Annotated in this window: 51 protein-coding genes and 2 pseudogenes (1 of these 53 cut by a window edge); 23 read left to right on the top strand and 30 right to left on the bottom strand. The window is 64.2% G+C overall.

The window, feature by feature from the left end; all coding sequences use genetic code 11:
• From purH to HX881_RS05155, 11 genes and pseudogenes are all read right to left on the bottom strand, one after another.
• Positions 1 to 26: the 5' end (the start) of a bifunctional phosphoribosylaminoimidazolecarboxamide formyltransferase/IMP cyclohydrolase gene (gene purH / locus HX881_RS05205; RefSeq protein ID WP_042935135.1), read on the bottom strand. Its footprint begins 1582 nt before the window's first position; the window shows 26 of its 1608 coding nt (coding positions 1-26); its start codon is at positions 24 to 26; its stop codon lies beyond the left edge, outside the window.
• A 220-nt stretch (positions 27 to 246) separates the two neighbouring features.
• Positions 247 to 567, bottom strand: coding sequence for a DNA-binding transcriptional regulator Fis (gene fis / locus HX881_RS05200; protein WP_003186237.1), 321 nt, complete (start codon positions 565 to 567; stop codon positions 247 to 249).
• Positions 564 to 1577 (bottom strand): tRNA dihydrouridine synthase DusB, encoded by a 1014-nt coding sequence (gene dusB / locus HX881_RS05195; RefSeq protein WP_017125635.1) that lies wholly within the window; start codon positions 1575 to 1577, stop codon positions 564 to 566. The genes fis and dusB overlap by 4 nt, the downstream gene beginning before the upstream one ends.
• 176 nt (positions 1578 to 1753) lie before the next feature.
• Positions 1754 to 3058 carry a DUF3426 domain-containing protein gene (locus HX881_RS05190; protein ID WP_177083272.1) on the bottom strand — a complete coding sequence of 435 codons (1305 nt, stop codon included), beginning with the start codon at positions 3056 to 3058 and terminating at the stop codon, positions 1754 to 1756.
• A gap of 30 nt (positions 3059 to 3088) precedes the next feature.
• Positions 3089 to 3967, bottom strand: coding sequence for a 50S ribosomal protein L11 methyltransferase (gene prmA, locus HX881_RS05185; protein ID WP_017125633.1), 879 nt, complete (start codon positions 3965 to 3967; stop codon positions 3089 to 3091).
• A 138-nt stretch (positions 3968 to 4105) separates the two neighbouring features.
• A complete protein-coding gene (gene accC, locus HX881_RS05180; protein WP_017125632.1) occupies positions 4106 to 5464 on the bottom strand; it encodes an acetyl-CoA carboxylase biotin carboxylase subunit in 1359 nt (452 codons plus the stop codon).
• A 17-nt stretch (positions 5465 to 5481) separates the two neighbouring features.
• Positions 5482 to 5946 (bottom strand): acetyl-CoA carboxylase biotin carboxyl carrier protein, encoded by a 465-nt coding sequence (gene accB / locus HX881_RS05175; RefSeq protein WP_177083270.1) that lies wholly within the window; start codon positions 5944 to 5946, stop codon positions 5482 to 5484.
• A gap of 24 nt (positions 5947 to 5970) precedes the next feature.
• A complete protein-coding gene (gene aroQ, locus HX881_RS05170; protein WP_017125630.1) occupies positions 5971 to 6426 on the bottom strand; it encodes a type II 3-dehydroquinate dehydratase in 456 nt (151 codons plus the stop codon).
• A gap of 132 nt (positions 6427 to 6558) precedes the next feature.
• On the bottom strand, positions 6559 to 8325 hold the full coding sequence (locus HX881_RS05165) for a protein-disulfide reductase DsbD (protein ID WP_177083811.1): 1767 nt from the start codon (positions 8323 to 8325) through the stop codon (positions 6559 to 6561).
• Between the two features lie 61 nt (positions 8326 to 8386).
• Positions 8387 to 8893, bottom strand: a pseudogene (locus tag HX881_RS33125) (methyl-accepting chemotaxis protein); the annotation flags it as partial.
• Between the two features lie 1510 nt (positions 8894 to 10403).
• Positions 10404 to 12065, bottom strand: coding sequence for a response regulator (locus tag HX881_RS05155; protein WP_017125626.1), 1662 nt, complete (start codon positions 12063 to 12065; stop codon positions 10404 to 10406).
• 332 nt (positions 12066 to 12397) lie between these two features.
• Here HX881_RS05155 and HX881_RS05150 point away from each other — a divergent pair, with 332 nt between their 5' ends.
• The 6 genes from HX881_RS05150 (at position 12398) to HX881_RS05125 (ending at position 19115) form a co-directional block, all read left to right on the top strand.
• Positions 12398 to 13465 carry a DUF2333 family protein gene (locus tag HX881_RS05150; RefSeq protein ID WP_017125625.1) on the top strand — a complete coding sequence of 356 codons (1068 nt, stop codon included), beginning with the start codon at positions 12398 to 12400 and terminating at the stop codon, positions 13463 to 13465.
• Between the two features lie 3 nt (positions 13466 to 13468).
• A complete protein-coding gene (locus HX881_RS05145) occupies positions 13469 to 14026 on the top strand; it encodes an NUDIX hydrolase (protein WP_017125624.1) in 558 nt (185 codons plus the stop codon).
• A 175-nt stretch (positions 14027 to 14201) separates the two neighbouring features.
• Entirely contained in the window at positions 14202 to 14573 is a 372-nt protein-coding gene (locus HX881_RS05140) for a translation initiation factor Sui1 (RefSeq protein WP_017125623.1), read from the top strand.
• Positions 14574 to 14800: 227 nt separating this feature from the next.
• Entirely contained in the window at positions 14801 to 16714 is a 1914-nt protein-coding gene (speA, locus tag HX881_RS05135; protein WP_017125622.1) for an arginine decarboxylase, read from the top strand.
• Between the two features lie 272 nt (positions 16715 to 16986).
• Positions 16987 to 18321 carry a contractile injection system protein, VgrG/Pvc8 family gene (locus HX881_RS05130; protein WP_177083268.1) on the top strand — a complete coding sequence of 445 codons (1335 nt, stop codon included), beginning with the start codon at positions 16987 to 16989 and terminating at the stop codon, positions 18319 to 18321.
• On the top strand, positions 18318 to 19115 hold the full coding sequence (locus HX881_RS05125) for a DUF4123 domain-containing protein (RefSeq protein ID WP_017125620.1): 798 nt from the start codon (positions 18318 to 18320) through the stop codon (positions 19113 to 19115). The genes HX881_RS05130 and HX881_RS05125 overlap by 4 nt, the downstream gene beginning before the upstream one ends.
• A 19-nt stretch (positions 19116 to 19134) precedes the next feature.
• Here the strand turns inward: HX881_RS05125 and HX881_RS05120 are convergent, their stop codons facing one another.
• A complete protein-coding gene (locus HX881_RS05120; protein ID WP_177083266.1) occupies positions 19135 to 20484 on the bottom strand; it encodes an MATE family efflux transporter in 1350 nt (449 codons plus the stop codon).
• Positions 20485 to 20541: 57 nt separating this feature from the next.
• Positions 20542 to 20835 carry a hypothetical protein gene (locus HX881_RS05115; protein ID WP_017125618.1) on the bottom strand — a complete coding sequence of 98 codons (294 nt, stop codon included), beginning with the start codon at positions 20833 to 20835 and terminating at the stop codon, positions 20542 to 20544.
• A gap of 511 nt (positions 20836 to 21346) precedes the next feature.
• Between HX881_RS05115 and HX881_RS05110 the strand changes: the two genes are divergently transcribed.
• Positions 21347 to 22807 (top strand): collagen-like triple helix repeat-containing protein, encoded by a 1461-nt coding sequence (locus tag HX881_RS05110; RefSeq protein WP_343054687.1) that lies wholly within the window; start codon positions 21347 to 21349, stop codon positions 22805 to 22807.
• A gap of 198 nt (positions 22808 to 23005) precedes the next feature.
• Positions 23006 to 24676 carry a ShlB/FhaC/HecB family hemolysin secretion/activation protein gene (locus HX881_RS05105; RefSeq protein ID WP_017125616.1) on the top strand — a complete coding sequence of 557 codons (1671 nt, stop codon included), beginning with the start codon at positions 23006 to 23008 and terminating at the stop codon, positions 24674 to 24676.
• Positions 24677 to 24711: 35 nt separating this feature from the next.
• Here the strand turns inward: HX881_RS05105 and HX881_RS05100 are convergent, their stop codons facing one another.
• Both HX881_RS05100 and HX881_RS05095 read right to left on the bottom strand, forming a co-directional pair.
• The gene (locus HX881_RS05100) at positions 24712 to 25125 is read right to left on the bottom strand and encodes a response regulator (protein WP_026007664.1); all 414 of its coding nucleotides are present in this window, start codon (positions 25123 to 25125) and stop codon (positions 24712 to 24714) included.
• Positions 25126 to 25191: 66 nt separating this feature from the next.
• Positions 25192 to 25383, bottom strand: coding sequence for a Flp family type IVb pilin (locus tag HX881_RS05095; protein WP_017125615.1), 192 nt, complete (start codon positions 25381 to 25383; stop codon positions 25192 to 25194).
• A gap of 306 nt (positions 25384 to 25689) precedes the next feature.
• On the opposite strand from HX881_RS05095, the gene cpaB reads away from it, so the two are divergent.
• The 8 genes from cpaB to HX881_RS05055 are packed head-to-tail and all read left to right on the top strand — an operon-like array spanning position 25690 to position 33173.
• Positions 25690 to 26628, top strand: coding sequence for a Flp pilus assembly protein CpaB (cpaB, locus tag HX881_RS05090; protein ID WP_177083263.1), 939 nt, complete (start codon positions 25690 to 25692; stop codon positions 26626 to 26628).
• 18 nt (positions 26629 to 26646) lie between these two features.
• Complete coding sequence (locus tag HX881_RS05085; RefSeq protein ID WP_177083261.1) at positions 26647 to 27885, top strand: type II and III secretion system protein family protein; 1239 nt, start codon at positions 26647 to 26649, stop codon at positions 27883 to 27885.
• Positions 27882 to 29069 carry a CpaE/TadZ family protein gene (locus tag HX881_RS05080; RefSeq protein ID WP_177083259.1) on the top strand — a complete coding sequence of 396 codons (1188 nt, stop codon included), beginning with the start codon at positions 27882 to 27884 and terminating at the stop codon, positions 29067 to 29069. The genes HX881_RS05085 and HX881_RS05080 overlap by 4 nt, the downstream gene beginning before the upstream one ends.
• Entirely contained in the window at positions 29069 to 30343 is a 1275-nt protein-coding gene (locus HX881_RS05075) for a TadA family conjugal transfer-associated ATPase (RefSeq protein ID WP_017125610.1), read from the top strand. The genes HX881_RS05080 and HX881_RS05075 overlap by 1 nt, the downstream gene beginning before the upstream one ends.
• 12 nt (positions 30344 to 30355) lie before the next feature.
• Positions 30356 to 31243: a type II secretion system F family protein gene (locus HX881_RS05070; RefSeq protein WP_177083257.1), complete on the top strand. Its 888-nt coding sequence runs from the start codon at positions 30356 to 30358 to the stop codon at positions 31241 to 31243.
• A 1-nt stretch (position 31244) separates the two neighbouring features.
• Entirely contained in the window at positions 31245 to 32135 is an 891-nt protein-coding gene (locus HX881_RS05065) for a type II secretion system F family protein (RefSeq protein ID WP_177083255.1), read from the top strand.
• Positions 32136 to 32146: 11 nt separating this feature from the next.
• Entirely contained in the window at positions 32147 to 32863 is a 717-nt protein-coding gene (locus tag HX881_RS05060) for a tetratricopeptide repeat protein (RefSeq protein WP_017125608.1), read from the top strand.
• Positions 32864 to 32906: 43 nt separating this feature from the next.
• Positions 32907 to 33173 (top strand): DUF3613 domain-containing protein, encoded by a 267-nt coding sequence (locus HX881_RS05055; protein ID WP_042935129.1) that lies wholly within the window; start codon positions 32907 to 32909, stop codon positions 33171 to 33173.
• A gap of 159 nt (positions 33174 to 33332) precedes the next feature.
• Here HX881_RS05055 and HX881_RS05050 read toward each other — a convergent pair whose 3' ends face one another.
• Together HX881_RS05050 and HX881_RS05045 are read right to left on the bottom strand one after the other, a co-directional pair.
• Complete coding sequence (locus HX881_RS05050; protein WP_017125606.1) at positions 33333 to 34118, bottom strand: response regulator transcription factor; 786 nt, start codon at positions 34116 to 34118, stop codon at positions 33333 to 33335.
• A 125-nt stretch (positions 34119 to 34243) separates the two neighbouring features.
• Positions 34244 to 34714, bottom strand: a complete 471-nt coding sequence (locus HX881_RS05045) for a prepilin peptidase (protein ID WP_017125605.1) — start codon at positions 34712 to 34714, stop codon at positions 34244 to 34246.
• 75 nt (positions 34715 to 34789) lie between these two features.
• Here HX881_RS05045 and HX881_RS05040 point away from each other — a divergent pair, with 75 nt between their 5' ends.
• Positions 34790 to 35230, top strand: a complete 441-nt coding sequence (locus HX881_RS05040) for a TadE family protein (RefSeq protein WP_017125604.1) — start codon at positions 34790 to 34792, stop codon at positions 35228 to 35230.
• Positions 35227 to 37980 (top strand): PAS domain-containing sensor histidine kinase, encoded by a 2754-nt coding sequence (locus tag HX881_RS05035; RefSeq protein WP_177083253.1) that lies wholly within the window; start codon positions 35227 to 35229, stop codon positions 37978 to 37980. Before HX881_RS05040 ends, HX881_RS05035 begins: the two co-directional genes overlap by 4 nt.
• On the opposite strand, the gene HX881_RS05030 is transcribed toward HX881_RS05035, so the two are convergent.
• The 7 genes from HX881_RS05030 to HX881_RS05000 form a co-directional block, all read right to left on the bottom strand.
• The gene (locus HX881_RS05030) at positions 37977 to 39956 is read right to left on the bottom strand and encodes a pilus assembly protein TadG-related protein (RefSeq protein ID WP_177083251.1); all 1980 of its coding nucleotides are present in this window, start codon (positions 39954 to 39956) and stop codon (positions 37977 to 37979) included. The two genes, HX881_RS05035 and HX881_RS05030, sit on opposite strands and share 4 nt — an antisense overlap.
• Positions 39957 to 40115: 159 nt before the next feature.
• Positions 40116 to 40679, bottom strand: a complete 564-nt coding sequence (locus tag HX881_RS05025) for a DUF4136 domain-containing protein (protein ID WP_017125601.1) — start codon at positions 40677 to 40679, stop codon at positions 40116 to 40118.
• A gap of 30 nt (positions 40680 to 40709) precedes the next feature.
• Positions 40710 to 41318: a DUF4136 domain-containing protein gene (locus tag HX881_RS05020; RefSeq protein WP_177083249.1), complete on the bottom strand. Its 609-nt coding sequence runs from the start codon at positions 41316 to 41318 to the stop codon at positions 40710 to 40712.
• 13 nt (positions 41319 to 41331) lie between these two features.
• On the bottom strand, positions 41332 to 42081 hold the full coding sequence (locus HX881_RS05015) for a methyltransferase domain-containing protein (protein ID WP_017125599.1): 750 nt from the start codon (positions 42079 to 42081) through the stop codon (positions 41332 to 41334).
• Positions 42078 to 42383 carry a MazG-like family protein gene (locus HX881_RS05010; RefSeq protein ID WP_017125598.1) on the bottom strand — a complete coding sequence of 102 codons (306 nt, stop codon included), beginning with the start codon at positions 42381 to 42383 and terminating at the stop codon, positions 42078 to 42080. The genes HX881_RS05015 and HX881_RS05010 overlap by 4 nt, the downstream gene beginning before the upstream one ends.
• A 135-nt stretch (positions 42384 to 42518) precedes the next feature.
• Positions 42519 to 43373 carry a MaoC family dehydratase gene (locus tag HX881_RS05005; protein ID WP_177083247.1) on the bottom strand — a complete coding sequence of 285 codons (855 nt, stop codon included), beginning with the start codon at positions 43371 to 43373 and terminating at the stop codon, positions 42519 to 42521.
• A gap of 2 nt (positions 43374 to 43375) precedes the next feature.
• Positions 43376 to 44728, bottom strand: a complete 1353-nt coding sequence (locus tag HX881_RS05000; RefSeq protein ID WP_017125596.1) for a 3-oxoacyl-ACP reductase — start codon at positions 44726 to 44728, stop codon at positions 43376 to 43378.
• A 120-nt stretch (positions 44729 to 44848) separates the two neighbouring features.
• Here HX881_RS05000 and HX881_RS04995 point away from each other — a divergent pair, with 120 nt between their 5' ends.
• Together HX881_RS04995 and HX881_RS04990 are read left to right on the top strand one after the other, a co-directional pair.
• The gene (locus tag HX881_RS04995) at positions 44849 to 46126 is read left to right on the top strand and encodes an acetyl-CoA C-acetyltransferase (protein ID WP_177083245.1); all 1278 of its coding nucleotides are present in this window, start codon (positions 44849 to 44851) and stop codon (positions 46124 to 46126) included.
• Between the two features lie 251 nt (positions 46127 to 46377).
• Positions 46378 to 47166 (top strand): AraC family transcriptional regulator, encoded by a 789-nt coding sequence (locus tag HX881_RS04990; protein ID WP_042934928.1) that lies wholly within the window; start codon positions 46378 to 46380, stop codon positions 47164 to 47166.
• Between the two features lie 11 nt (positions 47167 to 47177).
• On the opposite strand, the gene HX881_RS33120 is transcribed toward HX881_RS04990, so the two are convergent.
• Both HX881_RS33120 and HX881_RS33115 read right to left on the bottom strand, forming a co-directional pair.
• A complete protein-coding gene (locus tag HX881_RS33120; protein ID WP_377652934.1) occupies positions 47178 to 47906 on the bottom strand; it encodes a methyl-accepting chemotaxis protein in 729 nt (242 codons plus the stop codon).
• Between the two features lie 129 nt (positions 47907 to 48035).
• Positions 48036 to 48968, bottom strand: a pseudogene (locus HX881_RS33115) (cache domain-containing protein); the annotation flags it as partial.
• Positions 48969 to 49563: 595 nt separating this feature from the next.
• On the opposite strand from HX881_RS33115, the gene HX881_RS04980 reads away from it, so the two are divergent.
• Entirely contained in the window at positions 49564 to 50463 is a 900-nt protein-coding gene (locus HX881_RS04980; protein WP_017125132.1) for a PA4780 family RIO1-like protein kinase, read from the top strand.
• Positions 50464 to 50598: 135 nt separating this feature from the next.
• On the opposite strand, the gene cueR is transcribed toward HX881_RS04980, so the two are convergent.
• From cueR to HX881_RS04965, 3 genes are all read right to left on the bottom strand, one after another.
• Entirely contained in the window at positions 50599 to 51006 is a 408-nt protein-coding gene (cueR, locus tag HX881_RS04975) for a Cu(I)-responsive transcriptional regulator (RefSeq protein ID WP_017125133.1), read from the bottom strand.
• Between the two features lie 10 nt (positions 51007 to 51016).
• Entirely contained in the window at positions 51017 to 53404 is a 2388-nt protein-coding gene (locus HX881_RS04970) for a heavy metal translocating P-type ATPase (protein WP_177083243.1), read from the bottom strand.
• An 84-nt stretch (positions 53405 to 53488) separates the two neighbouring features.
• Positions 53489 to 53875 (bottom strand): hypothetical protein, encoded by a 387-nt coding sequence (locus HX881_RS04965; RefSeq protein ID WP_177083241.1) that lies wholly within the window; start codon positions 53873 to 53875, stop codon positions 53489 to 53491.
• A 146-nt stretch (positions 53876 to 54021) separates the two neighbouring features.
• Between HX881_RS04965 and HX881_RS04960 the strand changes: the two genes are divergently transcribed.
• A complete protein-coding gene (locus HX881_RS04960) occupies positions 54022 to 54222 on the top strand; it encodes a heavy-metal-associated domain-containing protein (RefSeq protein ID WP_017125135.1) in 201 nt (66 codons plus the stop codon).
• A gap of 172 nt (positions 54223 to 54394) precedes the next feature.
• Positions 54395 to 55582, top strand: coding sequence for a multidrug effflux MFS transporter (locus HX881_RS04955; protein ID WP_177083239.1), 1188 nt, complete (start codon positions 54395 to 54397; stop codon positions 55580 to 55582).
• A 10-nt stretch (positions 55583 to 55592) separates the two neighbouring features.
• Here the strand turns inward: HX881_RS04955 and HX881_RS04950 are convergent, their stop codons facing one another.
• Complete coding sequence (locus HX881_RS04950) at positions 55593 to 55772, bottom strand: hypothetical protein (RefSeq protein ID WP_017125137.1); 180 nt, start codon at positions 55770 to 55772, stop codon at positions 55593 to 55595.
• Between the last annotated feature and the right edge of the window lie 176 nt (positions 55773 to 55948).

The raw sequence follows: 55948 nt of genomic DNA, 5'->3' as shown, positions 1-55948 counted from the left end.
GGCAGGCGGGTAGTCTGGTCGGTCATCTCAATGTCCATCAAAAGCAAGGGGTCAGCAAATAAGGCGACCGGTTCCGGGTTCTGTACGGAAACTGCCTGCGCGACAATCATGCTGCGTTGAAAACAGGCTCGGAATGCTCATGTAGGCCTCTACACTCCGCTTCCTCGCCTGTTTTTGCCTTGCCTGATCGCCGCTTGGCGAGTTTTCTTGCAGGCCCTGGGGCGCCTTTCTGGTTTGATTGAATGCTTACAGCAAATCGTACTGCTTGAGTTTCTTGCGCAGGGTGCCGCGGTTCAGGCCGAGCAGTTCGCTGGCCTTGGTCTGGTTGCCCTTGACGTAGTTCATCACGCTTTCGAGCAGGGGAGCCTCGACTTCGGAGAGCACCAGGTTGTACACGTCCGTGACGGCCGCGCCCTCAAGGTGGGCGAAATAATTGTGCAGCGCCTTCTCGACGCTACCGCGAAGGGTCTGGCCTTCTTCGCTCGGCGTATTGAGGTGCTGTTTCAAATTGACGTTGTCGCTCACGGGCGTTGTTCCACTCACTAAAGTCTCGGTCATCATCGTCATGCGGCCACCCCCTCTCCGTCCCCTGTCACCAGGCTCTTGTAACGTTCGGCAAAGAACTCACGAACGTTGGCGCATTGTGCTTCCGTATCTTCCAAACGATTGAAGTGGGCGCGAAACTCCCTGGCGCCCGGCAAGGTTGCGAGATACCAGCCGACATGCTTGCGGGCAATGCGGACGCCCATGACCTCCCCATAGAAGGCATGCAGCGCGGCCAGATGCTCTAGCAGAATGCGTTCCACTTCGAACAGCTCCGGTGCCGGGAGGGTTTCGCCGGTACGCAGAAAATGCTCGATCTCACGGAAAATCCATGGCCGCCCCTGGGCGGCCCGGCCGATCAACAGGCCGTCGGCACCGGTCGCCTGCAACACGTACCGGGCCTTTTCGGCCGAATCGATATCGCCGTTGGCGAAGACCGGGATCGACACCGCCTGCTTGATCGCGGCAATGGTGTCGTACTCGGCTTCACCGGTGTACAGGTCGGCACGGGTTCTGCCGTGCACCGCCAGGGCGGTAATGCCCGCCTGCTCGGCGATCTTCGCCACCGTCAGGCCATTCTTGTTCGCCCGGTCCCAGCCGGTCCGTATCTTCAGGGTGACCGGGACATCGACTGCCGCCACGACGGCGTGCAGGATTTCCCTCACCAGGTCTTCATCCTTCAGCAACGCGGAACCGGCGGCCTTGTTGCAGACCTTCTTGGCCGGACATCCCATGTTGATGTCGATAATCTGTGCCCCCAGCTCGACATTGGCCCGGGCCGCATCCGCCAGCATCTGTGCATCACCGCCGGCGATCTGTACCGAGCGGGGCTCGGGATCACCTTCGTGGATCATGCGCAGACGCGACTTGCGGCTGTTCCACAGGCTCATGTCGCTGGTTACCATTTCCGAAACCACCAGGCCCGCGCCCAGGCGTCGGCAAAGCTGACGAAAGGGCTGGTCGGTGACCCCCGCCATCGGGGCGAGAATCAAGCCGTTCTGCAGTGTGTATGGGCCGATGCGTACCGCCGACATAGGACTTCCCTGTTGTGGGGCCGGATCATTAGAGTTCGAAAAAGGGTTGGCATGATACCCGCTCTCGATGACCGGATAAAGGCAAAATTGGATAAAATCTGAACAGTTATTCCGTTATCGCCAGCAGTTTGGTTACCGCCGGAAAAACACCGTCAACGAGCACGGCAGGCCCTGAATCACTCGGGTGAGTGGAAGCTGAGGCTGTAGTTCACGGCCTTGGCGCCTGGATCGAGGATGTCCAGGGCGATATGGATCGGGGTCTGCGGTGGCATTTCGCTCTGGCCGCTGAGGTCGCCGCCCAGGTATTCGCCGGGTTTGAAGCGCCGGCTGGCGATCAGGTGGCCGTTGAGATCGGCGAAGCGCAGCTCCAGCAGCGGGAATGGCTGGGAGAACGATGCGCGATTGTAGATGATCGCGTCCACCACCAGCGCGCCATTGAAGTCCGGGTGGCTGCGCACCACCAGGTTGCTGCTCTTGATTCGGGCGATATCGACTTTGGAAGGCACCTTGCAGCCGATTTCCGGGCACAGTTGCTGGAACCACGGGCGATACTGGTCCTGGCGCGCCAGTTCGTCGAAGTGATAGGCGATGTACTGGCCGGCCAGGGCCGCGGCGGCCAGCAGTACCAGCAGCAGCCACAGCAGGCGCTTGCCCCAGGGGGACCGGCGGCGTTGCCAGTCGAGATGAATCGGGTCGTCCTCGAGGTCCAGCAGCACGTCGTCGTGCATGCCGGGTTCGCTGCGGGTGCGCGCAGGCTTCTTCGGGGCGGCGGCCGCGGGTTCGTCTTCGTCGTGCTCGTCGGCGGCCAGCGGTTCGTGGGTCGTGGCGTCTTCCAGCTCGTCCTCTTCGATTTTCAGGCGCGGAGCCTGGGGCTCGTCATCGAGGTCGGCGAGATCGAACGACAGCGACGGCTCGGTACGGCTCGGCCGCGGTGGCTCGGGCTTGCGCTCGGTCCTGGTCGTGACGGTGGGCGCGAGCGGCCCGTCGTCGGCGATTTCGTCGTGTGCGCCGGCCGGTTCGCTGAACAAGCTGCCTGACCACTGGGCCTCGTCGTCATCGCTGTCGCGGCGGGCGCTGAAGGACTCGCCCTGGCCGCCATGCTCGCCGAAGGCCTTGGCCGGCTGGATTTCCCGCTGCTCCAGGCGGGCCAGTTCTTCGTCGAGATCGAGGTCGTCCAGATCCAGCTCTTGCGTCGTCCACTGCTTCTGGCTGATGGCCCGTGGCGGTGGAGCGGGAGGTGTCGCCGGAGTGGGGGGCAGCAGGGGCGCGGGGGGCGCGACCGGCGTGGCCGCCGCGACCGCTGCCGGCTGGGCTGTCCCGGCTTCCCGGGCCGCGCGTTGCTCCAGCAGTTGCCGCGCGGCGTTGAACACCTGCAGGCAGGAGCCACAACGAACCACCCCGCGCGCCACGCTCAATTGGGCGTGGCTGACGCGGAAGCTGGTCTGGCAATGCGGGCACTGGGTGACGAAGCTGTCGGTCATGCGGCGATCCGGTTTATCCAAGCGCCCATTCTAGCGCCGACGGCCACTGATGCGCACCCAACCATCGCGATCGGCAATCGGGTCCAGATCGAAGTCCTTGGCATAAGCGGCAGCCACTTCCTCGCCCTGTTCGGCGAGGATGCCGGACAGCGCCAGGCGGCCGCCCGGCCTGACCAGGGTGGACAACTGCGGGGCCAGGGAAACCAAGGGGCCGGCGAGGATGTTGGCGACCAGCACATCGGCCTGTACCTGTGGCAATTGCTCCGGCAGATACAGCGGGAACAGTTCCTCGGCGATGTTGTTGCGTCCGGCGTTGTCGCGGGAAGCTTCCAGGGCCTGCACGTCGATATCGGTGCCGACCGCTTCGCGGGCGCCGAGCAGCAGCGCGGCAATCGCCAGGATGCCCGAGCCACAGCCGAAGTCGAGGACATTGCAGTCCTTGAGGTCCTGGCCGTCGAGCCATTCCAGGCAGAGCGCGGTGGTCGGGTGCGTACCGGTGCCGAAGGCCAGGCCCGGATCGAGCAACAGGTTGACCGCGTCCGGCTGCGGGGCGGCATGCCAGCTGGGCACGATCCACAGGCGCTGGCCGAAACGCATGGGCTGGAAGTTGTCCATCCAGCTGCGTTCCCAGTCCTGGTCCTCGATCACTTCGCTGTGGTGCTCGGGCAGTGGCGAGCCGGTCAGCAGTTCCAGGTGCGCGAGGACGCTGGCCGCCTCGGTGCCGCCTTCGAACAGTGCCAGCAGGTGGGTATGGGACCACAGCGGCGTGGTGTTGAGTTCGGGTTCGAAAATCGGCTGATCTTCGGCGTCCATGAAGGTTACCGAAACAGCGCCGACTTCAAGGAAAGCGTCTTCGTAGGTTTCGGCTTGTTCCGGGCTGATGGCGAGGCGTACTTGCAGCCAAGGCATGGCGGGCACCTGTGAAAAAAGTGAATGTGCAACCGGCTCGGTTGCGAGAAGCGCGCCAGTTTACGCGAGCAGGCGCATGGGCGGTATGCAAAAACGACAAAGCCGCTCGAAAGCGGCCTTGTCGTTGGGATCACCGGCTCATTGATGGGCGAGCTTGTGTTCCAGGTAGTGAATGTTCACACCACCTTCGCAGAACCCGGCGTCGCGAACCAGGTCGCGGTGCAACGGGATGTTGGTCTTGATCCCGTCCACGACGACTTCGTCCAGGGCATTGCGCATGCGCGCCATGGCTTCGTCGCGAGTGGCGCCCCAGGTGATCAGCTTGCCGATCAGGGAGTCATAGTTCGACGGAACCTTGTAGCCGCTGTACAGGTGCGAGTCGACCCGCACGCCGTTGCCGCCTGGCGCATGGAAATGCTTGACCAGGCCCGGGCTCGGAATGAAGGTCTTCGGGTCTTCGGCGTTGATCCGGCATTCCAGCGCATGGCCGTGGATCTTCACGTCGTCCTGGGTGTACGACAGCGGATTGCCAGCGGCGATGCTCAGCATCTCCTTGACGATATCGATGCCGGTGACCATTTCCGATACCGGATGCTCTACCTGCACGCGAGTGTTCATCTCGATGAAGTAGAAGCGGCCGTTCTCGTACAGGAACTCGAAAGTGCCGGCACCGCGGTAGCCGATATCGATACAGGCCTTGACGCAGCGGGCCAGCACTTCTGCGCGCGCCTGCTCGTCGATGCCCGGTGCCGGGGCTTCTTCCAGGACCTTCTGGTGACGGCGCTGCAGCGAGCAGTCGCGGTCGCCGAGGTGGATCGCATGACCCTGGCCGTCGGAAAGCACCTGGACTTCCACGTGGCGTGGGTTGGTCAGGAACTTTTCCAGGTAGACCATCGGGTTGCTGAACCAGGCGCCGGCTTCTTCGCGGGTCTGCTTGGCCGCTTCGATCAGCTCGTCTTCGCTGTGTACCACGCGCATGCCGCGCCCACCGCCGCCGCCGGCGGCCTTGATGATCACCGGGTAGCCGACTTCGCGACCAATGCGCAGGGCGGTTTCCGGATCTTCGGGCAACGGGCCGTCGGAGCCGGGAACGGTGGGTACGCCGGCAGCGATCATCGCGGCCTTGGCCGATACCTTGTCGCCCATCAGGCGAATGGTGTCGGCTTTCGGGCCGATGAAGGCAAACCCGGATTTCTCGACCTGTTCGGCAAAATCGGCGTTTTCCGCGAGGAAGCCGTAGCCCGGGTGAATCGCCGTGGCGCCGGTGACTTCGGCGGCCGCGATGATGTTCGGGATATTCAGGTACGAGCGGGTAGCCAGGGGCGGGCCGATGCAGATGCTTTCGTCCGCCAGTTTCACGTGCATCAGTTCCGTATCGGCCGTCGAGTAAACAGCGACGGTCTTGATGCCCTCTTCCTTACAGGCGCGCAGGATACGCAGGGCGATCTCGCCGCGGTTGGCGATCAGGACTTTTTCCAGCTTCGCAGGTTTCAACATCGAAGGCGCTCCGCGGTTCAAACGATGGTGAACAGCGGCTGGTCATACTCAACCGGCTGACCGTTTTCTACCAGAATGGATTCGATCACACCGCTGGCTTCGGCCTGGATGTGGTTCATCATCTTCATCGCTTCGACGATGCAGATGGTGTCGCCTTTCTTGACGGTCTGGCCGACTTCGACGAACGCCGGGGAAGTCGGGGCCGGGGTGCGGTAGAAGGTACCGACCATCGGCGACTTGACCACGAAACCGTTCAGCTTCGGTGCGCCAGCGGCTTCAGGAGCTGCGGCGGCGGCAACCGGATCGGCCGGGGCGGCGACGGGAGCCGGAGCCTGGGCAGGCATCGGAGCGTAGTACTGCTGCGCCGGGGTCTTGCTGTGGCGGCTGATGCGTACGGACTCTTCGCCTTCCTTGATCTCGAGTTCGTCGATACCGGACTCTTCCAGCAATTCGATCAGTTTCTTAACTTTACGGATATCCATGAATCATCAACTCCCAAGGGTCGGTCAGGGGCGTTTAGCTTGTAGTTCAAGCTGCTCTAGTGCGGCCTCCAGGGCCAGTCGGTAACCGCTGGCGCCAAGGCCGCAGATCACTCCTACCGCAACATCTGAAAAGTAGGAGTGATGGCGGAAAGGTTCGCGTTTATGCACGTTCGACAAATGCACTTCGATGAATGGGATGCTCACCGCCAGCAGCGCGTCACGTAATGCGACACTTGTATGTGTAAAAGCTGCTGGATTGATCAGAATGAAATCCACGCCTTCGCCGCGGGCGGCGTGGATCCGGTCGATCAATTCGTACTCGGCGTTGCTCTGCAGATACATCAGATGGTGCCCGGCTTCCCGGGCCCGACGCTCCAGATCCTGGTTGATCTCGGGCAGTGTGACCGCGCCGTAGACACCCGGCTCGCGGGTGCCCAGCAGGTTCAGGTTGGGTCCATGCAGGACCAGTAGGGTCGCCATCGGCTGTTTCCTTGTTATCTGTGCGCAATTGTCAATGCGCGCCGACTATGCCGCAAAGCCCGGATGACTGTCCAGTTACCTGCAATAGCCAGCACGATGTCCGATGTTTGCGCGAAATTTGTGACTCATTTGTTAAAAGCGGTCATTCGCTTTCGTCACGCGTTCGACGAAGTCCCGCGCACTGATCTCGCCAATGACCCGGACATCGGTCCTTTCGCTGCCATCCTTGGCGAAGAACATCAGCGCCGGCGGTCCGAACAACTGGTAGCGGTCGAGCAGGGCGCGTTGTTCGGCGTTGCTGGCGGTGATATCGAACCGCACCAGCCGGTAGCCCTGCAGCTTTTCGAGGACGTTCGCCTCGTTCAGCACTTCATGTTCGATGACTTTGCAACTGATGCACCAGTCGGCGTACCAGTCCAGCAGCAATGGCTGACCGGCGCTTTTCGCCGCGGCCAGGGCGCTGTCGAGTTCGGCCGGGGTACTGATGGTCTGCCACTGGCCGTTGGCGGTGGGCGAGCTGCCGGCGGCCGTCGGTGTCCCGCCGATGGGCTGGAACGGGTTGCTCTGGCCGCTGAAGGCGCCGTACCAGCAACTCAGGGCGTAGGCCAGCAGGAACAGGCCGAGCAGTTGCGCGAGGCGTTGCCTGGCGGTTTTCTCGACGAACTCCAGGGCGCCGAGAAACAGCGCGACACCCGCGGCGAGCAAGCCGCCCAGGAGCAGGGTGATCGGTCCGGGCAGCACGCGGCTGAGCAGGAACAGCGCGACCCCGAGCAACAGCACGCCAATGGCGTTCTTCACCGTGACCAGCCACGGGCCGCTTTTCGGCAGCCAGGCCGCGCCGCCGGTGGCGACCAGCAACAGCGGCGTGCCCATGCCCAGGCCCAGGGCGAAGAGTTTCAAGGCCCCGCCCAGGGCGTCGCCGCTGGCGCTGATATAGAGCAGGGCGCCGGCCAGGGGCGCGGAAACGCAGGGTGAAACCAGCAGGCTCGACACCACGCCGAGCACGGCCGCGCCCCACAGCGAGCCGCCCTGGGTACCGCTGGCCAGTCGGTTCAGGCGGCCGCTGATGGCCTGGGGCAGTTGCAACTCGAACAGGCCGAACATCGCCAGGGCGAACACCACGAAGAATCCGGCGAAGGGCACCAGCACCCAGGCCGATTGCAGGCGTGCCTGCAGGTTCAGTTGGGCGCCGAACAGGCCCATCAGCGCGCCCAGCAGGGCGAAGCAGGCGGCCATGGCCAGCACGTAGGCCAGCGACAGCTTGAAGCCACGCACGCCGCTGACGCGGCCGTGCAGCACGAAACCGGAAATGATCGGCAGCATCGGCAGGACGCAGGGCGTGAAGGTCAGTGCCAGGCCGCCTAGGAAGAACAGCGCCAGTGCGCTCCAGCTCCAGGCGGTTCCGGCCGCCGCGGGGGCGGCGGCGGAAGACGCGGGGCTGCCGTCGATACGCAGGCGTTCGGTTTCCGGCGGGTAGCACAGGCCCTTGTCGGCGCAGCCCTGGTAGGTCACCGCCAGGGTAAAGGCGCGAGTGTCGCCGGCGGAGCGGGGCAGGATGACATCGAGAATGCCGTGATAGACCTCGACATCGCCGAAGTACTCGTCGTGTTTCTGCTCTCCAGCGGGCAATTGTGCGGCGCCCAGCTGGATATCCGCCGGCTCGGCGCGGAACTGGAAGCGGTGGCGGTACAGGTAATACCCTTCGGTGGGGACGAAACGCAGGGTGATCGCTTGCGGCGTGCTGCTGACCAGGCTCAGCTGGAAGGCCTCATGCACGGGCAGGAAGTCCTTGCTGTTGTTGATGGCGCCCAGGGTCGAGCTGGGGCGGCCGTCGAGCAGGCTGGCGCCGAAGGCCGGGAAGGCACATAGCAGGAGCATCAGGCAGAACAGGCGGCGCATGGCGATCTCGCGAATCGGAAGAGTGCGCATGATAACGAAGTGCGCCGCCGCCGCGAGGGGATTAAACGCGGAAGGCTTGCACCGCCGTATGCAGTTCCGTGCCCAGTTCCAGCAGGCGTTCGCCCTGGCTGCGGCCCTCGCCGATGCGCAGCAGGTTGTCGCCGCCCAGCTGGTGGATGCGTTCGCTGTGATCGCGGATTTCGCTGACCGCGCCACTCTGCTGGGAGGTGACGTCGGCGATGCGCACCGCGGTATCGGAGATGGTCTGGATCGCGCCGACGATTTCATCCAGCGCGCCATCGGCGGCCTGGGCCTGGTCGGCGGTGGCCTCGGCGTGCTCGACCTGCGCACGCATGCCTTCCACCGATTGGCGGGCCGCGCTCTGCAACCCGGCGATCAGGGTCTGGATTTCCCCGGTGGCGCCGGCGGTACGCTGGGCCAGGGTGCGCACTTCCTCGGCGACCACGGCGAAGCCGCGGCCCATTTCCCCGGCGCGCGCGGCCTCGATGGCGGCGTTGAGCGCCAGCAGGTTGGTCTGGTCGGCAATCGAGCGGATCACCGTCAGCACGCCGCCGATGGTCGCCGACTCTTCGGCCAGGTGTTCGATCATCTGCGCGTTGCCCTGTACCTCGCCGACCAGCGCGTGGAGGCCGGCCAGGCTCAGGCCGATGACCTTCTGCCCGTGTTCCACCGCCGCGCCGGCGCTGCGGCTGGCGTCCGCGGCCTGACTGGCATCGCCGGCCACCTGCTGGATGGTTGCCTCCAGCTCGCCCAGGGAGTCGCGAATCTGTGCCGTATCACCGGCCTGGCGCTCGGCACCGGTATGCAGGCCGCTGCTCAGTTGCGCCAGGGCGCGGCTGCTGCCGGCGACCTGTTCGGCGTTCTGGCGGATGGTCCCCACCAGATCCACCAGGTAGGCGCGCAGGCGGTTCAGCGAGGCTTCGATATCGTGCAGTTCGCGATTGGTCTTGCCCAGCTGGATATCCCGGCTGAAGTCGCCTTCGGCCCAGGTCGACAGGGCCGGGGCGAGGTTGGTCAGGACCCGCGCCAGCTTGCGCTGCAGGGTGTCGATCAACAGGGCGATAAGCAGGATCAGGCCGATCATCACGCCCTGCATCAGGCGTACTTCACCCTGGATCTTGCCGTGCTGGGCCCGCACCACCGGCTCCAGCGCGGCGATGGCCTGTTGCACGGCACTGATCTTCAGGTGGGTCGCGGTTGCCAGGTCGGCCCGGCGTTGGATCTGTTCGCGAGTGCGGGTCAGTTCGGCCGGGTAGCGGGTCAGCAGGCTGTGCAGTTCGCGCTTGAGGTCGACGCCGGTGTCCACGGCCGCGGTTTTCTCGCTGCTTTCCAGGCCCATCATGGCACTGAAGTCGTCGGTGTTGGATTCGCTGCTCGAGGTCACGCCCAGCAGGGGCAGGGCTTCCAGCTGTCCGGCCTGGCTGCTGATACTGGCCAGCTCGCGCTCGACATCGGCGGCCAGTTCACTGCGACCGCTGCTGACCAGTTTGTCCCGGGCCAATGACAGCTTGGCCAGGTGCGAGGAGGCCGCCAGCAACGGTGGCAGGTAGGCAGCGGCCTCGGGACTTTTCGCGCCGGTCGCGTATTGGCTCAGTTGTTCGAGATTGCCCCCCAGCTCGCGTTCGGCCTGCAACAGCAGGGCTTGCGGGTCGCCGGCCAGTTTGCCGGCGGCCAGCAGGTCGGTCTTGCTGAAGTCGTTCAGGGCGGCGAGGCTGGGGCGCAGGGTCTCGGTCATCGAGGGCGGCAGGGCGGCGAGTTCCTGCTCGATCGCCTCCATGGCCTGGCTCGCGCTGCTCAGGCGCAGGGCATCGCCGCTACCCAGGTAATCCTCGATATTGCGCGCCGCCTGGTTCTGGAACTGCTGCGACAGGCCGAGGTAGCGCTCCATCAACTGATAGGGACGCTCCAGCGCCTGTTGCGACCACCACAACGTAGCCCCGAGCGCCAGGCACACGGCAACGAGCAACAGGGTATTGAGATTGGTCAGCAGCTTCAGGCGCATTCAGGATTCTATCCACGACAAAGAGTGGTAAGTGCCTGAAGTTATTGCTGTTTGGTTACAGTGTCATGACGGTATCCGTCGAATCCGATGAAAAGCTGGCACTTTGCCGTGCGACCTGCACGCGATTGCGTCCCGCATGCTTGGCACGGTAGAGCGCTTCGTCGGCCTGGGTCGCCATCATCAGGCTGTCGCTGTCTTCATGCAGTTCGACCACCCCGGCGCTGAAGGTGCACCACAGGTCCTGGGGTTGCGCCGGGTAATGGATTTCCGCGAAGCGCTGGCGGATCTCGTCCAGCACCTTGTAGGCCGACTCCAGGTCGGTGTCGGGCATGACGATGGCGAATTCTTCACCGCCATAACGACCGATAAAGTCGGTCTTGCGCAGGCGCTGCTTGAGAAACAGCGCCAGGCTCTTGATCACCCGGTCGCCCATGGGGTGGCCGTGGCTGTCGTTGACCCGCTTGAAGTGGTCGATATCGAGCATGGCGAAACTCAGCGGCTTGCATTCGCGGCGGGCGCGGAAGCTGCAGTCTTCGAGCAATTGCAGGATATGGGTGTGGTTGTACAGGCCGGTCAGGCTGTCGCGGACCATCCGCGCCTTGAGGTTGCGCGCCCGTGCCGCGCGGTTGCGCACGGTGGTGATCAGGTGGCGCGGCTTGATCGGCTTGGTCAGGAAGTCGTCGCCGCCTTCGCTCATGGCGTCGAGTTGCTTGTCCAGGTCGTCTTCGGCGGACAGGTAGATGATCGGCACGCTGACATAACGGTCGTTATGGCGGATCACCTTGGCCAGCTCGGTACCGGTACAGGCCGGCATATACATGTCGAGAATGATCAGGTCGGGCTGGAAATCCGCCAGTTCGGCCATGGCCTGGATCGGATCGATCAGGGTCCGGGTGACGATCCCGGCGCTGTTGAGCAGGCGCTCGGTGTGCAGCGCCTGGGCCCGCGAGTCATCGATGACCAGGACCTTGTACGGGTCGTACTGGGCAACGCAGGTCAGGACTTCGATTTTCTCCAGCAGGCTGGAAGCCTCCAGGGTGCCGGTGAGGAATTCCTGGCCGCCGGCGCGCACGGCGGCCAGGCGGGTCGGCGTATCGGTTTCATGCAGGCTGAAAAACAGCAGCGGCAGTTTCTGTTCCAGGCCGAGCTGGGCTTCGGCCGCCAGGTGCAGGCCCATGCCGCTGCCGCTGAAGTCGACGTCCATGACGATTGCCGCCGGCAGGCGCTCGGCCATGGACGAGCGGAACGCGGCGACACTGTCCAGCGACTGCGCACTGAGGCCGAAGAATTCCAGCTGCTTGGCCAGTCGCTCGGCGCGCTCGTGGTCCTGCAGCATCACGTAGACCGGCTTGCGCAGCGGTGGCAGGAAGGTCTGGTCGAGTTGATCGCCATGGCGCAGGCCGGTGCGCGACAGGCGTTGCATCAGGCGATTGAGTTCGGTGATCAGGCTGCTGCTCAGGCGGCCGCGGTTGGCGTTCACTGCTTCCAGCGAGCGGCTGATGCCATGGGCCAGCTGGGTATGTTCCGGTTGCTCGAAGCGTTCGGCGAAACGCAGCAGGCGCAGGTTCGCTTCGCTGAGCTCGGACATGTCGCCGCTCGACCATTCGCTGCGCTGCAGGCGTTGCCATATCTCAAGAATCTGACGTGCCTGATGAATGACCCGCTGGGCAAAGTGATGCTTGAGGCGCTCGCGACTGGGGTCTTCTGGCTCGGTCATATCCTGACTACTGGTTAGACGAACGACGGAGGAATAACTGGTGGCTCTATGCTAGCACCTCTTTCTGTCAATACACGTGCCACGTGTCAATTTATCCGATTCATTTGGTGACCGGCCGGTCGGCCTGCGGGCCTTGTGTGGCGGGCATCGCCAATTGGATGGCGCTTGTGTGAAGCGTCCCGGGGCGGCTTGATTTATAGTTGCCCGACGGATGGCAACGCTGCCGTGTCTGGTTTTATTTGCCCGGGTCGATTTAAGCCGGGGCAGGCAAGGCACGATGGAGTAGGGTTGTGGTCGAACCGATGAACTCAAGTGATTGAAAGGATAGAGCCATGCTGGACTGGAAAAAACGCGCAGGCAGCGCGCCGGATCGTGCTGCCGAACCCAAGTCGGCGACCCGCGGCTATTTCGGCGGCCTGCTGTTCAGTCGTGCCCTGGCGACCCTGATCGGGTTGTACCTGGTGGTGACGATCCTGCTCGGCTGGTACTGGAGCCAGGAGCCTGCGCTGTTTCCCGTGCAGCAGAACGCCCAGATCGCCGCCGAGAAGGAAGGGCGCAAGATGGTCGTGGGCTTCACCACGGTCGAAACCCTCAAGAGCGTGGCCGGCACCCTGCTGACCAAGCCGGGCGGTTATCTCTCCAACGACCGCTTCCCGCCGGGCCTGTGGCTGGACAATATCCCCAGCTGGGAATACGGCGTGCTGGTCCAGGTCCGCGACCTGACCCGCGCCCTGCGCAAGGACTTCGCCCGTTCGCAGTCGCAATCGGCCGAAGACGCCGACCTGGCGAAGGCCGAACCGCGCTTCAACTTCGACAACAAGAGCTGGATGCTGCCGTCCAGTGAGTCGGAGTACCAGGAAGGGATCAACTCCCTGAGCCGCTACCAGGCCCGCCTGTCCGACCCGAACCAGAACAACGCGTTGTTCTACGCCCGTGCCGACAACCTGAACAACTGGCTCGGCGATGTCGCCACGCGCCTGGGCTCGTTGTCCCAGCGCCTGTCGGCCAGCGTCGGGCGGGTCAAGCTCAACACCGCGCTGAAAACCGAAAGCGTGATCCCCGGCCAGGCGCCGCAGGTCGATGAGGAAGTGGTCGAGACCCCGTGGTTGCAGATCGACAACGTGTTCTACGAGGCCCGCGGCCAGGCCTGGGCGCTGTCGCACCTGCTGCGGGCCATCGAGGTCGACTTCGCCGATGTGCTGGCGAAGAAGAACGCCACGGTCAGCGTGCGGCAGATCATCCGTGAGCTGGAGGCTTCGCAGGAGCCGGTCTGGAGCCCGATGATCCTCAACGGCAGCGGCTTCGGCATTCTCGCCAACCACTCGCTGGTCATGGCCAACTACATCTCGCGGGCCAACGCCGCGGTGATCGACCTGCGCCAACTGCTCAACCAGGGTTGATCGATGAATGTCTCTGCGAGGGAGGCTGCGCATCGCGCCGCTTCCGATGCCGAACAGATCGCCTGGGTCGATGGCGAGGACCGCCTGCTGGGCGCTCTCGGCCGGGCCGAGTTGCGCGAGCGCGGCCTGATCGGCCGCGGGACCTATATCCTGCTGTTCAATTCGGCCGGCGAGTTGTGCGTGCATCGCCGGACCTTGAGCAAGGCCATCTATCCCGGCTACTGGGATGTGGCGGCGGGCGGCATGGTCCAGGCCGATGAAAGCTACGCCGAATCGGCGGCCCGCGAGCTGGAGGAAGAGTTGGGCGTCGGTGGCGTGCCGCTGACCGCCCATGAACATTTTTTCTTCGATCAGCCCGGCAACCGGCTCTGGTGTGCGGTGTTCAGTGCCGTCTGGGACGGGCCGTTGCGGTTGCAACCGGAAGAGGTGCTGGAAGCGCGTTTCATCCCGGTCGAGGCTGCCCTGCGCGAAACGGCGCAAAAGCCTTATTGCCCGGACTCCCTGGCGGCGCTGAAGCGCTATTTGCAGGGCCGGGGCCTGGAGGTCGCAAAACCTTCATGAAATGGCGCCGATTGGCTCTTGGGTCATCGGCTTTTTGCCGTTACACTGCGCGACTTTTCAAGCTTGAGCGGCCTGGCCGCTCGAGTTGCGCTGCCCCTGCCTGAGTGGGGCTTCGCGGTCGCAGACGCCTGCCCAGGTGTCACGACCAGTCTTTGTCCTCCCAAGAGGATTGCCGGTGGCCAAAAAAGCCGCATCCTTCGCCGCCCTCGGCGGCCTGGTGTTCTCCACCGACGCAGGTCGACATTGCCCGGACTGTAGCCAGCCGGTGGCCGCCTGTATCTGCAAACAAACCCAGATCCCCGCTGGTGACGGCATTGCCCGCGTGCGTCGCGAAAGCAAGGGCCGTGGCGGCAAGACGGTGACCACCATCACCGGCGTGCCGCTGGCCGAAGACGCCCTCAGGGAACTGGCAACCACGTTGAAGAAACGCTGTGGTACCGGTGGCGCCTTGAAGGACGGTGTCATCGAGATCCAGGGCGATCACGTCGAGTTGCTGTTGGCTGAACTGGTGAAACACGGTTTCAAGGCGAAGAAGTCCGGCGGCTAGCAGCCTCTGTGAAAACCACCGTGAAGTTGACCTGCCGGCCCGGCTGAACCTGGCCAGGCGGTCGTCCCCATGGTTTTCACAGAGCCTGTTCCCGAACAGCCTCTAAACTCGAAGCTGGATTCAAGGTCTTAGTCCCTTGCATGCAGGCGAATCGTCATTTTCATTCTTTAGACTGCGCGCAGCCTGGATCCAGGTGGCGCTATTTGACTTCTTTATAGGGGACTTCGATGTCCGTACGACGCACACGCAAAGACGATGGCAGCCAGTGGACAGTTGCGGACAGCCGCAGTGTTTATGGGATTCGCCATTGGGGGGCCGGGTATTTCGCGATCAATGACGCCGGTCGCGTCGAGGTTCGTCCGAACGGCCCGAGCAGTTCGCCCATCGACCTCTTCGAGCAGGTCGACGAACTGCGCAAGAGCGGTCTGTCCTTGCCGCTGCTGGTACGTTTCCCGGATATCCTGCAGGACCGCGTGCGCCAGCTGACCGGCGCGTTCGACGCGAACATCGAGCGTCTGGAATACCAGAGCAAGTACACCGCGCTGTACCCGATCAAGGTCAACCAGCAGGAAGCGGTGATCGAGAACATCATCGCCACCCAGAACGTCTCCATCGGCCTGGAAGCCGGTTCCAAGCCGGAACTGCTGGCGGTGCTGGCGCTGGCGCCGAAAGGCGGCACCATCGTCTGCAACGGCTACAAGGACCGCGAGTTCATCCGCCTGGCCCTGATGGGCCAGAAGCTCGGTCACAACGTCTTCATCGTGATCGAGAAAGAATCCGAAGTGGAACTGGTGATCGAAGAGGCGGCGTCCCTCAAGGTCAAGCCCCAGGTCGGCCTGCGGGTGCGCCTGTCATCGCTGGCGTCGAGCAAGTGGGCCGATACCGGTGGCGAGAAATCCAAGTTCGGCCTGTCGGCGGCGCAACTGCTGTCGGTGGTCGAGCGTTTCCGCGCCGCCGGCCTGGACCAGGGCATTCGCCTGCTGCACTTCCACATGGGCTCGCAGATCGCCAACCTGGCGGACTACCAGTACGGTTTCAAGGAAGCGATCCGTTACTACGGCGAGCTGCGCAACCTCGGCCTGCCGGTGGACCATATCGACGTCGGCGGCGGCCTGGGTGTCGACTACGACGGTACCCACTCGCGCAATGCCAGCTCGATCAACTACGACATGGATGACTATGCCGGTGTCGTGGTCGGCATGCTCAAGGAGTTCTGCGACGCGCAGAACCTGCCGCATCCGAACATCTTCTCGGAAAGCGGCCGCTCGCTGACCGCCCACCACGCCATGCTGGTGGTGCAGGTCACCGACGTCGAGAAACACAACGACGACGTGCCGCATATCGAGAACCCCGAGAACCTGCCGGAAACCGTGCAGTGGCTGGTGGAGCTGCTGGGCCCGACCGATATCGAGATGGTCACCGAGACCTACTGGCGCGCCACGCACTACATGAGCGACGTCGCCACCCAGTACGCAGACGGCAAGCTGACCCTCGCCGAGAAAGCCCTGGCCGAGCAGTGCTACTTCGCCGTCTGCCGGCGCCTGCACAACTCGTTGAAGGCGCGCCAGCGTTCGCATCGCCAGGTACTCGATGAACTCAACGACAAGCTGGCCGACAAGTACATCTGCAACTTCTCGGTATTCCAGAGCCTGCCCGACACCTGGGCCATCGGCCAGGTGCTGCCGATCCTGCCGTTGCACCGCCTGAACGAGGAACCGCTGCGCCGCGCCGTGCTGCAGGACCTGACCTGCGACTCCGACGGCAAGATCAAGCAGTACGTCGACGAGCAGAGCATCGAGACCAGCCTGCCGGTGCACGCGCTGAACGAAGGCGAGGACTACCTGCTGGGGATCTTCCTGGTGGGCGCCTACCAGGAAATCCTCGGTGACATGCACAACCTGTTCGGCGATACCGACTCGGTGAACATCTACCAGAACGCGGATGGCAGCGTGTACCACGCGGGTATCGAAACCCACGACACCATCGAGGACATGCTGCGTTATGTGCACCTGTCGCCGGAAGAGCTGATGACGCACTACCGCGACAAGGTCGCCAGCGCCAATATCAGCGCGAAAGAGCGGACCCAGTACCTCGACGCCCTGCGTCTCGGCCTGACCCGTTCTTCCTACCTGTCTTCTTGAGGCAGGGCCGAAAGTTCCTGGGAAGAAGCCCTTTCGGTAAAGGGCTTTATCCTTTGATTGTGTAGGCAACGTCTGATTGTCGAAAAACCCACCCTTAGCGGTGGGTTTTTTGTTGGCTGACGGCAAAGTGATGGCTTCCTCGGTTCCGCGTTTTGCGTAGGCCGTTTCTCTAACACCTCTTCGGCTCTCTACTCGGTCTTGTCTGTCGGCGAGAATCCCAAGTCGAATCCCCAGTCGGGTTCTACCCAGTAGCTCCATGTAGAGGAAAGCCAATGTCCGATCCAGTCACCGAGTCGTTCTTTCGTCTGGATGTTGCCGGCTTGTCCCGTTCGCTGACCGTCACCTCGTTCAGTGGTCATGAGGCGGTCAGCGAACTGTTCGCTTTCGAGCTGGATGTGCTGGACGAGGAAGCCGGCCCGGACCTGGGCGGACTGATGTACCGCAGTTGCTTCCTGGCCCTCGGGAAGGATGGCCAGGGCATCCACGCGCAGATCCAGGGCGTCAACCTGCGGTGCGCGGGTCTGGCGCGGGGTCACTTCCGCCTGCATCTTGGGCCGCGCCTGGGATGCCTGGCGCAGCGCTGGCGGCGACGACTGTTCCAGCAGCGCTCGGTGCCCGGCATTATCGCCCAGGTGCTCGGCGAGCATGGCCTGGGCAATGATGCCTTTCGCTTTGTCCTCAAGGGGCGCAGCACCCTGCGTCCGTATTGCGTGCAGTTCGACGAATCCGACCTGCAGTTCATCCAGCGACTGTGTGCCGAAGAGGGTATCCACTTCCACTTCCGCCACACCAGGAACAATCATCGGCTGGTGTTCGCCGACAGCCTGGGGGCCTTGCGTCGCGCGCGTGAGGCGCGCTTCTGTCCGGACCAAGGGGCGGGCGTGCGGGATTTCTGCGTCAGCCTGTCGGGGCAGGGGCGGCGACGTGCCGGCCGCAGCCAGGAGTCGGCGCAGGGCGAAAGCGATCTGCCGGGCCTGCACTGCGCCAGCTTCATGCCGTTGTCCGGCCATCCGTGTGCGCCGTGGAACCGCCTGTGGCTGCTCACGGCCCTTGAGCATCGTGGGGACAGCAACCCCATGGACCCGCGGTCGATGATTTACAGCAATATCTTTCGCGCCACGTCCTGGGAGGTGGCCGTGCGGACCCCGACCCGTTACCCGAAACCGAAGCTGTCCGGCCTGTTTCGCGCCTGGGTGGTGGCGGACAAACACGGGGCCAGATGCGACGCCCGGGGACGGCTGGCGGTGCAGTTGCTGGCGTTCTACCAGGGCGAGGGGGCCAGCCACGGCGAGTGCTGGTTGCCGCTGGCCCAGCCGGCGGCAGGCGAACCCCAGGCCTTTGCGGCGGGACTCGAGCCGGGGACCAACGTCTGGGTGCGTTTCCTCGAAGGCGATCCGGATCGACCGCGCATCGTCGGTCGGTGTGACGCCAGGTGCGCGACCCCGGCGCGAGGCAGCGGACAGCGGCGCCCTGGCGGGTCGGCCTTCGAGCTGTTGCGGGAGGGGCATCCACTGGTGCTGTTGTGCCCGCCCGCGCTCGCGGGTGAGGGGCCCGCTTCCTGCGATTGCCCCGGCACCGTGGCGGGTGGCCAGGGCGGTGTCTCATGAGGGACGTCGATTGCGCAATACCCGGCACGCTGTGGCTGCTCCTGGACATTCCCGGTGCTCCGGGGCTGGTCGCGGCGTTGCAGGAACGCTACGCCAGCTACGAGAGCCACTTGCTGTTCGACGGCACGCCGTTCCATGGCGTACGTGACTGGGGGCCGCGTCTGGTGAAGCTGACCGCGGACTGTCCCTTGGCAAAACTGAGCCAGACCCGACCCCGCCAATGGGCCGGGCTTTTCCTGCTCAGCCGGGCCCCCGTGGCGATCCTGCTGGCGCATTTGCGGCAGATGCTGGTGGTGCGTTTCGACGCGGATCGCCAGGGTGTGCTCAGTTACTACAATCCGCAGACCGCCAGCTACTTCTTCGACGGCGCCGATGCCCGCGAGCTGAGCCGCTGGCTCGGACCGATCATCCTGCTCTACTGGCATGGCGGCACCTGGGCCGACAAGGCCGTTGGCAGTCTTGGCTGGCAGCAACTGATCAATCCGCGCCTTCCGGGCCCCACCCTGGGCCCGCGGGAGTTTCTCGGTGCCCGGCAGCAGCAGCGATTGCAGACCTGCCTGCTGGAGCGGCATGCCTATCAGTGGAGCTGTGCCAGCGGCCATGACTACGGCAAGACCTGGCACCATCTGCAGGAAGGGGTTGCCCAGGGGTTTCGCGACAGCGGGGCGCTCGATGACTGGCTGGGGTTGCGCGCGCAGTATCCGGCGGCGTCGTTTCCGCCGGGCCTGGAGGGCGACACGCCGGGCGAGCGCCTGGAAAACCTGCGTCGGGCCTGGAGCCGGACACATGGCTGAGGGGGAGCGATATCCGCTGTCAGTGAGCCGGGCTGTCGAACCAGCGATCCTGCCGGCGCAGCTTCAGGGCACTGGCGGCCAGGGTCAGGCTGCGCAGCAGCATGAACAGCAGGAAACTTATCCACAGGCCGTGATTGCCGTAGCCGCTCAGGACCCAGGCAACGGGCAGGCTGAGCAGCACGCTGAGCAGCATGGCGTCGCGCATTTCCCGGGCACGGGTGGCACCGATGAACAGGCCGTCGAGCAGGTAGCTCCACACCGCGATCAAGGGCAGCACAGCCAGGTAGGGCAGGTAGCCGAAAGCGGTTTCGCGCACGCTGGGGATATCGGTCTGCAGGGCGATGAACAGGTGGCCGCCGAGCAGGAATAGCAGGGCGAAGGCCAGGCTGGCGAGCAGTGACCAGCCGGCGGCAACCACCAGCGAGCGGCGCAGGGTCTGCCGTTCGCGGGCGCCGATGGCATGGCCGCACAGGGCTTCCACCGCGTGGGCCAGGCCATCGAGGGCATGCGCCGTCAGCAGCAGGCCGTTGAGCAGCAGGGCGTTGGCCGCGACGGTGGCGTCGCCGAGGCGCGCACCTTGCACCGTGATCAGGAAAAACACCGATTGCAGGGCCATGCTGCGGATGAAAATATCGCGATTCACCGTCAGCAGCGGCCGCCAGTTCTGCCACAGCGCCAGCGCGGCCCAGGCGACCTTGCCGGGGTAGGTGCGCAGGGCGTTGCCGGTCAGGGCCAGGCCGAGCAGGGCGCCGCTCCATTCGGCGATGACCGAGGCCCGGGCCGCGCCGACCACGCCCCAGTCGAGGCCGAGCACGAACCACAGGTTCAGCGCGATATTCATCAGGTTGGTGGTCAACAGGATCGCCAATGGCGCACGGGCGTTCTGGGTACCGAGGAACCAGCCGACCAGGGCATAGCTGGCCAGGGCGGCCGGTAGCCCGAACAGCCGTGTGTGGAAGAAGTCCAGGGTCAACTGGTGCAGTTCGGTGGACGGTTGCATGATCTTCAGCGCCAGGTCGCTGAAGGGCAGGGCGATCGCCCCGAGCAATGCCGCCAGCCCCAGGCTCAGCAGCAACCCCTGCAAGAGGATCTGCCGCAGTGCCGTGCCGTCGCCGCGACCGGCGGCCTGCGCGGCGAATCCGGTGGAGCCCATGCGCAGGAAACCCATGGCCCAGGCCAGGAAAATGTACAGGCTCGCGCCTACCGCCACGGCACCCAACTGGTGGGCGTGGGGCAGGTGGCCGATCACGGTGCTGTCGACCAGGGCCACGAGTGGAACGGAGATATTCGACAGGATCATCGGCGCGGCGAGCGCCCAGACCTTGCGGTGGGTCGGGCGGTCGCGCCAGTCAGCGATCAGGGTGGACATGCGGGCTCCTCGAAAGAGCGCGCATTGTAGCGCCGGCCCTGGCGGTCGCGGTGGCTGTCAGTGAATGATCCAGCTCAACAGCCACAGGCCGAGCACCAGCCAGATGATGCCGAAAATGATCGAGGCGCGCATGAAGGCGCGGACTGCCGAATAGAGGAACATCAGGCCGATGATCAGTATCAGGATGCTGATCAGCGAGGTGTCCATGCCCAGGGCCCGGGCCATGCCATCGACGAAGTTGCTGCCGGCGTGGGTCAGCAGATTGAACAGCCCGCTCAGTCCGTCGACGATAAAACGGATCGCCGATCCCAGTACCTGGCCCAGCCACCCGAAAAAACTTTCTACCTGCATGTGTGCATCCCGATGAGCGTGTGGTGACGGATTCCAGCCTTTGGCCATGCCGCGAGCCGTCGAGTTCCCTGAAGCATAGAGGTTTGCAAGGGGAAATTCAGGATGGCGTGCCGGCGTGGCGGCGGCTTACTTGGGCGCGAGGCCCGGATCAAGTGAGTTTTCCGGCTGTCGATACTGGAAATTGTATATATACAACTTAAGTCATAGGTTTGTTTTGTTGTACTGGTGCGATTCTATTTGTATTTGATAGATATGAATTTTTATATTGACGCCAAGGAAAGGTTATTTACTTGGTATTAACTTTTTTGTCGATTCTACGAGGTTTATATTAGTTGTTAATACCAAATTTAGCGTTGTTGGAAGTGGGTTTCGGGACTGTCATGTCTGTACGGAAGAAAGTATCTCCCTTTCACGAGGATCGGGGGGCTTTCAAAAAATAACAGGCAGTACACAGGTGCAAGGACTCACGCTCATGAACACTCAAATATGGTGGAAAACAGGTACGGCATTGATGTTGGTTGTGGCAGTCAGCCTCGCGGGTTGCAGCAGTGGTGGCGGTGGCAGTCACAGTGAGACGAGCGCCTCGGACGGCAGCTCGGGAGCCAGCGGCGGCTCCGGTGGCGGCACTGGTGGCGGTACAGGTGGTGGAACCGGTGGCGGCACGGTTGCCCCCCTGGTGACCAGCCGGGTGGTCAGCAGTGTGGGCTCCACCACCGATGGCGTCGGCGATCTGGTCAGCACCCTCGGCACCAATCTGGCGGCAGTACCGCTGCTGGGCAGTACGGCCCTGACCGGTGGCGTCGGTGGCCTGGTGGACTCGACCGGTAATGCGGTCAGCAGCCTGAGCGCCGGCCTGACCAACGGCCTGGGCCAGTTGGGCACCGACGGCAATGCCCTGGGTACCACCGTCGCTGGCGTCGGCGATGCCACCGGCGACCTGGGTACCGGCGTGTCCCGCCTGGGCAAAGGGGTAGCGGCCTTTGCCGCCACGGCGCCCGTCCAGAACATTCCGATTGTCAGCCCGGTCGTGGGCCAGGTCGGCACCCTGGTGGATGGCGTCGGCCAGCGCGTCACCATGCTCGGTGACACCCTCAGTACCGCCTCCACCACCGGCCCGTTGGGCGGTGTGACCCAGGGTGTCGGTGACAGGCTGGTCCCGGTGATCTCGCTGGTGGAAAGCACCACGGCCAAGGTGGGCAGTGCGACCGGCCTGGGTAATCCGGTCGGTGGCCTGCTCAACCGCGTCGGCACGGCGCTGGACAATACCGGCGACCAGGTGACCGATGCCGGCAACAACAATCCCCTGACCAACACCGTCGGCGGGCTGCTCGGCAATGCCGGGACCCTGGTGGGCACGGCAGGTGGCTATGTGAATCCCAACGGCTCGGGCAGTGGTTCCGGCTCGGGTTCCGGCGGCCTGCCAGGCCTGGGCGGTGCCGGCTTGCTGGAAACCGTGGGCGGTATCGTCGGCGGGGCCGGTAGCGGTGTGGCAGCCGGCAGCAGCAATGGCCTGCTCGATTCGCTGGGGCTGACCGGTCTGTCCCTGGGCAACAACATCGCCTCGCTGGGCACCGCGTTCGGCGGCACCGGAATGGCCAACACGGGCGCCGGCGCACCGCTGGCCAGCCTCGGCGGCAACCTGGGCAATGCGCTCAATCCGGTGACCTCCGGAGTCGCCAGCCTGACCCAGAACATCGGCAACACCACCGGCCTGGGTAGTCCCGTGGGCGGCCTGCTGGGGCAGATCGGCAGCGGTGTGAGCGGCATCGGCACCAAGCTCGACAGCAGCAGCGGCAATCCCGTGGTCAGCTCCCTGGGGCAAACCGTCAACGCCGTGGGCGCCACCGTCGGTTCGGTCGGCGGTCTGGTCAACGGCGGTGTGGGTGCCGGCGGCACGGGCACCGCTACCGGTGGCAGCACGGGCGGTCTCGGCGGGCTGCTCAATGGCCTGGGCCTGACCAGTCGAAAATAGCGAATTGCACCTGGCCGGTTCGACGGCCATTCCTACAGCGCCTACGCTTGGTTGAGACGAGGGATTCAATTGATTCTCTCGTCTTTTTTCGAGTGCAGTAGCAAGGCGCCTGGATCGGTCGCGTCACGGCAGATGATGCACCGCGAGCCTTGTTTCTCTTTATCGCAACGCCGCTGCGGTCTGGCAATGGAGTGTCCCATGCGCGTTTTTGCCCTGTTTTCGTTGTGCGCCCTCTGTTCATCCGTCTACGCCGATACCCTTCCCAGTTTTCTCAACAGCAACGACACCGTCCGCACCCTGCCGACCCCGAACCTGCCCGCCGATGCCTACCGTCCGCAGGCCATCAGCCCGCAGTTGCCCCAACCCGGCGCGAGCCAGGGGCAGGCGTTGCTGATGGGGACCCGGGTGACCATCCGCAAATTGCAGATCGAAGGCGGGACGATTTACCCGCTGCAGGAACTCGGTGCGCTCTATCAGCCGTTGATGGGGCATGAGACGACCCTGGCCGACCTGATCGAGGCGACCCGCGGCATCACCCGCCGCTATCAGGAAGATGGCTACCTGCTGTCCTACGCGTTCCTGCCTCCGCAGGATTTCAGCCAGGGCCTGGTCCGCGTGGTGCTGGTCGAGGGCTATATCCGCGACTACCAGTTGCAGGGGGATATCGGCGCGGTGTCCGGGCTCCTCGACAAGCTGGTGGCCAAGCTCAAGGCCGAGCGTCCGCTGACCCGCAAGACCTTCGAACGCTACACCACTCTGATGAGCCGGATTCCCGGCGTGGCCCTGCAAGCCCAGGTCCCGCCGCCGGGGACCACCGACGGTGCGACCAGCCTGATCGCCATCGCCAGCCGAAAACCGTTCACCACCTCCCTGAATACCGTGGACAGCAGTCGTGACAGCCTGCAGGCGCTGCTCGGCGCCAGCAGTAACGCCTGGACGTCGATGGGCGAACAACTGAGCGTGAGCGGGCTGTTTCCGCCGGGCAAGGACAAGGAGCACTACTACCGCGTCGACTACAGCCAGTTCCTCAATGCCGAAGGCACCCAACTGAGCCTGTACGGGTCGCACTATCGCAGCGATCCCGGCAGCAACCTGATCCTGGACAACAACCTGGAGCTGGAACCCCATCGGCAGAACGATCGGTTTTCCATCGGCGTCAGCCATCCGCTGATCGCCGCCAGCAACGAATGGCTGAGTCTCGGCGGGCGGTTGTACGGGGTGAACGACAAGACCCGTTACCAGGTAGTCGGGCAACCGCTGAAGGTGGAGGAAAAAACCGACCTGCGAGCACTGGCGTTCGAGGGGGACTGGCGCAAGTCGGATGCCGAGCGCCTGCGTATTCTCAGTGCCGGCGTCTACCAGGGCATCAATGGCATGGGCGCCAACACCAACAACGCCCTGTACGACCTGGACTTCTTCCGGCTACGGCTGTCCGGGGTGCAGAGCGACAAGTTTTTCGAGCACTGGCAGGGGGTGATCTCGGCGGCGCTGTACTGGAGCGGGGACAATCTGCCGGACAGCGAGCGGGCGGTATTCGGCGGACAGAACTTCGGCCGCGGTTACCCCGATGACCAGGGTAATGGCGACAAGGGCTGGGGCGTGGCCTACGAACTGAACTACAGCTTCAGTCGCGACGGGGCCTGGGTCAAGGTACTGCAGCCGTACGTGGTACTGGACCGCGCGCGGGCCTGGTTCAACGACGCGCCGATCAAGGCCTCGGACATGTCCTCGGCGGCGCTGGGCTTTCGTTTCGGCGACGGGCGTTATTACAACATCGCCCTGGAGGCGGCCAAGCCGATGTCGGATATGGCGCTGGACACCTTCAACCGGCGGCCACGCTATACCCTCAGCTTCAGCTATCAGTTGTAGGGTGGGGCAGGTGCCAGTCGGGGGAGGCGCGTGATTCAGGAGCCGACGACGTGGATCCGTGGCTGCGGAAACAGATTGTTGAGGGTTTCCAGCAGGCGCACGTGATAGATGGGTTTGCGGAACAGATCGAGGACCTGCAGGCGCAGCATATCGCTGACATCGTCCATATCGGCATGACCGGAGGTCACGATCACCGGCAGGTGCTGGCGGGAGGTGTGTTCGCGCAGGCGCTTGATCAGCGACATGCCACTTTCCTCGGGCATGCGCAGGTCGGTGATGACCAGCGCGATGTCCGGGTGTTTGGTCAGGTGGAACAGCGCCTGCTTGACCGAGGTGGCGGTAAAACAGGAAAACCCTTCTCCCTCCAGCAGCTCGGCCAGTTCCAGAAGGGCGTCCTCTTCGTCATCCACTAAAAGGAGCTGTTGGCGTGGGGGAACAGAGGAGGTCATGGACGATTCCTGTCACTGGGTTTGCATGGGAGTGTAGCGCCTCTTTGGGGGATGTGAGGAGTGGGGTCAGGAACCTATGCCGTTTTGGATGTTGGTGAATATCGTCTTGATTTTGTCACCTATGCCTCCCGCCAGACCCGCAATCACGACGGCGACCATTGCCGCGACAATCGCATATTCGATACCTGATGCGCCCTCTTTCCTGTGAAAGAAAACCTGGACCTGCACATATAGTCTGATAACCAACTCAAGGAACATCTGACATCTCCTTGCGCTTGAAAGCGCCGTTGCAGCGGTCTTGCGACATGGTTTCCCTATGCCATCACAGCATTGTCAAGAAAACGACGAGCAACAACTGTAAGAACGGATTAATCCCAAAGTATTAATCCGGAAGTTGGCGTCAATAAAGTCCGGTTTTCTTTCTATTCATTTGTATATTTTCCACGCGTTAATGGCGTTTTGTCCTAGCTGCGCTACCTTCAAATAGCGAAATAGTTGATGTTCATAGCTGCCTGAATGCGCAGGTTTTTCAGTCTGTCGTGCAGCAGGAAAGGGAGAGCCGTCATGAACAGTCGCGTGACCATGGTGCTTGCGGTCATCTTGTTGATCGGTGCCATCATTGCCGGTTATTGGGGATTGACGCTGAGTCGTCAGCCGGCACCGGTCGCTCCGCCAGAGGCGCCCTCCGCGCCTGTCGAAAAAGCTGTGGCCAGCGCCGAAGACCAGACCCGTCAACCCGTGGTGGTATTGGCCCACGATGTCCCGCCCTTTGTGCCGCTGACCGCCGCCGACCTGGTGGTCGAACGGCTGCGCAATGCACCCGCCGGCAGCCTGGGTTCGTTGCAACAGGCGGTCGACCGCACACCCTGGCGTCCCCTGAAAGCCGGGACCTGGCTCAGTGACGAAAGCTTCCAGGCCGGTGGCCCGCTGGCGCGGATGATCCGTGCCGATGAGCGCGCGCTGGCGGTGGCGGTGGATGAAGTGATCGGCGCTGGCGGTCAGTTGACCCCGGGCGACTATGTCGATGTGCTGCTGTTCCTGCGCCAGGATGCGAGCAACCTGCAGCAGTCGGCCCAGGTGGTGATCCCGGCGATGCGCCTGCTCAGTGTCGGCGAGCAACTGGGCCTGACCAATGACGGCAAGCCCGCCACGCCGGCGCTGACGGCGGACGACCGTGTCCGCCAGGAGCAGCGGCGCGCCGGTGCCCGCACCGTGGTCCTGGCGGTGCCCGAACAACTGCTGAGCCGGCTGATGCTGGCGACCCAGGTCGGCACCTTGCGCCTGGCCGTGCGCAGTGCCGACGAGCATCTGTTGCCGCGCTACTGGGCCGGGGAAAACGTCGGCATGGGCCACCTCGAGACCGCCAACCACGAGCTGTTCCAGTTCACCCAGCTGGCCCTGGCCGGCGCGCCCAGGGGCCAGTCCCTGGCGACGCCGGGAACGGGACATGGCCGTGGTGTCGAGGTGATTCGTGGCAATCAAATCAGTCAACAAACGCCCTGACCTGCAAGGAAGTTCCGCATGAGTGGATCGCTGTCGAGCGTCAAACGCGTGGTCTGGGCCCTGGTCCTGGGGAGTTTGCCGCTGGAGTCGGTGCTGGCGGCTTCGACGGCATCCTGCTCCGGCCTCGGGCAGTTGCCAGCCGTGGTGGAAGTGGGCGAAGGCCAGCAGCAGGCGTTGCAGTCGCCGGTGGCAATCACCCGGCTGGCGGTGGGCGATCCGAAGATCGCCGACGTACACCTCAACGGCAACCAGGCGTTCCTGCTCACCGGCATGGCGCCGGGGGCCACCAGCCTGATGGTCTGGACGGCCTGCTCCAGCACGCCGCGCCAGAGCATGGTGTTTGTCCAGGGCAGGGCCACGGCGGGGCTGACCACGGCTTCGGCAGCCCCTTCGGCGGATCCCTCGTTGCCCAGCCAGGTACAGACCGATATTCGTTTTGTCGAAGTCAGCCGGACCAAGCTCAAGGAAGCCGGAACCTCGATTTTCGGCCAGGGCCACAATTTCCTCTTCAGTACACCCGGGGGCAGCTTGGGCGCCAGTGCTGCCAGCGGCCTGGTCACGGTTGCCGGTGGACTGCCTTTCGATAACAGCAACTTCAATATCGGTTTTGGCGGCGGACGGGTCAAAGCCCTGATCAATGCCCTGGAAAGCAGCGGCTTCGCCTACACCCTGGCGCGTCCCAGCCTGGTGGCGCTGAGCGGGCAGAGCGCGAGTTTCCTGGCCGGTGGCGAGATCCCGATCCCGGTGCCCAGCAGCGGCAGCGACACCATCTCCATCGAGTACAAGGAGTTCGGTATCCGCCTGACACTGACGCCGACGGTGATCGGCAAAAACCGCATCACCCTGAAAGTCGCGCCCGAGGTCAGCGAGCTGGACTACAGCAACGCGGTGACCATTTCCGGCACACCGGTGCCGGCGCTGACGATCCGGCGCACCGATACCAGCATTTCCCTGGCCGATGGCGAGAGCTTCGTCATCAGTGGCCTGATCAGCACGCGCAACAGCTCCCAGGTCAACAAGCTCCCCGGACTCGGCGAGATACCGGTGCTGGGCGCGTTCTTTCGCAACTCGAGCCTCAAGCGTGAAGAGCAGGAACTGCTGATGATCGTCACCCCGCACCTGGTCCAGCCGCTGGCGGCGGATGCCCAGTTGCCCGGCCTGCCCGGGGAGAAACTGCGCGAGTACGACCCGAACTGGTTCCGGCTGTTCTTCCTCGACAACGGCAACTACGACCGCCGCAGTGGGTTATCGCAATGAGCCAGAGCCTGAGCCAGACCTTCCTGGCAATCACCCGCAACACCACCGACCTGGAGTGGCTGCAGGGCGCGCTGGCGCCGCTGGGGCAGGTGGTCAGTGCCGGCGGCAGCCTCGATGAATTGCTGTCGCTGGTGGACGTCACTTTCGCCGGGCTGATCTTCGTCGGCCTCGACCGCGAGAACCTGGTGGCCCAGAGCGCCTTGATCGAGGGTGTGCTGGAGGCCAAGCCGATGCTGGCGATCGTCGCCCTCGGCGATGGTATGGATAACCAGTTGGTGCTCAATGCGATGCGTGCCGGGGCCCGGGATTTCGTCGCCTACGGCTCGCGTTCCAGTGAAGTGGCCGGCCTGGTCCGGCGCCTGAGCAAGCGCCTGCCGGCGGTGACGCCGAGCACCCAGCTGGGTGGTTTTACCGTGCTCTACGGGGTCCAGGGCAATGCCGACGGGGCGTTGCTGGCGACGCACCTGGCGCTGGTGGTGCAGAAGAGCGGGCAACAGACCCTGCTGCTCGACCTGGGGTTGCCCCGTGGCGACAGCCTGGCGCTGCTGGGCCTGGAAAGTTCGTTTCATTTCGGCGATGCCCTGCGTCATCTGCGCCGCCTGGATGCGACGATGATCGACAGCGCCTTCACCAGCGCCGAGGCGGGCCTGCGCATCCTGGCCTACGCCAGTGGCGACGAGCCGCTCAAGCGCACCAGCGCCGCCGAGCTGTACATGCTGCTCAGCGCCCTGCGCCAGCACTTCCAGCACATCGTGGTGAACCTCACCGGGCAGTCCGACAGCGAAGCCCTGCGTACCTTTGTCAGCCATTGCGACAAGCTGCTCTGGTACACCGACCAGAGTGTCCTCGACTGCCGACGCAACCTGGCGGTGCTCAACCTGTGGCGCGAGAAAGGCATGAAGCTCGACCACGCCCGGCTGCTGGTCGACCGCTACCTCAAGGGTGTCTCGCCGGATTCGGAAACCCTCGGCAAGACCTTCGGCTTCGAGGTCATCTCGGTGCTGCCCCATGGCGCCGAGGTCCGGCTCAATGCCAAGAACCAGGGCCAGACCCTGTTCGAACTGGCCCCCCGCGAAGCGCTGACCCAGGGCCTCAAGACCCTGGGTGAACGCCTGGCCAAGCGTTCCGAGGGACGCACCAAAACGGCCGAGGGCTGGCTCAACCGGCTCTGGGGACACAAGTGATGGCCGAGAAACTGTTTGGCGGCCAGTCGCGCTCGTCGGCCGGCAACACCGACCACGAAGGCCTCAAGCTGGTCCTGCACCGCTACATCATCGATGCCATCGAGGAGTCGGGAAAGAACCTGCTGGAAGGTTCGCGCCAGGCCCTGGCGCAGTTTGTCATCGACAAGGTCGGCGAGTACGTGTCGCGCCTGCACCTGGCGATTTCCCGCTACGAGATGGAGCGGCTGGCCGAAGAGATCGTCGACGAACTCACCGGCTTCGGTCCGCTGGAAGTGCTGCTGCGCGATACGGCGGTGACCGAGATCCTGGTCAACGGCCCGCACCGGGTGTTTGTCGAGCGCGACGGCATCCTGCACCAGAGCGACCTGCGGTTTATCGACGACCATCATGTGGAGCGGGTCATCCAGCGCATTCTCGCGCCCCTCGGTCGCCGGCTGGACGAATCGTCGCCGATGGTCGATGCGCGGATGCCCGACGGCAGCCGGGTCAACGCGATCATCCCGCCGATAGCCCTGGACGGGCCGTGCCTGTCGATCCGCAAGTTCCGCAAGGACATGCTCAAGAGCAGCGACCTGGTGGCGATGCAGACCATCGACCAGGCTATTTTCGAGTTTTTCCAGGAGGCCGTGGGCAAGCGCTGCAACGTGCTGATCAGTGGCGGCACCGGCACCGGCAAGACCACCTTGCTGAATATCCTCAGCCAGTTGATCAATCGCCATGAACGCCTGGTCACCATCGAAGACGTCGCCGAACTGCAGCTCAATCATCCCCACGTGGTGCGCCTGGAAACCCGCCCGCCGAACGCCGAGGGCCATGGCGAGGTGAAGTCCAGCGACCTGATCCGCAACGCCCTGCGGATGCGGCCGGACCGGATCATCCTCGGCGAGATCCGCGGCGTCGAAGTGCTCGATGTGCTGACCGCGATGAACACCGGTCACGACGGTTCCATGAGCACCGTGCACGCCAACAATGCCCAGGATGCCCTGCTGCGCCTGGAGACCCTGGTGGGGCTGACCGGACGCCAGGTGGCGGAGAAGACCCTGCGTCAGATGATCTGCGCGGCACTGGACGTGGTGATCCAGTTGACCCGTATGCCCGACGGTCGACGCTGTGTCAGCGAGGTGGTGGAAGTGGTCGGGGTGCGCGACGACGTCTATGTCACCAACACCCTGTTCCGCCTGGACCGGCGGAGCGGTTTCGGGTTCCTGCGCGATGCCGTCAATCCGGCGGGCGACAAGCTGCGACGCGAGTCGTCGCTGACCTTTGATGATTGAGGAGGCTCGACCATGCTCGGTGCGCTGTTGCTCGGTCTGATCGGCCTGTTGCTGCTCGGCGCCTCGGTGCGCCTGTTCTACCTGGGCATGCGCAAGACCGGCAATGAGCGGGTATTGAGCCGGCTGGCCGAGGGGCAGCCGGAGCTGGTCAGTGCCGTGAGCCCGACCCGCAATCGCCTGGATCGGCTGTTTCTGCGTGCCGGCTTCGACCGCCCGGGGGAGCGGCTGGGCCTGTGGCTGGTGATGTGGGCAGTGCTCGTGCTGGTGGGCTGGGCGGCGGCTGGCCTGATCGGCGTGCTGGTCATGCTGGTGGTACCGCCGCTGGGCCTGCGCCTGTTTGTCGATTGGCGCTACGGGCGCCGGGTACGGCGCATGGTCGAACAACTGCCGCCCGTGCTCGACCATGCGATGCGCAGCCTGAAATCCGGCAAGACCCTGGCCGACGCGATCCTCGGTGGCATCGACGCGTCGGCGGATCCGCTACGCGAGGCCATGGGCCGGGTGCGCCGCAATGTCGATCTGGGGGTCAGCCTGCCCGAGGCGGCCAATGATTTTGCCGAGTTCTACGAGCGCGAGGAGTTTCGTTTCCTGGCGCTCGGCCTGAAGGTCAATCACCGCTATGGCGGCAATGCCAGCGAGCTGCTGGAGAACCTGATCAAGCTGATCCGCGAGCGTGAGCAAGGCGCGCGGCAACTGCGTGCCATGACCGGCGAGACACGCATGACGGCGGTTGTCCTGGCCTTGTTGCCGGTCAGCGTGGCGGGCTACTTCATGCTGACCAATCCCGGCTACCTGTTGAACATGTGGCAGGACCCCAGCGGCCAGCGCATGTTGCTGGTTTCCTTCGGCCTGCAGGTGTTCGGTTGTCTGGCGCTGTGGCGCATGTTGCGGAGCGTATGAGATGGCCCTGTTGATCAGCGCACTGTTGTTTCTCGCCGCCCTGGTGCTGATGGTCGGCAGTCTGTTGCGGGACCGCCAGCGCGAACGGGCGGTGACGCAACGCCTGCAGGGGCATATGGTGCGCGAAACCGGCAAGCTGAGCGGCTGGTTGCGGGCCTTGGGCGATAGCCGCTTCGGCCAGCGCTCGGTGAGCCTGGATAACGAAACCCAGGTGTTGCTCAACCGTATCGGGTGGCGCAAGGCGAGCCAGCGCTCGCTGTATGCCGCCAGCCAGATCGGTGTGCCGTTGCTGGCACTGGGGATTGTGCTGTTGGGCCAGGGCGTGTTTTTCCCCACGGTCGAATCCCCCTGGATCGCCCCCTTTCTGGCCCTGGCGGCGGGTTACCTGTTACCCAAGCGCGTGCTGGCGGCGGTTGCCAGGAACCGCCAGAAACAGGTGGCCATCGAGGTTTCGACCTTTATCCCGTTGCTGCGGATCCTCTTTGAATCGGGCATGGCCGTGGAGCAGGCGTTGCGGGTGCTCGCCAACGAGTCCCGGCAGTTGCTGCCGGTGCTGACCAGCGAACTGCGCCTGGTGCTGGCGCGGGTCGATTCCGGCCTTGAACTCGGTGAAGAGCTGGGCAAGGCGGCGCGGCTGCTGGCGGTGGACGAATTCGACGACACCTGCGTGATTCTCCAGCAATTGATCCAGCAGGGCGGCGGGGCGATGAAATCGCTGCTGGCGCTCAAGCAGTTGCTGGACGACCGGCGCCTGACCCGCCTGCAGGAATACATCTCTAAGATGTCGGCGAAGATGTCGGTGGTGATGATGGTGTTTCTGTTTCCGGCGTTATTGATTGTCCTCGCCGGGCCGGGCTTTACCGCCTTGGCCAGGGCCTTTGCCACGACCTAGGGAGTGATGCGATGAAAGCGGTGATTGCGGGCTTGGCCCTGTTGGCCCTGGGCGGCTGTGCCACGGATGGGCGCGCGCCGTGGGCGGCACTCACGGGGACGGGGGGCAGTTGCGGCAAACCGAGTGCCGATCAGGAGCTGTCGCTGAACCTGGCGGACGATATGGCCAACGAGGGCAAGCTGCACGCCAGTCTCGCCAATCTGCAGAAGCTGCCGGAGAGCCTGGACGAGGTGCGCTTGCGCAAGGCCCGGGTCTATCGGCAACTGGGCCGCGGCGAGGCGGAGCCGCTGTACCGCAGCCTGCTCGGCACCTGCCTGGCGGCCGAGGGCGAGCATGGGCTCGGGCAACTGGCCGCTGCGCGCAAGGACAACGGCCAGGCGATGGCGCATTTGCAGCGGGCGGCGCGCCTGGCGCCGACCGATGAAAAGGTGCGCAATGACCTGGGGGTGGTCTACCTCAATCAATTGCGCTTGGAGGATGCGCGTTTCGAGTTCCTCACCGCCATCGAACTCAAGCAGTCCGACCCACTGGCCGCGGTGAACCTGGTCACGCTGCTGATCTACCAGGACAACTGGAGCCAGGCGGCCCAACTGGTGACCCGCCTGGGCCTGAGTCCCGAACAGGTCGGCGACGCCCAGGCCCGCGCGCAGCAACTCAAGAACCCGACAGGCTCCGGATCGGATCAGGTGGCGGTGGTGGCCGGGGCGGACAAGCCGGCGGTCAAGTAAGTCGAGGCCAGGTTGAGGCCAGGTTGAGGTCAGGGAGAACGAGATGAACTATCGAGCAGGGTTGGCCGCAGGGTGTCTGTTGTTGTCATCGACGGTCCAGGCCATCGAGCCGGGACCGTCGTCGCGCTATCAGCAGGAGACGGAAAACTGGCTGCAGTTGCAGCTCCAGGGCCAGCAACGTTCGCCCACGCCCCAGGTGGCGACGCCCAGCGAGCGCGAACAGAGCATGCAGCGCTGGCTGGACAGCTACAAGCATCCGATTCCGGATTTCTACAAGCAGGATGAAGGGGGCAAGGTGAAGGGCAACTGAGCCTGCCCCCGAGTCATTCGGCGCCTGAGCAGGCGCCATCGCCGGCATACCGGCTCCCACGGTTTTTGTCGGCCGTCGATTTTTTTGTGCGACACAACACTGTGGGAGCCAGGCTTGCCCGCGAAGCGTGCTGATGGGCACCGCCGGTCTCGGGGACGCTCAGTGCGCGGTGACGTCCCGCTGGCGCGCACCGCCGGGCGATAGGGCCAGGGCCAGTTGCGTACGGTTGTGCATGTGGGTCAGGCGCAATACCTGGGACACGTAGAGCTTCACGGTGTTTTCGGTGATGCCCAGTTCACAGGCGATCTGGTAGTTGGTCTGGCCCTTGCCCACCAGCCGCGCCACATCCACCTGCCGGGGCGACAGCTGATTGAAGATGGCCGGTATTTCCAGGTTGTCGGCGTCGTTCGGATCGTCCCCGCTAGCGACATCACGCGCGCCCTGGGGGGCACGGCGAACCATGTCCAGGTCGTGATAGAGATCGTCGATGGACTCGGCGAGGAACTGCAGTTTCTGATTCAGGTGACCGAGGTTGTCACTCTGGCTGCGTTCGGCGATCACCGCCTCCTGGCGCTGGATCCCTTCGAGCAATTCGTCGAGGTCCACGGGCTTCTGGTAGTAATCGGCAATCCCGGCGCGCAACGCCTTGATCACGTCCTGCTTGTCGGCACGGCCGGTCAGCATGATCGACTCGAAGATCCGCCGCTTGCCGGCCAGGCGTTGCAGCTCCTGGACCAGCTCGATGCCGTCGAGCTCGGGCATGTGCAGGTCACACAGGACCAGCCCGATGCTGGCATCTTCCCTGAACCGCTCGATGGCCTGGCGGCTGGAGAGGCAGGGGATGCAGCGGTAACCGCTGCTTTCCAGAAACTCGCAGAGTTCTTCCACGATCAGCGGCTGGTCGTCGACTACCAGCACCTTCACTTGCGATACAAGCTTGTTCACGCGCCACTCCATGCCTTACGAGCCAATGACTACGAGTTCCCTGCCCACACGCGCAGCTTCGGGGGCTTTTGAATTAAAGTAGACGCACTTTCCTACTATGTACATAGAAGTAGCCTGGACCGCGACTAATGGATGCCGAGTGTCATACAAAAAAGGCCGATCCACAGGAAGGGCGCGAATGGCTGTTTCCTTGACAGGCCAGGTTCGAGATGGCGCAGGACATGCCTGAGACGTTGACCCAGCCGTGACCACAGCCTGGGGCCCAGCCAGAGCCAGAGGACACTGGCCACGCCGGCGCCGATAAAGGTGCCGAGCAGGTAGCGGCTGTCGCTCGCCAGCGCCAGTGCGGCGAGCAGCTTGACGTCGCCGGCACCGAGTCGCCCGGTGGCGTAACCGGGCAGGGTGAACAGCAACGCCAGCAGAAACGCCCAGCCGCCTTGTTGCGCCGTGGCCCCCAGCCAGGTCGTGCCGGTCCAGAGCAGATAGGCCAGGGCCAGTGCCGCGGCACCCAGGGTCAGGCTGTTGGCGATTTCCCGTTGGCGCAGATCCTGCGCGGCGCAGAGAGCGAACCAGAGAAGCAGGACAAGGCTGTGCATCGGGTAAAAAACGTCCCTTTCCGGCGAATGATTCTATGCTGATAGCTACGTGCAGTTGTCAGGGTAGACGCAGTCATGACCCCAAGCCTCCCCGAAAAGCAAAAAGGCGCCGCCGCCATCGAGTTCGCGCTGGTGTTCGTGATTTTTTTCGCGGTGCTCTATGGGCTGGTCAGCTACAGCCTGCCGCTGCTGATGATGCAGTCATTCAACGCGGCGACGGCCGAGGCGGCACGACAAGCGGTGGCGGTTGATCCGAACGCCGCAGGCTACCCGGCCTTGGTTCAGACCACGGCCAAGGCCGCCGCGCAGCAGAGGCTGGGCTGGATCCCGACGGCGCTGAACTTTCAGAACGGTGATATCACCACGCAGTTTACCGCGGCGAAAGTGCTCACCGTCACGATCAGCTATCCAACTTCGAGATTGCGCAACGTTCTGCCTTTCCTGGTCCTGCCCGGTATCGGCACGGTGCCCAGCCTGCCCGACACTCTCACCTCGACCACGAGCATGCAGTTTTGAACTCAGGGGAGAAGCTGTTCGGGCGCCTGCTCGGCCGGGCGGGCGAACCGGCTCCTGTCCTGCTGCCCGAGCCGACCACCTCCTCGGCGGGGTTGCAGATCCAGCTCGACGAAGAAGGGCACGTCCTCAGCGTGGGCGGCCCGTTGCGCCACGGGCTCGCAGCATTGCCCCATGGCAGGCCGTATCGGCTACGTGACCTGCTGGCGCTGTCCAGCCGGCTGTCGGTGGAAGGCGTGCCGGCCGATTGGCTCGGGCACAGCCTCGACCTGGACTTCAATGGCCTGGCCGGGCAAGTCGTGCAGACCCGCGGTTGGCTCCAGTCGCATCAGGGGGGCTGGCTGTTGCAGGCGCTGGATATCGGCGACCTGCTCAGGCACAACCAGGTTTCGGAGAGCCGCGAACACCTTCAGCATTTCGCCGCACAGCTGAGCGAGCAATTGCGCCTGTGCAGCCTGGCGCGCCTGCCGCAGGTGCTGGCGGATCAACTGCAGAGCCTCGCCCAGCGCTGGCACATCCCCTGCGTGGCCCTGGCCCTGCTGGACGAGTCGCAGCAACAGTGGCAGATCCACAGTCACTACCGGGGTCACGATGCGCCGACGCTCTGGCACACCGGCCAGGCCCTGGGCACCGGCCTGGACAGCCTCAACGGCATGGCGCCGTTGCGCCTGGGCGTGCGCGATGGCTTGAGCGAGCACCTGCGCCTGCAGGGATTCATGGGCAATGCCGATGGTTTCCTCGTGCCCTTTCGCGATGACCATGGCGTGGCCGCCTGGCTGCTGTGCGGTTTCTACCCGGTACAACAACGGGCACCGGAGCTGACGGACCAGGATTGGCTGCTACTGGCGGCGGCCCTGGCCGCGCCGCTGCTCAGCCGCTGGCGCCAGCAGCGTCATCATCTGCAACTGGAACGCCTGGACGTGTTGCAAGGGCTGCTGGGGACGGGCTGGTGGGAGTGGTCGCCGGCCAGGGACGAATTGCAACTGGCGGCGTCATTGGCGATGGGCCTGGGGCTTGGCGAGACGGCCTCGATAGTGTCCATGGACGAATGGCTGGCCCTGATCCATCCCGCTGATCGCCAGGAACTGGCCAGCCGCATGCGCGACTTGCAGCAGGGCAAGGACATGCTGCTCTGCGTGCGCCTGTACCAGGAAGATCCGGCCGGCGCTGCCCGCTGGTATCGACTGCAGGGGCAGGCGCTGGGGGCAGGCGAGGCGCAGCGCATCGTCGGCTTCATGCTCGATATCAGCGACGTCAAGAACCAGGAACAGGCCGCCGCCGCCGCCCATGCGCGGCTGGACAACCTGATCGCCAGTTCGCCGGCGGTGATCTATGTCCAGCGCTATGTCGAAGGTGCCCTGGTCCCGGTGTTCTTCAGCGACAGCCTGCTGCCGCTGCTCGGCCTGGCATTGGCCGACTGTGCCGGGGGCGGCCTGGTGCAATGGATTCACCCCGAGGACCGCGATCGTTATTTCGAGCGTACCCGCCAGCTGTTGCGCGAGGGCCATGTCAGTTGCCGCTACCGGATCCGCGACAAGGGCGGCGAGTACCACTGGCTGCTGGATGAGGCGCGACTGTTGCGCGATGACCTGGGCTTGCCGGTGGAAGCGGTGGGCTTGTGGATGGATGTCACCGAGGCGACCCTGGCCGCCGAGCGGATCGAGAAAAGCGAGGAACGCTACCGGATCCTGGTGGAGGATTCGCCGGCGATGATCTGTCGCTACCGCCCGGACCTGACCCTGATTTTCGGCAACAAGCCCCTGGCAGGCTACCTGGAATGCGCGCCCGAGCAACTGCCAGGGGTGAACCTGGGGAGCTGGATGTCGCCGGAGCAACAGGCGGCGTTTGTCCAGCGCCTGGCCCAACTGACCCCCGAACAGCCGGTGAGCACCGCGGAAATCAGCCTGCAGTTGCCAGGGCGCGAGCATGCCTGGTGGATCTGGTCGGACCGTGGCGTGTTCGATGAACAGGGGCAGTTGCTCGAAGTCCAGGCCGTGGGCCGCGACAACACCGAGGTCCGTCGCTCCCAGCAGCAACTGACCCAGAGCGCGAAAATGGCCACCCTCGGCGAGATGGCGACCGGCCTGGCCCACGAGATCAACCAGCCGCTGAACGTGATGCGCATGGCCATCGTCAACGTGCTCAAGCGCCTGGGCAACGGCGATGTGCAGATCGACTACCTGCAGGACAAGCTCAACCGCATCGACGCCCAGGTCCAGCGCGCGGCGCGGGTGGTCGACCATATGCGGGTGTTCGGCCGTCGTTCGGAAATCGAGGCCGCGCCGTTCAACCCCGTGCAGGCGGTGGAAGGCACGCTGTCGCTGCTGAGCGAGGGGATGAAAGGCAAGGGCGTAGAGTTGCGCGTGCCGCCGATCGAGTTCGAGGTCCAGGTGCGCGGCTTTGTCGATCAACTGGAGCAGGTGCTGATCAACCTGATGGTCAATGCCCGGGATGCGCTGTTGAGCAAGCGCGAGAAAAACCGCGATTTCGAGCCGTGGATCTCGGTCACGGCCGAGCGCGATGAGCGGGTCGTGCGGCTGATCGTCGAGGACAACGGCGGTGGCATCGATCCCCGGTTGCTGGAACGGATCTTCGAACCGTTCTTCACCACCAAGCCGGTGGGCATCGGCACCGGCTTGGGGCTGTCGGTGAGCTACGGCATCGTCGAGAACATGGGCGGGCGCATGACCGTGCGCAATGGCGACGATGGGGCGCGGTTCTGTGTGGAGTTGCCGCTGGTGTTGACGGACTAGATCACCAGTTCGGCCCGTCCCGGTGGCTTGCAACTGAGGTTGGCGCCGACTTCGATCTGATTCAGGTTGATACCAAGATTATTGAGTAATCCGTTCAAGATCGGATTGAGTAGCGGTGTTAGCACGTCGCTGATTATGCCCCCCAGAGTGGTGTTCAGATCGTTGAGAACGTTGCCGATCCCTGTCAGCAAGCTGCCCAGGACATTCGAACCTGTCGGTTTGTAGATATTCAACTTCAGGCCTGTGAGTGCCCCGGTGAGATCTCCCACGATGTTGGAGGTGGGTTGCGTCCAGTATTGCGGAGGTTGTTTGATTTCCGGCGGCTGGTTGTACTGGTGGGTACTGCGGTTTGCCGTGGCATTACCAGCCGTGCTGTCGATGCTCAATCCAATCCCTCCTCCATAAAATGGAACTCGGGTGGATGGGATGCAGCCTCCCAAAAGCGAGCACGTAACTACGCCAATATCCACCAGGGGGAGCGGCGCTACAACTATGTCGCTCGAAGAGTCAAATGCGTGTGAAGGGTCGAAGGAGCCGACTTTTACCTTGACCAGCGAAGCATTGGTTTGTGTAGTCAGTGTCTTGGTCGCGTCATTCAAACAAGTGAATCCGGTAACGTGGCTGTCGGCACTACCGACCTCGAGATCAATATTGATGCTGGCGGTGGGCAGCACTTTAAGGTCGGTCCTCTGACACGATACCGGGCAAAGTAGACTGTTCAATGCACCCACGATGTTCAGGTGCAGAAGATTGTTCAACGTATCCGAGAGTGTTCCCACGAGCCCCGTCAGCACGCCGTTGACGAGAGGAGTATCCAGTACCGGCAGGCTCAATGTGACGATCGTCCGTACTTGGGCAGTGCGGACATAAATCTGACTGGCAGGATCATTGGGGTTATCGATGGCTGTCTGCGGATTACCTGTCGCGGAAAGCTGAGGAGGCTCGATGACTTGCACTTTGACGCCGCCATTGAGCAATCCCGGGATGCTGAGCGGTATGCTCGCGACGGCGCCGTTCTTGGTATTTGCCAACTGGACGAATGCTTCGACCAGTTGAAAGACTTGAAGGGTGGCGTCCAGTCCGGAGGACGGCGTTGCGGTTTGCAGTTTGAGCAAGTCGCCTAACTTGACCTGGGTATTGCCCACCGCAGCTTTGAGGTCGGTCAGCCCGCTGACTGCGATGCTGGTCGTCGTCCCTCCCGCCGTCAAGACCGTAATCGCTGTATCAATCAGCCGTGTCAGGGTGGTATTGGTGCTGAGAACACTGTTGTAGTCTCCGGCAGACAGGTGCAGATCGATTGCCAGTTGGTTCATGTAGCTCAGCAGGTTGATATTGGTATCGACCAGGCCTTGCCAACCCGCCACGCTCAGATTGAGGTTGCCCCCCAGCATCTGACCGAGCAACAGGTTGAGGGCCGCTGATTTGCTCGAATCGACCGTGACCAGCGTGCTGCGAATGGTCAACTGTGCCAGCGGCGGCAAAGGTTTTGGGGAGGCAACGGCGGTCGCCGTCAGTGTCGTGTTCAGGTTGGCGGCGCCGGAGAACAGTGCACCTATGCCGGCTGCAATACTGGTGGGGACAGTCCTGGTGGCGACCACCCGGATGGCCTGGGATTTCGTGGCGTCGGCGGAGAAGGTTCGAATATTGTTGGCGCCGGTCACCAGTGTTCCGCAGGTCGTGGTGAGCGTGCGATTGCCGTTGGCGACGACAAAGGCATTGCGTACGGCATTCTGATTGGCATAGCTGGCAGCTGTAACGTCCGGCGCGACGCAATTTCCCCCCCGGCTCATGGCTTCCAGCGCCGCCGAATCCGCTACTCGTTGCAATGAGCGCTTTTCCAGATACAACCGCCCGCTATCAACCACCACCACCATGCACAACAGCGCCAGCCCCAGGGTCAGGGCGGCCATCAGGCCGATTGCGCCGCGTTGCCTCGACGGGCCGCGGAACGCCATTGGACGGCGAGGGAAAGACATCGAGCACTCCTTTGCCGGCGCATGGCCGAGCGCTTACTTTCCTGTATTGCATGGCAGTGTAGTCAAGGCTGGAAGGGGGGGCTGGCGAGTCGCCGGTTTGGCGACTGATGGAAGGCGGGAGGGGCAGAAGTGTATTGGCGCCTGGGCTGCCGCTAGCTGCTAGCGGGGCGGATAGTTCGCCATCACCTGGGCCACGGTCTTGTTGATGGCGGCGCTGCGCTCGGCCGGGGTTGGCGTTTCGTTGACCACCTGCTCGGCACTGCCGCGCCAGACCAGCTTGCCGTCCTTGCCATCGAGCAGGTCGACCTGGATCGTCGCGACCTGATAGTCGACATTGCGGGTTTCGCTGTATCCCGGGCCGCCCCAGAAGCCGCCGCCACGCCATGGGCCACCCCAGCCACCGCCGTAGTTGGTGCTGATCTGCTGCTGGCGGTTGTCGACGATCAGGTAGGCCTGCACCCGCACATCGGCCTTGCCACCGGCCGGTGCAGGACGCAAGCCACGCTGGTCGAGCTGTTCACTGACCGCCTGGCGGATGCGTTGCTCGGTCAGGTCACTCTTGATCCGTGGATCGTCCGGCCGATATTGCAGGGCGGGTTCTTTCCAGCTCCAGCTGCGATACGCCGCGAAATCGCGGCTGGCGTCGAAGTCGTGGCTGACCTGGGCGGTTTGGCAGGCACTGAGCAGCACAGCGAAAGCTACTAAAGCGAGACGGCGGAACATGATTTTTCTCCGGTTGCCTGGCGAGGTTGTCTAGCTGGGTGGATACGCGGCCAGGGCTTTGTGCACCGCTTCGCGCAAGGCATCCGCGCGTTCGAGCTGGTTGCCCTGGCTGCTGGTTTCAGCACTGGCGCTCCAGACCGGCTGACCGGTCGCGGCGTCGAACAGGCTGATGCGCGCTACGAGCACCTGGACTTCATAGGTGCGCACGATCGGCACGCTGTTATACATACCGTAGCGGTTTCCGTACGGACCACCACCGTAGGCGCCGGCATAGCCATAGTCTTCCTGGACCTGGCGCAGGCGTTTTTCCAGATGCACGTCGGCACTGACCCGCAGGTCTGCCGGGGCACCGGCGCGACGCGGCCGCAAACCCTGCTCGTCGAGGGCGTTGCCGACCATCTCGGCCAGTTGCGCCGAATCGGCCCAGGTCGTGCCGGCGGGCAGCCGGTCATTGAGCCAGGCCCAGGTGCGATAGCGGCCATAGTCGCGGGCCGGTGCCGGGTACGCGCTCAGGTCCAGGGTCCCGGCCGCCTGCGGTGGGGCCGGCGGGATCGGCCGCGAGTCGGCGGTATAAGGGTTCGGGCTCGAACAGGCGGCGAGCCCCAGGCACAGTGTCAACAGGACAAAACGGCGATTCATTGCATCCTCCGCATCACACCGGACGGCAGATCCAGTGCAGGTAACGCCCAAGCCCGGCAAAGCTTGGGTGACGACGATGGGCCAGCTCCATTTCCAGCAGGTCGATCAGTTCGGCACGGGCCTGGAACTCGACCGGCATGTAGTCGTGGAAGACCCGCACGCCACTCTGGGTCTCGACTGCCCACAGGCCTTCGAGTCGCGCCGCCAGCTCCCGTGGATCGAGGGGCTGCTGCGGGGTCAGGCTCTGCTTTTCGCCGGCCATGTCGTTCTTGCGCATCTTGCGGAAATGGCCCTTGAGCAGATTCCGGTAGATCAGCGCATCACGGTTGTAGAAGGCCAGGGACAGCCAACCCTGTGGTCGCGTCAACTGGTGCAGCACCGGCAGGATCGCATGGGGTTCGGCCAGCCATTCCAGCACCGCATGGCACAGCACCAGGTCATAGGGCTCGGTGAGTTGCCCGAGCAGGTCCTGCCAGGGCGCCTGGATAAAGGTCGCCGGCTGGCCGGCCTCGGCGAAGCGCTGGCGTGCCCCTTCGAGCATCGGCTCGGCGGGTTCGGCGAGGGTGACCTGGTGACCGCGCTCGGCCAGCCACAACGACATATGGCCCAGCCCGGCACCGATGTCCAGTACCCGCAATGGCCGGTCCGGCAGGGTTTCGGCGAGGTCGGCCTGGAGCACCGCCAGGCGGATCGCCCCCTTGGCACCGCCGTAGATCTTCTCGGCGAAGCGCGTGGCCAGTTGATCGAAATGACGGTCGCTCATTGGGCAAACCGCCGTTCGCTGTCGGCCAGCTTGGCCCGCACCACTTCGTTCATGTCCAGCCCCAGTTCGCTGCACAGCAGCAGGAGATAAAGGATGATGTCACCGACTTCCTGCCCGGCATGGGCCAGCTTTTCCGCCGGCAACTGGCGCGACTGGGCTTCCGTCAGCCACTGGAAGATCTCCACCAGCTCGGCCATTTCCACGCTGGCGGCCATCGCCAGGTTTTTCGGGCTGTGGAATTGTTTCCAGTCGTTGCGATCACGGATGCCGTGCAGGCGTTGGGTCAGTTCGTCGAGGTTCATGCGCAGTGTTCTCCTTCAAGGCGACTAGCTTCCGGCGGATGAGAACGGGAAGCAAGGGCCTTGCTACTGGGAGAACACCGCGGGCGGATGAAATATTCATCACGGTCAGCAAGCTGTCAGCTTGGCGGTCGTGGCTCAGCCGATGGGATGCCAGTTGCCGGTCATGTGCTCCAGCTCTCCGGCGCCGGTCAGGCGCAGTTCCCCGCTCGATCCCGGCGCACTGGCATACAGCAGCACTTCGTTGGGCAGGCGCACCGGCTTGCGGAAGGTCACGTCGATTTCGATATTCGCCGCTGGCAGGTGATTGCCCAGGGCGGCCAGCGTCCGCGCCTTGTTCCACAGGCCATGGGCGATGGCCTGGGGAAAGCCGAACAGCCTGGCACTGAGAGCGCTCAGGTGGATTGGGTTGTAGTCGCCGGAAACCCTGGCGTATTGGCGGCCGATATCGGCCGGGCATTGCCAGCGGGTCAGTTCGGCCAGTTCTCCAGGTTGCCGGTCGACTTCCTCGGGCGCATCCCCCGCCAGCTCGACTCCGCGGCAGAGCATGCGGCTCTCGGCTTCCCACAACGGCCCCAGGGCATCGTCGACCTGGGTCAGCAGGTCGAAGGTCGCGCCCTTGGCATGGGGCTGCAGGTTCTGCACCTGGACGCCGACCCGCAGGCTGGTGACCCCGCCCAGCGGACGCAGGATGCGGATGCGGTTGCTCAAATGGACCAAGCCCATCAGGGGGAAGGGAAAATCCTTGGCGGTGAGCAACTGCATTTGCAGGGGAAATGCCAGCACATGGGGATAGGTCGCCGGCATCAGGCCGGTATCGGCAAATCCACAGACCTTGCGGTAGGCCGCCAGACGCTTGGTGTCGACGGTGACCCAGCAGCACAGGCCCTCGGCCGGCAACTGGGTACCGGTGATCTTGCGCCGCCGGGCGGCCCGTACGTACAACCCCGGCAGCCCGGGGGCAATGGTCAGGTACTGCCAATTCACTTGCATGTTCAGGCCCCCAATACACTTTGTCCGCAGACCCTCAAGGCTTGACCGCTGAGCGCTCCCGAGCCCGGCTGGGCGAGCCAGGCCACCGCCTCGGCGACGTCCTGGGGCAGGCCGCCCTGGCCCAGGGAGCTCATGCGTCGTCCGGCTTCGCGCAGGGCGAAGGGAATATGCGCGGTCATCTGTGTCTCGATAAAACCGGGGGCCACGGCGTTGATGCTGATGCCGCGTTCGCCCAGCAGCGGGGCCCAGGCCTGGGCCAGGCCGATCAGCCCGGCCTTGCTCGCGGCATAGTTGGTCTGGCCGCGATTGCCGGCAATGCCGCTGATGGACGCCAGCAGGATCACCCGGCCGGCATCGTGCAGGGTGCCGCTGTCGAGCAGGGCGCGGGTCAGCACCTGCGGGGCATTGAGGTTGACGGCCAGTACCGCGTCCCAGAACTCGGGCGTCATGTTCGCCAGGGTCTTGTCGCGGGTGATGCCGGCGTTGTGGACGAGAATATCGAGGCCATCGGGCAGTTGCTCGACCAGTTGCGTGGCGGCGTCTTCGGCACAGATGTCCAGGGCAATGCTGCGCGCGCCGAGACGGGCGGCGAGGGCATCGAGGTCGGCCTTGGCCTGTGGTACGTCCAGCAGGATGATCTCGGCGCCGTCGCGGGCCAGGGTTTCGGCAATCGCCGCACCGATACCGCGCGCCGCGCCGGTGACCAGCGCCTTGCGCCCGGCCAGCGGGCGGCTCCAGTCCTGGACCTGGCTGGCGCAGGCCGCCAGGTGCAGCACCTGGCCGCTGACGTAGGCGCTCTTCGGCGACAGAAAGAAGCGCAGTGCGCCTTCGAGCTGATCTTCGGCATCCTCGTCGACCCGCAACAACTGCAAGGTGCCGCCGTTGCGCAATTCCTTGGCCAGCGACCGGCTGAAGCCCTCCAGGGCCCGTTGCGCACTGGCCGCGAAAGGATCGCGCAGGCTTTGCGGGGCGCGGCCGAGGATCACCACATGGGCGCAGGACTCCAGGTTCCTCAGCAACGGCTGGAAGAATTCGCGCAACTGCTTGAGCTGGTCGGTCTGCACAATCGCGCTGGCGTCGAATACCAGGGCCTTGAGCTTCGGTCCGTGGCCGGGAATCCAGGCGGTGCATCCCGGCACGTCGCTGCCGTAGCTATAGACGGCATCGGTCAGCCGCAGGGCGAATGCGCCGACTTTTGCCGCCAGTGGCCCGCCGCCCAGGAGCAGGGCGCCTTCCACCGGTCGCAGGCGTCCGGCTTGCCAGCGTTCCAGGCGTGTCGGCGCCGGCAGGCCGAGGGCGCCTACCAGGCGTTGACCGATTGTCGAGTTGGCGAAGTCGATATAACGGTCAGACATGGAACGCTCTCCGGCGGCAGGGGTTCAAAGGTTGACCGCAAAGGACCGTCACTGGTTCGTTTTGCAGGAAAGGGCCTACTCTTTTAGCGGCAATGTCACTCAAATAATAGGGAGTTTTTTATGAATTCGTTGCGCCGTGTTGCCATTATCGGGGGCAACCGCATCCCGTTCGCCCGCTCCAATGGCCCTTATGCCACCGCGAGCAACCAAGCGATGCTGACGGCGGCGCTGGAGGGCCTGATCGAACGCTTCAACCTGCATGGCCTGCGCCTCGGTGAAGTGGCGGCGGGGGCGGTGCTCAAGCATTCGCGGGATTTCAACCTGACCCGCGAGTGCGTGCTGGGCTCGCGGCTGTCGCCGCAGACCCCGGCCTACGATATCCAGCAGGCCTGCGGCACCGGGCTGGAAGCGGCCCTGCTGGTGGCGAACAAGATTGCCCTGGGGCAGATCGAATGCGGTATCGCCGGCGGCGTCGACACCACATCCGATGCGCCGATCGGGGTCAACGAAGGCCTTCGACAGATCCTGTTGCAAATCAATCGAAGCAAAAGCACCGGCGACAAGCTCAAGGCGCTGCTGCAATTGCGCCCGCATCACCTGAAGCCGGAACTGCCACGCAACGGCGAGCCGCGTACCGGGCTGGCCATGGGGCAGCACTGCGAGTTGATGGCGCAGACCTGGAACATTCCCCGTGGCGAGCAGGATCAACTGGCCCTGGAAAGTCACCAGAAGATGGCCGCGGCCTATGCCGAGGGCTGGCATGACGACCTGCTCACGCCCTTTCTCGGCCTGACCCGCGACAACAACCTGCGTGCGGACCTGACCCTGGAAAAGCTCGCGGCGCTCAAGCCGGTGTTCGAGCGCAGCGCCAAGGGCACGCTGACGGCGGGCAACTCCACGCCGCTGACCGACGGTGCCTCGCTGGTGCTGCTGGGCAGCGAGGAATGGGCCAGGGAGCGCGGGCTGCCGGTCCTGGCCTATCTGCGTGACGGCGAAGCGGCGGCGGTGGACTTCGTCAAGGGCGCCGAAGGGCTGTTGATGGCGCCGGCCTATGCGGTGCCGCGGCTGCTGGCGCGCAACAACCTGACGCTGCAGGATTTCGACTACTACGAGATCCACGAGGCTTTCGCCGCCCAGGTCCTGTGCACCCTGAAGGCCTGGGAAGATCCCGAGTACTGCAAGACCCGCCTGGGCCTCGACGCGCCGCTGGGCTCGATCGACCGCGGCAAGCTCAACGTCAAGGGCAGTTCCCTGGCGGCCGGGCATCCGTTCGCCGCCACCGGCGGGCGGATCGTCGCGAGCCTGGCGAAGCTGCTCGACACGGCGGGCCAGGGGCGCGGCCTGATTTCTATCTGTGCCGCCGGTGGCCAGGGGGTGACGGCGATTATCGAGCGGTGAGGCCGCCAAAAGCTTCGCGGTCTCTGTGGGAGGGGCTTGCCTCTGAAGCCTTTGGCGCATCCACTGGCCTCTTCGCGGGCAAGCCCGCTCCCACATAAGCCCGCTCCCATACAAGCTCTCTCTCACACAGGGCTGCTCTCATACAGGGCCGCTCACTGGGATCGCAAAGAGGTTTTCAAAGGCATTGTCAGGCGGGAGGTTCTTGGCCTAAGGTCGCACCCGCCAGCCATCGCGCGACATAAGGGTGATCCATGCCGACCAACGGACAACGTGGTCCCGAAAGACAGATTCCCGTGCTGTCGGCCCTGCCGCGCCCGCTCTATGCCCGTGCCGAAAGCCTGAATGCCGGCTCCTGGACGCCGCGCCACCGCCATGACTGGGTACAGTTTTCCTATGCCATCAGCGGCGTGCTCGGGGTGCATACCTCCGAAGGCAGTTTCTTTGCCCCGCCACAGTGGGGCGTGTGGATTCCGGCCGGGCTGGAGCATGAGGTGGTGACTTCGATGCAGGCGGAAATGCGCAGCCTGTATGTGCGCCGCGAGGATTGCCCGTGGGCGGCGGAGCGCTGCCGGGTGCTGGAGGTGACGCCGCTGGCGCGGGAACTGATCAAGAGCTTCTGCCTGCTGCCGGCGGATTATCCCCAGGAGGGCAGCGCCCAGGCGCGGTTGGTGCAGGTGTTGCTGGACCAGTTGGCGAGTCTGCCGGAGGTCGGCTTTTCCCTGCCGTTGCCCCGCCATCCGCGGTTGTTGGGATTGTGCAACGAGTTGATCGAAAGCCCGGAGCAGGGCGTGACCTTGAGCGAATGGGCGGTGCGCCTGGGCATGTCCGAGAAGACCCTGATGCGCCTGTTCCAGCGCGAGACCGGCCTGAGCTTTCGCGGCTGGCGCCAGCGCATGCGCCTGCTGTCGTCGCTCAGTGCCCTGGAAGAGGGCGACAGCGTGACCCGGGCCGCGCTGTCCTGCGGCTATGACTCCACCTCGGCGTATATCGCGGCCTTCAAGGGCCTGTTCGGTTATACGCCGGGAGAGTTGTTCCGCTAGTCGCCCCCGACTCAGGTCCGGAAGCGTTTCACCAGGCCATCCAGCTCGCTGGACAGACCCGCCAGGCTCTGGGAATCGAGCCGTGCCGAGTTCGCCAGTTCCGCCACCAACTGCGCATCGCCATGGATCTGGCTGATATGCCGGTTGATGTCTTCGGCCACCTGATGCTGTTCTTCCGCCGCCGTGGCGATCTGGGTGTTCATGTCGCGGATCACGTCCACCGACTCGCGGATCTGCCCGAAGCTGGTGCGCGCCAGGCCGATGCGGGTCACCGATTGTTGCGAGACCTCCAGGCTGGCATGCATCTGTTGCGCGACCTGGCTGGTGCGCTTGGCCAGGTTGCCCAGCAGGCCATCGATTTCCGCCGTGGAATCCGCGGTGCGCTTGGCCAGGGCGCGCACTTCGTCGGCCACCACGGCAAACCCGCGACCCTGTTCGCCGGCGCGAGCGGCCTCGATGGCGGCGTTCAGCGCCAGCAGGTTGGTCTGCTCGGCGATGGAGCGGATCGTGCCGAGGATCGACTGGATGTTGTTGCTGTCGCTTTCCAGTTGCTGCATGGACTGGGCCGACTGTTCGATCTCCTGGCTCAACTGATCGACGCTGTGCACGGCTGCATCGATCTGCTGCTGGCCTTCGCGGGCCTGGCGCTGGCCGCTGTCGGCGGACTCGGCGGCCTGGCTGCAGGAGCGCGCGACTTCGTTGGCGGTGGCGACCATCTCGTGGAACGCCGTGGACACCATGTCCACCGCTTCACGCTGGCGCCCGGCGGCGTCGGCCATGTCGCCCGATACCCGGGTGGAATTACGCGACGAGTCGAGGATCTTGTTCGCCGACAGGCCGATATGCTGGATCAGGCTGCGGATCGCCGCCAGGAACTGGTTGAACCAGCTCGCCAGTTGCGCGGTTTCGTCGCTGCCGCGGATCTGCAGGTTCTGGGTCAGGTCGCCGTTGCCCTGGGCGATGCCTTCCAGGCCGCTGGAGACGCTGCGGATCGGCCGTACGATCAGGCTGGCGAAACTGGCGCCGACGATGGCGAAGATCACCGCGAGCACGGCGGCGATGATCGCGATCAGCCAGGTCAGCTGGTTGGCCGTGCCCATGACTTCGCTTTGCTTGACCAGGCCGATAAAGGTCCAGCCCAGTTGTTCCGAAGGCCAGATATTGGCCATGTAGTGCTCGCCGTTGAGTTCGACTTCCACCAGGCCCTTGCCGGCCTTGGCCAGGTCGGCGTAACCGCTGCCCAGGCTGCCCAGGGCCTTGAAGTTGTGTTCCGGCTGCTTGGGGTCGACCAGCAGGTTGCCGCTGTTTTCCAGCAGCATCAGGTAGCCGCTTTCACCGAGCTTGATCTGCTTGACGATCTCGGTGAGCTGCTTGAGGGTCACGTCGATGCTGACCACGCCGCCCGGGTTGCCGAGCTTGTTGGCTACGGTGCGCACGGTACTGACGTAGGTCGCGTCGTCCTGGGCCCAGTAATAGGCGGCGGTGCGCAGCGGCTTGCCCGGGTTGGCCATGGCGGTCTTGTACCAGGGGCGCTGGCGCGGGTCGTAGTTGCTCAGCTTCGGATCGTCGGGCCAGGACACGTAGCCGCCGGCTTCGGTGCCGATGATCGCGTAGGCATAGGCCGGATGGCTGGTGCCCAGGGCTTCGAGGAAGGTGTAGACCTGCTTGTCCATGTCGCCCTGGGGGACCTTGGCGGCATCGGCGCTCATGTAGGTCTTGAGGCTGCCATCGCTGTTCTTGATCAGCGGCTGGTTGGCCAGGTATTCGACGTTCTGGCTGATGCCTTCGAAGAACAGCTGCATGGCGTTGCTGACCTGGCGGATCTCCCGGCCGCTGCCGTCGGCAAAGCTGTTGCGCGCTTCGCTGCGCAGGTTCATTACCACCAGGGTGGCGACCAGCACCACCGGCAAACAGGCGACGATTGCAAACGCCCAGGTCAGTTTTTGCTTGATGTTCATCCGCGCTCCAGATTCTTCCAGATTTTTTTCTTGTGGGCCCACGACGTACCGATGGCGCGCGAAGCTGGGCTGCTGTGAAAGTCTTGCGGTGTTGAAAATCCGTTTCGCGGGCGGTGTGCTGATTGTCCGACAAACGCTCCTCTGTCTCTGAGCGCTTCGGCTCGGCCAGGAAAAAATTGAGGCCGTCTGGCGAAAATTCCCGTTTTTGCCGAGTATTCGACGGCTGGCAATGGTCGGAACTGACAGAGTGCCCACCTGGTAGTGGTCTGATGAGTGTCAGCTATTATCCTTGGGGCTCGTGGATTTGCCGCGGTAATCTGGCACATTGAGTGCATTGGAGAACATTCGAGGTCGGCATCTTCCTTCCTGCTGTGAGAGGATGGCCGTACAACGAGTGACATTCGCGTGTTTGGTAATAAAGGACCCACAATAAAAGCTGATGAAGACTCCAAAACGCATTGAACCCCTGATCGAGGACGGTCTGGTCGACGAGGTGCTGCGCCCACTCATGAGTGGCAAAGAAGCAGCTGTTTACGTGGTGCGCTGTGGCAACGAGCTGCGTTGCGCCAAGGTTTACAAGGAGGCGAATAAACGAAGTTTTCGTCAGGCGGCCGAGTATCAGGAAGGCCGCAAGGTGCGTAACAGTCGTCAGGCCCGCGCGATGGCCAAGGGCTCGAAGTTCGGCCGCAAGGAAACCGAGGACGCCTGGCAGAACGCCGAGGTGGCGGCCCTGTTCCGTCTGGCCAGCGCCGGCGTACGGGTGCCCAAACCGTTCGATTTCCTCGAAGGCGTGCTGTTGATGGAACTGGTGGCGGACGAGTACGGCGATGCCGCGCCGCGTCTCAATGACGTGGTCCTGGAGCCGGACCAGGCGCGCGAGTACCACGCGTTCCTGATTTCGCAGATCGTGCTGATGCTGTGTACCGGTCTGGTGCACGGTGACCTGTCGGAGTTCAATGTGTTGCTGACGCCGGATGGCCCGGTGATCATCGACCTGCCCCAGGCGGTGGATGCGGCCGGCAACAACCACGCGTTCAGCATGCTCGAGCGTGACGTCGGCAACATGGCCTCCTATTTCGGCCGGTTTGCCCCGGAACTGCGGCGCACCCGTTATGCCAAGGAAATGTGGGCCCTGTACGAGGCGGGCACCTTGCATCCGGCCAGCGTCCTGACCGGCGAGTTCGACGATCCGGAAGAGCTGGCGGATGTCGGTGGCGTACTGCGCGAGATCGAAGCGGCACGTTTCGACGAAGAACGTCGCCAGGCCATCCGTTCGGCAGACGACGCCCCGCCGGGCAAGCTGGCCGAAGAGCCGCCACCGCCCTGGATGCAGCACTGATCGTGTTGCTGATCGTTCCCACGCTCTGCGTGGGAATGCCTCTCAGGATGCTCCGCGTCCGCTCTTGTGACGCAGAGCGTCACGGGCTGCATTCCCACGGGGACCGTGGGAACGATCAACGATCCTGGGGCGGGCTCAGGTTGGCTCGCAACAGTTCCCCGATGCCAGGTCCTTGAGGATCGGGCAGTCCGGGCGGTGATCGCCCTGGCAGTGCTCCACCAGGTCCTGCAGGGTATCGCGCAGCCCGGCGAGTTCGCTGATCTTGCGGTTCAACTCGTCGATATGTTGCCGGGCCAGGGCCTTCACGTCGGCGCTGGCGCGCTGGCGATCCTGCCACAGCGTCAGCAACTTGCCGACTTCCTCCAGGGAAAACCCCAGGTCCCGCGAGCGCTTGATAAACGCCAGGGTATGCAACTCGTCCGCTCCGTACAGGCGATAGCCGCTGTCCGTGCGCGTGGCTGCCTTGAGCAGGCCGATGGATTCGTAATAACGAATCATCTTTGCGCTCAGCCCGCTCTGGCGGGCTGCTTGGCCGATGTTCATGCCATCTCCTTCAGTCGAGGTCTTCGGGTTTCCAGGTCTTGAGCAGCAAGGCATTGCTGACCACGCTGACGCTGGAAAGGGCCATGGCCGCCCCCGCCAGCACCGGGTTGAGCAGGCCGAAGGCGGCCAGCGGGATACCGATCAGGTTATAGACGAATGCCCAGAACAGATTCTGCCGGATCTTCGCATAGGTCTTGCGGCTGATTTCCAGCGCCGCCGGCACCAGCCGTGGATCGCCGCGCATCAGGGTAATGCCGGCGGCATGCATGGCGACATCGGTGCCGCCGCCCATGGCGATGCCGATATCCGCGGCGGCCAGGGCGGGGGCGTCATTGATGCCGTCGCCGACCATGGCGACGACGCCGCTCTTCTTCAGTTCGCTGACCGTGGCGGCCTTGTCCGCCGGCAGCACTTCGGCATGCACATCGCGGATACCCAGGGCTTCGGCGACCACCCGGGCGCTGCCGCGGTTATCGCCGGTCAGCAGGTGGCTGCTGATATGGCGCGCCTGCAACTGCTCGATGGCCTGCCGGGCACCTGGCTTGAGGGTGTCGCCGAAGGCGAACAGGGCCAGCACCCGTGGCTGTGGACTCTGCTCGATCAGCCAGGACAAGGTGCGGCCCTCGGCCTCCCAGGCGCTCGCCGTTGCCTCCAGGGTTCCGGCCGCCAGGCCGCTTTCGTCCAGCAGGCGGCGGTTGCCCAGGGCCAGGGCACGGCCGTCGAGTTCGCCGGCGATACCGCGTCCGGTCAATGAGCGGCTGTTATGGATATCCGCCACTGCCAGGCCACGTTCCGCGCAGGCATCGAGTACCGCCTTGGCCAGCGGGTGTTCGCTGCCACGCTGAAGAGCGCCGGCCAGTTGCAGGGCGAGTGCTTCGTCACCGTCCACGGCGCTGAAGTGGGCAATCCGCGGGGTGCCGGAGGTCAGGGTGCCGGTCTTGTCGAAGACCACGGCGCTGACTTCATGGGCGCGCTCAAGGGCTTCGGCATCCTTGATCAGGATGCCATGGCGCGCGGCGACGCCGGTACCGGCCATGATCGCGGTCGGGGTGGCCAGGCCCAGGGCACACGGGCAGGCGATCACCAGCACCGCCACGGCATTGATCAGGGCGGTCTCCAGGGGCGCGCCGTGCAGCCACCAGCCGACCAGCGTCGCCAGGGCCAGCAGCAGTACGCTCGGGACGAATACCTGGCTGACCTTGTCCACCAGCTTCTGGATCGGCGCCTTGGCCGCCTGGGCGTCCTCCACCAGGCGGATGATCCGTGCGAGCACGGTTTCCGCCCCCAGCGCCTGGGTCTTGACCAGCAACCGGCCTTCACCGTTGATGGCGCCGCCGGTGACCTTGTCTCCCGGCTGCTTCGGCACCGGCAGGCTTTCACCGCTGATCAGGGCCTCGTCGGCATGGCTCTGGCCTTCGACCACTTCGCCATCCACCGGAAAACGTTCGCCGGGCTTGACCAGCACCAGGTCGTCGAGGCGCAAGGCACTGATGGCGACGTCCTGTTCGCGGCCGTCGATCACCTGGATCGCCCGTTCCGGGCGCAAGGCTTCGAGGGCACGGATGGCGCTGGCGGTCTGGCGCTTGGCGCGGCTTTCGAGGTATTTGCCCAGCAGCACCAGGGCGATCACCACCGCCGAGGCTTCGAAATACAGATGGGGCATATGGCCGTGGCCGGCGTTGGCCCATTGGTAGAGGCTCAGGCCGTAACCGGCGCTGGTGCCGAGGGCTACCAGCAGGTCCATATTGCCGGCTCCGGCTTTGACCGCTTTCCACGCGGCGACATAAAAGCGTGCGCCGAAGATGAACTGCACCGGCGTCGCCAGGGCGAATTGCAGCCAGGCCGGCAGCATCCAGTCGTAGCCGAAGGGCTGGGCGAGCATCGGCAACACCAGCGGCAGCGCCAGGGCGATGGCCAGCAGCAGCGACCAGCGCTCGCGGCTCAGGCGCTGCTGTTGCACCTGGGCCGTGGCGGCTTCGCTCTGACGCAGGGTGGCGGAATAACCGGCGGCGCCGACGGCGGCGATCAGCAGCGCCGGATCGACCTGGCCAAGCAATTCGAGGTGGGCCCGTTCATTGGCCAGGTTGACGCTGACGCTACGCACCCCGGCGACCTTGCTCAGGGCTCGCTCGACGCGGCCGGCGCAGGAGGCGCAGGTCATGCCGCCGATGCTCAGTTCCAGGCTCTGGCTGGGCACTTGGTAACCGGCCTGTTCGACGGCCTGCAGCAGTGCCGGCAAGCTGTCGGCGGGGGCCTGGACGCGGGCCTGTTCGGTGGCGAGATTGACGCTGACCGCGCTGGTCCCCGTTACTTTGCGCAAGGCGCGTTCGACTCTGCCGGCGCAACTGGCGCAGGTCATGCCGGCGATCGGCAGGTCGAAAAGAGTGGATTCGAGCATGGGCGATACTCCTGGAGAAGTTGCCCACAGGATCAACCTTGCCACCTTGGCAAGGTCAAGCCTCTCTTTTGCGCAGGGTTCGACTTACTGATAACCCAGCGGCACCTGCTTGAGGCGCAGTCCGTTCGGCCCGGCGACAATGGCGAACTTGCGCACATCCCCGCCATTGAGCTTGATCAGTTGCTGCGGGGCCGCCAGCATGCTCGCGTTACAGCCAGGGGCCTGGCCCGGCAGCGCCTTGAGGCGCACGGAAACATCGCCGGGCGGCAGGTTGAAGGAGGTGGCCTGTTCCTGGAACAGTCGCGCCGACAATTGATCCTGCAGGTAGACGCCGATTTCGCAAGGCGTCGAAACCTCCAGGCGCTCACGGGAGATGATCAGCACCCCGTAGTTTTCTCCGGCGGCGCTGGCAAAGGGTGTCGCACCGAAAAGGCTGAGAAGGCCGAACAGGCTGAAAACTGACCAGCGCATGGCTGAATCTCCTACGGTTGGATCGTCGATGACGAAGCTTGGCGCAGGGGCGAGCGAAATGCCAGCCCGGCAGCTTCACGAGGAACTTGACCTTGCCACGATGGCAAGCTTGAGACTGTTCCCAACCTCAATACAGGAGAAGTGTCATGCAAATCTTCAATGTCCAGGGCATGTCGTGCGGTCACTGCGTCAAGGCCATCACCCAGGCCGTGCAGGCCCGCGATCCGGCGGCCAGCGTGCAGGTGGACCTCGGGGCGAAGGAAGTCGGCGTGCAGAGCCGGTTGTCGGCCGACGAGGTCATCAGCGTGATCAGCGATGAAGGTTACGCGGTGCAGCTGGCGAGTTGACCGCTCCGATCGTTCCGCCGCTCTGCGTGGGACAGCACCAGGCCGTGCCCGGAGCGGCCTGGCAACCCCTGGAATTTCCCGGTCATTTATTTAGTTAGCGACCTATCGGAATGTTCAAGGCATCCCCGCGCAGTTAGACTAGGCGGCTGCACGCACTGCTACCGGATGCCCGATGAACCTACGATTGATCCTCATCCTCGGGGCCCTGAGCGCTTTCGCGCCCCTGGCCATCGACTTCTACCTGCCGGGTTTCCCGTCGATGGCCATCGCCTTCGGCACCGATGAAAAGCATATCCAGCTGACGCTGGCGGTTTATTTCCTCGGGCTGTCCATCGGGCAACTGGTCTACGGGCCATTGGCGGATCGCTTTGGTCGGCGGGGGCCGTTGCTGGTCGGGGTGTTCCTGTTCACCCTGGCGTCCCTGGCCTGCGCCTTCGCCCCGAACCTGGAATGGCTGATCGCCGCGCGTTTCCTGCAGGCGCTCGGCGGTTGCGCGGGGGCGGTGATTTCCCGGGCGGTGGTCAGCGACAAGTGTGACGCCATCGGTTCGGCCAAGGTCTTTTCGCAGCTGATGCTGGTGACTGGCCTGGCGCCGATCCTGGCACCGATGCTCGGCGGCGTGCTGGTCAATCTCTACGGCTGGCAGTCGATCTTTATCGTGCTGACCCTGTTCAGCGCGTTGTCCGCCGTCGCCGTGGCCCTGGGCCTGCCGGAAAGCCTGCCGGCCACTCAACCGCGGCAACCGCTGTCGGGGGCGTTGCGCCAGTACGCCAGCCTGCTGTCGGACCGGGTGTTCTTCGGCCATGCCCTGACCGGCGGGATCGCCATTGCCGGGATGTTCGCCTACATCGCCGGTTCGCCCTTCGTCTTCATCAAATTGTATGGGGTTCCCGCCGAGCACTATGGCTGGCTGTTCGGCAGCAACGCGGCGGGATTCATCCTGGTGGCGCAGATCAACGCGCGCCTGCTCGGCAAGCGCGGGCCGGCCTTTCTGCTGGCGCGTGCGGTGTGGGTCTATCTGGCGGCGGGACTCACGCTGCTGGGCATCAGCACCCTGCATACCGCGCAGCTCTGGCCGCTGCTGGTCCCGCTGTTCATCTGCATTTCCAGCCTGGGTTGCATCATTCCCAATGCGGCGGCCTGCGCCATGCGTGGCCAGGGGGCACGGGCCGGCAGCGCTTCGGCGATGTTCGGTTGCCTGCAGTTCAGCGTCGCGGCGGGCGCGGCGTCGCTGGTCGGGCTGTTGCATGACGGCAGCGCCACGCCGATGGCGCTGGTGATCGGCCTGTGCGGGGTGCTGGCGGTGATGGTTGCCATGGGGACTCGTCGTCTCGAGAACGCACGAGTCGCCCAGAGCTAGATGACGCGGATCAGCCGACGGCTTGCCGTTGCTGTTCTGGAAAGGAATGAGGGGCGTGCAGGCGTGCTTGCAGCGTGCTGACAAAGGCGCGGGCTTCGGTTTCGCTGCGGAAGGTGACCGCATGCTGATCGAGCCGGACCTGCCATTGGCTGCCGTGGGGTTTTGCTAACTCTTTTACAAGGATCTTCATGGCTGACTTCCTTTGGTTGGCAAAGGCGGCCAGTGTAAACCTGAATACGTTCGCTGGGATGACAGGGATCAAGGATCTGACTGACGGTATTTCCGCTTGTCTTGTAGGTCTTGAATGACCTGCGGGAACGGCAGGGCTATGCGCCCTGACCAAGGGTGGGAGGGGGCTTGCCCCCG

The organism is Pseudomonas gingeri (assembly GCF_013386115.1).
Lineage (GTDB): Bacteria > Pseudomonadota > Gammaproteobacteria > Pseudomonadales > Pseudomonadaceae > Aquipseudomonas > Aquipseudomonas gingeri.
Note: the sequence above shows the minus strand (reverse complement) of the source record. Positions and strands in the feature narration are given on the sequence as shown.

What these genes read in the sequence shown, in the direction of transcription:
- HX881_RS05020 (WP_177083249.1), bottom strand. Translation starts at nt 41,318, where the DNA reads ATGAATCGCCGTTTTGTCCTGTTGACACTGTGCCTGGGGCTCGCCGCC.
- HX881_RS33120 (WP_377652934.1), bottom strand. Translation starts at nt 47,906, where the DNA reads ATGGTGTCCACGGCGTTCCACGAGATGGTCGCCACCGCCAACGAAGTC.
- HX881_RS05145 (WP_017125624.1), top strand. Translation starts at nt 13,469, where the DNA reads ATGAATGTCTCTGCGAGGGAGGCTGCGCATCGCGCCGCTTCCGATGCC.
- HX881_RS05045 (WP_017125605.1), bottom strand. Translation starts at nt 34,714, where the DNA reads ATGCACAGCCTTGTCCTGCTTCTCTGGTTCGCTCTCTGCGCCGCGCAG.
- HX881_RS05165 (WP_177083811.1), bottom strand. Translation starts at nt 8,325, where the DNA reads ATGCGCCGCCTGTTCTGCCTGATGCTCCTGCTATGTGCCTTCCCGGCC.
- HX881_RS05115 (WP_017125618.1), bottom strand. Translation starts at nt 20,835, where the DNA reads ATGCAGGTAGAAAGTTTTTTCGGGTGGCTGGGCCAGGTACTGGGATCG.
- accB (WP_177083270.1), bottom strand. Translation starts at nt 5,946, where the DNA reads ATGGATATCCGTAAAGTTAAGAAACTGATCGAATTGCTGGAAGAGTCC.
- HX881_RS04965 (WP_177083241.1), bottom strand. Translation starts at nt 53,875, where the DNA reads ATGCGCTGGTCAGTTTTCAGCCTGTTCGGCCTTCTCAGCCTTTTCGGT.
- HX881_RS05105 (WP_017125616.1), top strand. Translation starts at nt 23,006, where the DNA reads ATGCGCGTTTTTGCCCTGTTTTCGTTGTGCGCCCTCTGTTCATCCGTC.
- HX881_RS05075 (WP_017125610.1), top strand. Translation starts at nt 29,069, where the DNA reads ATGGCCGAGAAACTGTTTGGCGGCCAGTCGCGCTCGTCGGCCGGCAAC.
- HX881_RS05130 (WP_177083268.1), top strand. Translation starts at nt 16,987, where the DNA reads ATGTCCGATCCAGTCACCGAGTCGTTCTTTCGTCTGGATGTTGCCGGC.
- HX881_RS05065 (WP_177083255.1), top strand. Translation starts at nt 31,245, where the DNA reads ATGGCCCTGTTGATCAGCGCACTGTTGTTTCTCGCCGCCCTGGTGCTG.
- HX881_RS05070 (WP_177083257.1), top strand. Translation starts at nt 30,356, where the DNA reads ATGCTCGGTGCGCTGTTGCTCGGTCTGATCGGCCTGTTGCTGCTCGGC.
- HX881_RS04995 (WP_177083245.1), top strand. Translation starts at nt 44,849, where the DNA reads ATGAATTCGTTGCGCCGTGTTGCCATTATCGGGGGCAACCGCATCCCG.
- HX881_RS04980 (WP_017125132.1), top strand. Translation starts at nt 49,564, where the DNA reads ATGAAGACTCCAAAACGCATTGAACCCCTGATCGAGGACGGTCTGGTC.
- HX881_RS05120 (WP_177083266.1), bottom strand. Translation starts at nt 20,484, where the DNA reads ATGTCCACCCTGATCGCTGACTGGCGCGACCGCCCGACCCACCGCAAG.
- fis (WP_003186237.1), bottom strand. Translation starts at nt 567, where the DNA reads ATGACGATGATGACCGAGACTTTAGTGAGTGGAACAACGCCCGTGAGC.
- HX881_RS05060 (WP_017125608.1), top strand. Translation starts at nt 32,147, where the DNA reads ATGAAAGCGGTGATTGCGGGCTTGGCCCTGTTGGCCCTGGGCGGCTGT.
- HX881_RS04960 (WP_017125135.1), top strand. Translation starts at nt 54,022, where the DNA reads ATGCAAATCTTCAATGTCCAGGGCATGTCGTGCGGTCACTGCGTCAAG.
- HX881_RS05100 (WP_026007664.1), bottom strand. Translation starts at nt 25,125, where the DNA reads ATGACCTCCTCTGTTCCCCCACGCCAACAGCTCCTTTTAGTGGATGAC.
- speA (WP_017125622.1), top strand. Translation starts at nt 14,801, where the DNA reads ATGTCCGTACGACGCACACGCAAAGACGATGGCAGCCAGTGGACAGTT.
- HX881_RS04990 (WP_042934928.1), top strand. Translation starts at nt 46,378, where the DNA reads ATGCCGACCAACGGACAACGTGGTCCCGAAAGACAGATTCCCGTGCTG.
- HX881_RS04950 (WP_017125137.1), bottom strand. Translation starts at nt 55,772, where the DNA reads ATGAAGATCCTTGTAAAAGAGTTAGCAAAACCCCACGGCAGCCAATGG.
- HX881_RS05030 (WP_177083251.1), bottom strand. Translation starts at nt 39,956, where the DNA reads ATGTCTTTCCCTCGCCGTCCAATGGCGTTCCGCGGCCCGTCGAGGCAA.
- HX881_RS05040 (WP_017125604.1), top strand. Translation starts at nt 34,790, where the DNA reads ATGACCCCAAGCCTCCCCGAAAAGCAAAAAGGCGCCGCCGCCATCGAG.
- HX881_RS05005 (WP_177083247.1), bottom strand. Translation starts at nt 43,373, where the DNA reads ATGCAAGTGAATTGGCAGTACCTGACCATTGCCCCCGGGCTGCCGGGG.
- HX881_RS05010 (WP_017125598.1), bottom strand. Translation starts at nt 42,383, where the DNA reads ATGAACCTCGACGAACTGACCCAACGCCTGCACGGCATCCGTGATCGC.
- HX881_RS05025 (WP_017125601.1), bottom strand. Translation starts at nt 40,679, where the DNA reads ATGTTCCGCCGTCTCGCTTTAGTAGCTTTCGCTGTGCTGCTCAGTGCC.
- HX881_RS05085 (WP_177083261.1), top strand. Translation starts at nt 26,647, where the DNA reads ATGAGTGGATCGCTGTCGAGCGTCAAACGCGTGGTCTGGGCCCTGGTC.
- dusB (WP_017125635.1), bottom strand. Translation starts at nt 1,577, where the DNA reads ATGTCGGCGGTACGCATCGGCCCATACACACTGCAGAACGGCTTGATT.
- HX881_RS05155 (WP_017125626.1), bottom strand. Translation starts at nt 12,065, where the DNA reads ATGACCGAGCCAGAAGACCCCAGTCGCGAGCGCCTCAAGCATCACTTT.
- cpaB (WP_177083263.1), top strand. Translation starts at nt 25,690, where the DNA reads ATGAACAGTCGCGTGACCATGGTGCTTGCGGTCATCTTGTTGATCGGT.
- HX881_RS05015 (WP_017125599.1), bottom strand. Translation starts at nt 42,081, where the DNA reads ATGAGCGACCGTCATTTCGATCAACTGGCCACGCGCTTCGCCGAGAAG.
- HX881_RS04970 (WP_177083243.1), bottom strand. Translation starts at nt 53,404, where the DNA reads ATGCTCGAATCCACTCTTTTCGACCTGCCGATCGCCGGCATGACCTGC.
- HX881_RS05125 (WP_017125620.1), top strand. Translation starts at nt 18,318, where the DNA reads ATGAGGGACGTCGATTGCGCAATACCCGGCACGCTGTGGCTGCTCCTG.
- HX881_RS05055 (WP_042935129.1), top strand. Translation starts at nt 32,907, where the DNA reads ATGAACTATCGAGCAGGGTTGGCCGCAGGGTGTCTGTTGTTGTCATCG.
- HX881_RS05095 (WP_017125615.1), bottom strand. Translation starts at nt 25,383, where the DNA reads ATGTTCCTTGAGTTGGTTATCAGACTATATGTGCAGGTCCAGGTTTTC.
- accC (WP_017125632.1), bottom strand. Translation starts at nt 5,464, where the DNA reads ATGTTGAAACCTGCGAAGCTGGAAAAAGTCCTGATCGCCAACCGCGGC.
- HX881_RS05000 (WP_017125596.1), bottom strand. Translation starts at nt 44,728, where the DNA reads ATGTCTGACCGTTATATCGACTTCGCCAACTCGACAATCGGTCAACGC.
- HX881_RS05150 (WP_017125625.1), top strand. Translation starts at nt 12,398, where the DNA reads ATGCTGGACTGGAAAAAACGCGCAGGCAGCGCGCCGGATCGTGCTGCC.
- HX881_RS04955 (WP_177083239.1), top strand. Translation starts at nt 54,395, where the DNA reads ATGAACCTACGATTGATCCTCATCCTCGGGGCCCTGAGCGCTTTCGCG.
- aroQ (WP_017125630.1), bottom strand. Translation starts at nt 6,426, where the DNA reads ATGGCGACCCTACTGGTCCTGCATGGACCCAACCTGAACCTGCTGGGC.
- HX881_RS05080 (WP_177083259.1), top strand. Translation starts at nt 27,882, where the DNA reads ATGAGCCAGAGCCTGAGCCAGACCTTCCTGGCAATCACCCGCAACACC.
- cueR (WP_017125133.1), bottom strand. Translation starts at nt 51,006, where the DNA reads ATGAACATCGGCCAAGCAGCCCGCCAGAGCGGGCTGAGCGCAAAGATG.
- prmA (WP_017125633.1), bottom strand. Translation starts at nt 3,967, where the DNA reads ATGCCTTGGCTGCAAGTACGCCTCGCCATCAGCCCGGAACAAGCCGAA.
- HX881_RS05110 (WP_343054687.1), top strand. Translation starts at nt 21,347, where the DNA reads ATGTTGGTTGTGGCAGTCAGCCTCGCGGGTTGCAGCAGTGGTGGCGGT.
- HX881_RS05190 (WP_177083272.1), bottom strand. Translation starts at nt 3,058, where the DNA reads ATGACCGACAGCTTCGTCACCCAGTGCCCGCATTGCCAGACCAGCTTC.